The 57,671-nt window shown below is 35.7% G+C and carries 52 protein-coding genes (1 of these 52 running past the window's edge); 32 read left to right on the forward strand and 20 right to left on the reverse strand.

Annotation, left to right across the window (positions count from 1 at the left end; all coding sequences use genetic code 11):
* On the reverse strand, window positions 1-655 hold a 655-nt coding region (locus HNS38_RS04725; protein ID WP_172346071.1), incomplete at its 3' end, for an IS982 family transposase.
* Window positions 656-1,069: 414 nt separating this feature from the next.
* Here HNS38_RS04725 and HNS38_RS04730 point away from each other — a divergent pair.
* The 20 genes from HNS38_RS04730 (at window position 1,070) to HNS38_RS04825 (ending at window position 24,517) form a co-directional block, all read left to right on the forward strand.
* On the forward strand, window positions 1,070-2,461 hold the full coding sequence (locus HNS38_RS04730; RefSeq protein WP_172276110.1) for an aminopeptidase P family protein: 1,392 nt from the start codon (window positions 1,070-1,072) through the stop codon (window positions 2,459-2,461).
* Between the two features lie 107 nt (window positions 2,462-2,568).
* Complete coding sequence (locus HNS38_RS04735; protein WP_172276108.1) at window positions 2,569-3,525, forward strand: ornithine cyclodeaminase family protein; 957 nt, start codon at window positions 2,569-2,571, stop codon at window positions 3,523-3,525.
* A gap of 42 nt (window positions 3,526-3,567) precedes the next feature.
* The gene (locus HNS38_RS04740) at window positions 3,568-4,608 is read left to right on the forward strand and encodes a proline racemase family protein (RefSeq protein ID WP_216663634.1); all 1,041 of its coding nucleotides are present in this window, start codon (window positions 3,568-3,570) and stop codon (window positions 4,606-4,608) included.
* A 442-nt stretch (window positions 4,609-5,050) separates the two neighbouring features.
* Window positions 5,051-7,327, forward strand: coding sequence for a xanthine dehydrogenase molybdopterin binding subunit (gene xdhB / locus HNS38_RS04745; RefSeq protein ID WP_172276104.1), 2,277 nt, complete (start codon window positions 5,051-5,053; stop codon window positions 7,325-7,327).
* Between the two features lie 109 nt (window positions 7,328-7,436).
* Entirely contained in the window at window positions 7,437-8,678 is a 1,242-nt protein-coding gene (locus HNS38_RS04750) for a pitrilysin family protein (protein WP_253916190.1), read from the forward strand.
* 1 nt (window position 8,679) lies between these two features.
* Window positions 8,680-9,321, forward strand: a complete 642-nt coding sequence (locus HNS38_RS04755) for an O-methyltransferase (RefSeq protein WP_172276102.1) — start codon at window positions 8,680-8,682, stop codon at window positions 9,319-9,321.
* A gap of 55 nt (window positions 9,322-9,376) precedes the next feature.
* The gene (gene rsmI, locus HNS38_RS04760; protein WP_172276100.1) at window positions 9,377-10,051 is read left to right on the forward strand and encodes a 16S rRNA (cytidine(1402)-2'-O)-methyltransferase; all 675 of its coding nucleotides are present in this window, start codon (window positions 9,377-9,379) and stop codon (window positions 10,049-10,051) included.
* A gap of 303 nt (window positions 10,052-10,354) precedes the next feature.
* A complete protein-coding gene (locus HNS38_RS04765) occupies window positions 10,355-11,086 on the forward strand; it encodes a 3'-5' exonuclease (protein WP_172346075.1) in 732 nt (243 codons plus the stop codon).
* A gap of 319 nt (window positions 11,087-11,405) precedes the next feature.
* Entirely contained in the window at window positions 11,406-12,257 is an 852-nt protein-coding gene (locus tag HNS38_RS04770; RefSeq protein WP_172276096.1) for a T9SS-dependent choice-of-anchor J family protein, read from the forward strand.
* A gap of 374 nt (window positions 12,258-12,631) precedes the next feature.
* Window positions 12,632-13,246, forward strand: coding sequence for a sprT domain-containing protein (locus tag HNS38_RS04775; RefSeq protein WP_172346076.1), 615 nt, complete (start codon window positions 12,632-12,634; stop codon window positions 13,244-13,246).
* A gap of 75 nt (window positions 13,247-13,321) precedes the next feature.
* Window positions 13,322-14,287 carry a Gfo/Idh/MocA family protein gene (locus HNS38_RS04780; protein WP_172276092.1) on the forward strand — a complete coding sequence of 322 codons (966 nt, stop codon included), beginning with the start codon at window positions 13,322-13,324 and terminating at the stop codon, window positions 14,285-14,287.
* A gap of 9 nt (window positions 14,288-14,296) precedes the next feature.
* A complete protein-coding gene (locus HNS38_RS04785; protein WP_172276090.1) occupies window positions 14,297-14,803 on the forward strand; it encodes a UpxY family transcription antiterminator in 507 nt (168 codons plus the stop codon).
* 241 nt (window positions 14,804-15,044) lie between these two features.
* Window positions 15,045-15,572: an SRPBCC family protein gene (locus HNS38_RS04790; RefSeq protein ID WP_172276088.1), complete on the forward strand. Its 528-nt coding sequence runs from the start codon at window positions 15,045-15,047 to the stop codon at window positions 15,570-15,572.
* A 2-nt stretch (window positions 15,573-15,574) separates the two neighbouring features.
* Window positions 15,575-15,994 (forward strand): DUF1801 domain-containing protein, encoded by a 420-nt coding sequence (locus HNS38_RS04795; protein ID WP_172276086.1) that lies wholly within the window; start codon window positions 15,575-15,577, stop codon window positions 15,992-15,994.
* Window positions 15,995-16,214: 220 nt separating this feature from the next.
* Complete coding sequence (locus HNS38_RS04800) at window positions 16,215-16,409, forward strand: PspC domain-containing protein (protein ID WP_172276084.1); 195 nt, start codon at window positions 16,215-16,217, stop codon at window positions 16,407-16,409.
* Window positions 16,410-16,817: 408 nt separating this feature from the next.
* Window positions 16,818-17,276, forward strand: coding sequence for an NADH-quinone oxidoreductase subunit NuoE (gene nuoE / locus HNS38_RS04805; protein ID WP_172276082.1), 459 nt, complete (start codon window positions 16,818-16,820; stop codon window positions 17,274-17,276).
* A 24-nt stretch (window positions 17,277-17,300) separates the two neighbouring features.
* Window positions 17,301-18,467: an NADH-ubiquinone oxidoreductase-F iron-sulfur binding region domain-containing protein gene (locus tag HNS38_RS04810; protein ID WP_172276080.1), complete on the forward strand. Its 1,167-nt coding sequence runs from the start codon at window positions 17,301-17,303 to the stop codon at window positions 18,465-18,467.
* Between the two features lie 21 nt (window positions 18,468-18,488).
* The gene (locus tag HNS38_RS04815; protein WP_216663635.1) at window positions 18,489-20,273 is read left to right on the forward strand and encodes an NADH-dependent [FeFe] hydrogenase, group A6; all 1,785 of its coding nucleotides are present in this window, start codon (window positions 18,489-18,491) and stop codon (window positions 20,271-20,273) included.
* A gap of 333 nt (window positions 20,274-20,606) precedes the next feature.
* Window positions 20,607-22,520, forward strand: a complete 1,914-nt coding sequence (locus tag HNS38_RS04820) for a transglutaminase family protein (RefSeq protein WP_172276078.1) — start codon at window positions 20,607-20,609, stop codon at window positions 22,518-22,520.
* 35 nt (window positions 22,521-22,555) lie between these two features.
* Window positions 22,556-24,517: a DUF3857 domain-containing protein gene (locus tag HNS38_RS04825; protein WP_172346077.1), complete on the forward strand. Its 1,962-nt coding sequence runs from the start codon at window positions 22,556-22,558 to the stop codon at window positions 24,515-24,517.
* Between the two features lie 61 nt (window positions 24,518-24,578).
* Here the strand turns inward: HNS38_RS04825 and HNS38_RS04830 are convergent, their stop codons facing one another.
* Both HNS38_RS04830 and HNS38_RS04835 read right to left on the reverse strand, forming a co-directional pair.
* A complete protein-coding gene (locus tag HNS38_RS04830; protein ID WP_172276074.1) occupies window positions 24,579-24,953 on the reverse strand; it encodes a NifB/NifX family molybdenum-iron cluster-binding protein in 375 nt (124 codons plus the stop codon).
* A 137-nt stretch (window positions 24,954-25,090) separates the two neighbouring features.
* Entirely contained in the window at window positions 25,091-26,035 is a 945-nt protein-coding gene (locus HNS38_RS04835) for a hydrogen peroxide-inducible genes activator (protein ID WP_172276072.1), read from the reverse strand.
* A 170-nt stretch (window positions 26,036-26,205) separates the two neighbouring features.
* On the opposite strand from HNS38_RS04835, the gene HNS38_RS04840 reads away from it, so the two are divergent.
* From HNS38_RS04840 to HNS38_RS21055, 3 genes are all read left to right on the forward strand, one after another.
* Complete coding sequence (locus HNS38_RS04840) at window positions 26,206-26,673, forward strand: Dps family protein (protein WP_172276070.1); 468 nt, start codon at window positions 26,206-26,208, stop codon at window positions 26,671-26,673.
* A 21-nt stretch (window positions 26,674-26,694) separates the two neighbouring features.
* Complete coding sequence (locus tag HNS38_RS04845) at window positions 26,695-27,363, forward strand: peroxiredoxin (RefSeq protein ID WP_172276068.1); 669 nt, start codon at window positions 26,695-26,697, stop codon at window positions 27,361-27,363.
* A gap of 573 nt (window positions 27,364-27,936) precedes the next feature.
* Window positions 27,937-28,104, forward strand: a complete 168-nt coding sequence (locus HNS38_RS21055; protein WP_172276324.1) for an MBL fold metallo-hydrolase — start codon at window positions 27,937-27,939, stop codon at window positions 28,102-28,104.
* A gap of 441 nt (window positions 28,105-28,545) precedes the next feature.
* On the opposite strand, the gene HNS38_RS04855 is transcribed toward HNS38_RS21055, so the two are convergent.
* Complete coding sequence (locus tag HNS38_RS04855) at window positions 28,546-28,782, reverse strand: PspC domain-containing protein (RefSeq protein WP_172276066.1); 237 nt, start codon at window positions 28,780-28,782, stop codon at window positions 28,546-28,548.
* Window positions 28,783-28,885: 103 nt separating this feature from the next.
* Between HNS38_RS04855 and HNS38_RS04860 the strand changes: the two genes are divergently transcribed.
* Window positions 28,886-29,464, forward strand: a complete 579-nt coding sequence (locus HNS38_RS04860; protein ID WP_172276064.1) for a glycoside hydrolase family 20 zincin-like fold domain-containing protein — start codon at window positions 28,886-28,888, stop codon at window positions 29,462-29,464.
* Window positions 29,465-30,019: 555 nt separating this feature from the next.
* Here the strand turns inward: HNS38_RS04860 and HNS38_RS04865 are convergent.
* The 4 genes from HNS38_RS04865 to HNS38_RS04880 form a co-directional block, all read right to left on the reverse strand.
* Window positions 30,020-30,622 (reverse strand): lipoprotein signal peptidase, encoded by a 603-nt coding sequence (locus tag HNS38_RS04865; protein WP_172276062.1) that lies wholly within the window; start codon window positions 30,620-30,622, stop codon window positions 30,020-30,022.
* A gap of 80 nt (window positions 30,623-30,702) precedes the next feature.
* Window positions 30,703-31,095, reverse strand: coding sequence for a TraR/DksA C4-type zinc finger protein (locus tag HNS38_RS04870; RefSeq protein ID WP_172276060.1), 393 nt, complete (start codon window positions 31,093-31,095; stop codon window positions 30,703-30,705).
* 25 nt (window positions 31,096-31,120) lie between these two features.
* Window positions 31,121-34,480: an isoleucine--tRNA ligase gene (gene ileS, locus HNS38_RS04875; RefSeq protein ID WP_172276058.1), complete on the reverse strand. Its 3,360-nt coding sequence runs from the start codon at window positions 34,478-34,480 to the stop codon at window positions 31,121-31,123.
* A 500-nt stretch (window positions 34,481-34,980) separates the two neighbouring features.
* Entirely contained in the window at window positions 34,981-35,361 is a 381-nt protein-coding gene (locus HNS38_RS04880) for a hypothetical protein (protein ID WP_172276056.1), read from the reverse strand.
* 292 nt (window positions 35,362-35,653) lie between these two features.
* On the opposite strand from HNS38_RS04880, the gene HNS38_RS04885 reads away from it, so the two are divergent.
* Window positions 35,654-36,976: an OmpP1/FadL family transporter gene (locus HNS38_RS04885; RefSeq protein WP_172346078.1), complete on the forward strand. Its 1,323-nt coding sequence runs from the start codon at window positions 35,654-35,656 to the stop codon at window positions 36,974-36,976.
* A 3-nt stretch (window positions 36,977-36,979) separates the two neighbouring features.
* A complete protein-coding gene (locus HNS38_RS04890) occupies window positions 36,980-38,026 on the forward strand; it encodes a hypothetical protein (RefSeq protein ID WP_172276052.1) in 1,047 nt (348 codons plus the stop codon).
* A gap of 177 nt (window positions 38,027-38,203) precedes the next feature.
* Here HNS38_RS04890 and HNS38_RS04895 read toward each other — a convergent pair whose 3' ends face one another.
* The 3 genes from HNS38_RS04895 to HNS38_RS04905 are packed head-to-tail and all read right to left on the reverse strand — an operon-like array spanning window position 38,204 to window position 41,556.
* Window positions 38,204-39,394, reverse strand: coding sequence for a SpoIIE family protein phosphatase (locus HNS38_RS04895; protein WP_172276050.1), 1,191 nt, complete (start codon window positions 39,392-39,394; stop codon window positions 38,204-38,206).
* Window positions 39,387-41,285, reverse strand: a complete 1,899-nt coding sequence (locus HNS38_RS04900; protein WP_172346079.1) for a [Fe-Fe] hydrogenase large subunit C-terminal domain-containing protein — start codon at window positions 41,283-41,285, stop codon at window positions 39,387-39,389. Before HNS38_RS04900 ends, HNS38_RS04895 begins: the two co-directional genes overlap by 8 nt.
* A gap of 13 nt (window positions 41,286-41,298) precedes the next feature.
* Complete coding sequence (locus HNS38_RS04905) at window positions 41,299-41,556, reverse strand: (2Fe-2S) ferredoxin domain-containing protein (protein WP_172276046.1); 258 nt, start codon at window positions 41,554-41,556, stop codon at window positions 41,299-41,301.
* 292 nt (window positions 41,557-41,848) lie between these two features.
* Here HNS38_RS04905 and HNS38_RS04910 point away from each other — a divergent pair, with 292 nt between their 5' ends.
* Window positions 41,849-42,484 (forward strand): redox-sensing transcriptional repressor Rex, encoded by a 636-nt coding sequence (locus tag HNS38_RS04910; protein ID WP_172276044.1) that lies wholly within the window; start codon window positions 41,849-41,851, stop codon window positions 42,482-42,484.
* A gap of 1 nt (window position 42,485) precedes the next feature.
* Here HNS38_RS04910 and HNS38_RS04915 read toward each other — a convergent pair whose 3' ends face one another.
* Both HNS38_RS04915 and HNS38_RS04920 read right to left on the reverse strand, forming a co-directional pair.
* A complete protein-coding gene (locus tag HNS38_RS04915) occupies window positions 42,486-43,055 on the reverse strand; it encodes an FMN-binding protein (protein WP_172276042.1) in 570 nt (189 codons plus the stop codon).
* Between the two features lie 44 nt (window positions 43,056-43,099).
* Window positions 43,100-44,272 carry a hypothetical protein gene (locus HNS38_RS04920; RefSeq protein WP_172346080.1) on the reverse strand — a complete coding sequence of 391 codons (1,173 nt, stop codon included), beginning with the start codon at window positions 44,270-44,272 and terminating at the stop codon, window positions 43,100-43,102.
* A gap of 192 nt (window positions 44,273-44,464) precedes the next feature.
* Here HNS38_RS04920 and trpS point away from each other — a divergent pair, with 192 nt between their 5' ends.
* Complete coding sequence (gene trpS / locus HNS38_RS04925; RefSeq protein ID WP_172276038.1) at window positions 44,465-45,436, forward strand: tryptophan--tRNA ligase; 972 nt, start codon at window positions 44,465-44,467, stop codon at window positions 45,434-45,436.
* Between the two features lie 107 nt (window positions 45,437-45,543).
* On the opposite strand, the gene HNS38_RS04930 is transcribed toward trpS, so the two are convergent.
* The 6 genes from HNS38_RS04930 to HNS38_RS04955 form a co-directional block, all read right to left on the reverse strand.
* On the reverse strand, window positions 45,544-47,622 hold the full coding sequence (locus HNS38_RS04930) for a tetratricopeptide repeat-containing sensor histidine kinase (RefSeq protein WP_172346081.1): 2,079 nt from the start codon (window positions 47,620-47,622) through the stop codon (window positions 45,544-45,546).
* Between the two features lie 404 nt (window positions 47,623-48,026).
* A complete protein-coding gene (locus HNS38_RS04935) occupies window positions 48,027-48,518 on the reverse strand; it encodes a DUF4625 domain-containing protein (RefSeq protein WP_172346082.1) in 492 nt (163 codons plus the stop codon).
* A 239-nt stretch (window positions 48,519-48,757) separates the two neighbouring features.
* Window positions 48,758-49,198, reverse strand: a complete 441-nt coding sequence (locus HNS38_RS04940) for a DUF4625 domain-containing protein (protein WP_172276032.1) — start codon at window positions 49,196-49,198, stop codon at window positions 48,758-48,760.
* 48 nt (window positions 49,199-49,246) lie between these two features.
* Window positions 49,247-51,664 carry a TonB-dependent receptor gene (locus HNS38_RS04945; RefSeq protein ID WP_172346084.1) on the reverse strand — a complete coding sequence of 806 codons (2,418 nt, stop codon included), beginning with the start codon at window positions 51,662-51,664 and terminating at the stop codon, window positions 49,247-49,249.
* A 49-nt stretch (window positions 51,665-51,713) separates the two neighbouring features.
* Window positions 51,714-52,067: a hypothetical protein gene (locus tag HNS38_RS04950; RefSeq protein WP_172346086.1), complete on the reverse strand. Its 354-nt coding sequence runs from the start codon at window positions 52,065-52,067 to the stop codon at window positions 51,714-51,716.
* A gap of 5 nt (window positions 52,068-52,072) precedes the next feature.
* On the reverse strand, window positions 52,073-52,477 hold the full coding sequence (locus HNS38_RS04955; RefSeq protein WP_172276028.1) for a Fur family transcriptional regulator: 405 nt from the start codon (window positions 52,475-52,477) through the stop codon (window positions 52,073-52,075).
* 383 nt (window positions 52,478-52,860) lie between these two features.
* Here HNS38_RS04955 and HNS38_RS04960 point away from each other — a divergent pair, with 383 nt between their 5' ends.
* Both HNS38_RS04960 and HNS38_RS04965 read left to right on the forward strand, forming a co-directional pair.
* Window positions 52,861-53,262, forward strand: coding sequence for a hypothetical protein (locus HNS38_RS04960; protein WP_172346087.1), 402 nt, complete (start codon window positions 52,861-52,863; stop codon window positions 53,260-53,262).
* A gap of 499 nt (window positions 53,263-53,761) precedes the next feature.
* On the forward strand, window positions 53,762-54,397 hold the full coding sequence (locus tag HNS38_RS04965) for a flavodoxin family protein (protein ID WP_172346089.1): 636 nt from the start codon (window positions 53,762-53,764) through the stop codon (window positions 54,395-54,397).
* A 32-nt stretch (window positions 54,398-54,429) separates the two neighbouring features.
* On the opposite strand, the gene HNS38_RS04970 is transcribed toward HNS38_RS04965, so the two are convergent.
* Window positions 54,430-55,353 carry a DMT family transporter gene (locus tag HNS38_RS04970; protein WP_172276022.1) on the reverse strand — a complete coding sequence of 308 codons (924 nt, stop codon included), beginning with the start codon at window positions 55,351-55,353 and terminating at the stop codon, window positions 54,430-54,432.
* 220 nt (window positions 55,354-55,573) lie between these two features.
* Between HNS38_RS04970 and HNS38_RS04975 the strand changes: the two genes are divergently transcribed.
* The gene (locus tag HNS38_RS04975; RefSeq protein WP_172346090.1) at window positions 55,574-56,470 is read left to right on the forward strand and encodes a DMT family transporter; all 897 of its coding nucleotides are present in this window, start codon (window positions 55,574-55,576) and stop codon (window positions 56,468-56,470) included.
* A 256-nt stretch (window positions 56,471-56,726) separates the two neighbouring features.
* Window positions 56,727-57,671, forward strand: partial view of a C10 family peptidase gene (locus HNS38_RS04980; RefSeq protein WP_172346091.1) — the 5' portion only. It continues 810 nt past the right edge of the window; 945 of the gene's 1,755 nt are visible here — the first part of the coding sequence; its start codon is at window positions 56,727-56,729; the stop codon falls past the right edge of the window.

The raw sequence follows: 57,671 nt of genomic DNA on the forward strand, positions 1-57,671 counted from the left end.
CTCTTTTTCGTTTAGAGTTACTTTTTCGAGCAACCAATAGATTTATGTTCTCTGCCTCTTTAAGCATATCTTCAATCTTATAATTGGTATATCCGGAATCAGCATAAATTTTACTTCCTTCAGGTAGATAAAAAGGCATTTGTTTTAAGGCTTCTGAATCATGTTTACTCCCTGGCAGAAAGGTGTACTCAACTGGGATACCGTCAGTTGTTACCAAAACATGTACATTAAATCCATAAAAATACCTACGCATAGTTGCTTTCCTTCCCCGATAGATTTCACCTTGAATGAGTTTTGAACTGGAAATCCGCATATTATCACATGTATGGATTGGAAAACTATCAATTATGTATTCAGATGATATATTTACCTTCTTTATCATTTCAGAGAGTTGGAAAAACAAATCGACTATTAATTCTCTGATTAAATGCAATCGCCTATTAAACCGGCTTTTGGAAAGCATTTTGGGAATCAGTCCTGTAGACTTCATAAAGCAAATGGCTTTTTCTTGGTTTCCTCCAAAATACAGTGCTGATATCAAGGCTGTTGTGATAATCTCAGAATCAATTACTCGCCTGTTTTTGGGTTCTTTATGCTCAATTTCTATTAGTAAATCATCAATTATTGTGTATATTGCTGTCGATTTTTTAATCATATCCTCCAGATTAATTTGTTTCACAGCAACAATTTGGGGGATTTTTTTGTAAAAACATATACTTAACTGATTATCAGGTGTGTTTTGTTAATAAATTTCTTTTTCTTGTTAACATCACAACATCTTCACAATTCCATAAACATTTTAAATCAGCAAGATAAGTAGCAACTTGAGTTAATTAGGATTCAATTTGAATATAGGAGCTTTAGTTTTTTTATATTTACACAAGATTGATGGTTGCTAACCAAGAATGATTATTTGAGTCAATAATATTAAGCATAAACCATTAAAATAATGAAAGTTCATTTTTATTTGATAAATATTAGGCTTGGATAAAGACCGTTTATATCTACTCATGGTACTTTAAAAATCGCTGTGTGAAGTTCAAAAACTGATTAGTAAAAAACATAAAACATGTTCAAAAAAGAAACATATATAAATCGCCGCCAGCAACTGGCAAGAGATGTAGATAAAGGCATCCTACTGTTCATTGGAAATAGCGAAAGCCCCATGAATTATCCCGACAATACCTATCGCTATCGACAAGATTCAAGTTTCAATTATTTCTTTGGCTTGATACACCCAGACTTAGCTGCCATAATCGATGTGGAATCAGGAGAAGAAGTCATTTATGGGGATGATTATACCATTGATCATATCGTTTGGATGGGAAATCAGCCTAGCATCAAAGAAAGAGCATCAAGCTGTGGAATAAACAAAACAGCCAACACAGCTCAATTGGTTCAAGACCTTCAAAAAGCACAAACTGCCAGAAGACCCATTCATTTCTTGCCATTATATAGAGGAGACAGTAAAATTAAGCTATTTGAGTATTTGGGCATTAAGCCTTCCGAAATACCAGAAAAGCACAGTCTCGAATTCGTAAAAGCAGTGATCAAACAAAGAAACTATAAATCAGCGGAGGAGGTCGCTGAGATAGATAAGGCCTGTGATATAACTGTGGATATGCATTTGGCCGCCATGCGCTCTACTCATCCTGGTATCTTAGAAGCACAAGTAGCAGCAGAAGTAGAAAAGATAGCTTTAGCTCATGACGGTTGTGTGAGTTTCCCTGTGATTGCCACCATCAACGGACAAACATTACACAATCACTATCATGGAAATACCATTCAAGATGGGCAGATGTTTCTTTTAGATGCTGGTGCCGAAACAGCCTCTGGATATGCTGGAGATATGTCCAGTACTTTTCCGGTTGGGAAAACATTTACTACTCGCCAAAAAGAGATTTACCAGGTGGCACTCAATGCTCACGAAGCCGCAATTGCCATGCTAAAACCAGGTATTCCATTTAAAGAAGTATATTACGAATCGGCCAGAGAGGTATTAAGAGGAATGAAAGATTTGGGCTTTGTAAAAGGCGATGTTCATGAAGCCGCTGCTGCTGGTGCTCATGCCATGTTCTTTCCTTGCGGATTAGGCCATATGATGGGAATGGATGTGCACGATATGGAAGATCTAGGCGAGCAATATGTGGGTTATGATAATGAAGAGAAAAGCACACAGTTTGGGCCTAAGTCACTTCGTTTGGGTCGTAAATTAGAACCCGGATTCGTTCTAACCATTGAGCCTGGCATCTATTTTATTCCACAACTCATCGATTTATGGAAAAAGGAAAGAAGATTCGAGGAATTCTTGAATTATGACAAAATAAACGAATATCGCGACTTTGGTGGATGTAGAAACGAAGAAGATTTCTTGATTACCGAAGATGCTTATCAGCTATTGGGAAAACCATTACCAAAGACCATTAAGGATGTAGAGAGTGAACGCTTAAAAGCTTTTTAATATTCAACCCAAAAGGTAACAAAGGACAACACTAGGGTATAAAAGGATTTTACTTATTTACCTTCGTGTTGTACATTAGGTCCTTAGTGGTAAAAACAAAATAAACAATGCGAATCATTTCTGCCGAAATCATCGAAAAATCCATTCCACCTTCTCTATGGATAAACACCATGGAGGAGGCTTTATTAGCTAATGAAAAAGAAGACTATGTCACACCAAATCGTATGCATGTAATGGTTCAAGAGAATACACTTCTACTTATGCCATCTGTTGGTCCTAAAAACTATGCCACCAAATTAGTCTCAGTTTTTCCCGGAAATAAAAACCTCAAGAAAGCGTTAATACAAGGCATAGTGATTTTAAATGACGGAGAAACTGGAGAAGGTTTAGCATTATTGAATGGAAGCCAATTAACGGCCATGAGAACCTCTGCTATTGCAGCTATTGGACTTAGATATTTAAGCCCTGAAAACACCAATAGCCTAGGAATTGTCGGAGGAGGATTTCAAGGAAAACATCTAGCTTGGTTTGCTTCCGAAGAAAGACCCATTGAAAAGATTTATTTAATGGATTATTCTGAGGAGGTCATAACCGACTTTATCATTTTTATTAAAAACAAAAAGCCTGGAATAGAAGTAGTGGTTTGTAAGGATGCACAAGAATTATTAAGCAAAACGAGTTTGGTGTTCACAGCCACAAGTTCTAGTCAACCTGTTTTACCAAACCATGCAGAATTGCTTAAAAACAAATGCATAATAGGTGTGGGCTCCTATAAACCAGAGATGCGAGAATTTCCCGAGGCACTCTATCCTCTCGTCAACGAAATTTGGATTGATGCAGAACACGGTAAACAAGAAACTGGTGATTTAATATATCCACAAGAACAAGCTTTAATAGACTCCTCAAAAATCAGGACGATTAGCAAATTGATAGGAAAATGCAAACTCACAAAAGGAACCAGAATCTACAAAACTGTAGGACTAGCTACCTTCGATCTTTTTGCTGCTCAAATGGTCTACGATTATTGTAAAAAAGAAAATTTAGGAGTTGAAGTTGAATTATAAAGCTCTTTGCGACTCTGCGCCTTTGCGTGAAAAAAAATGAAAATGAAAAATCTAAAAAACTGGAAATACCAGCCACCCAAAAACTGGCTCAACATCAAAACCATAGACCTTCACACTGGCGGAGAACCCCTGCGAGTACTCTATGATGGAATCCCAGAACTCAAAGGAAATAGCATCCTCGAAAAAAGAAGATATTTCAAAGAAAACTGGGACCATATTCGTACAGGTACCATGTTTGAGCCTCGAGGTCATGCCGACATGTATGGTGCTTTTATCACAGAACCCATCACTGAGCATGCCGACTTTGGAACTTTCTTCATCCATAACGAAGGTTATTCTACCATGTGTGGCCATGCTATTATAGCTCTTACCAAACTGGTGTTCGATACCGAATTGATAGAAAAAGAAGGCAACGAACCAGAGCTTATCATCGATGCTCCTCCAGGATTAATCCGCTCCAAAGCCTTTAGAAAAAACGGGAAAGTTGAAAAGGTTTCCTTCTTGAATGTTCCATCTTTTCTATTGCTCAGAGATAAAGAAGTTCAGGTAGAAGGTATAGGAAAAGTCAAATTCGATGTGGCCTATGGAGGTGCTTTTTACGCCTTTGTAGATGCTGACGAATTGGGCATCGGAATGTTGGAAGAAAATTATAATCAACTCATAGATTGGGGCCGGAAAATAAAACATGCCGTCATGAAAAACTTCGACATTAAGCACCCTTTCGAGGAAGATTTGAGTTTTCTCTATGGAACTATCTTTACCGGAAAAGCTCAGAAGCCAGTTCATCACAGTAGGAATATTTGCATTTTTGCAGATGGAGAAGTCGATCGATCTTCTACAGGCTCAGGAGTAAGTGCAAGAGCAGCGCTACACCATGCCAAAGGAGAATTAGAGGAGGGTCAAAAAATCACCATCGAGAGTATTCTAGGAACTACCATGGATGTGGAAATAAAAGAGTTAACAAGCTATGGCCCATATAAAGCTGTGGTACCAGAAGTTAGCGGAACTGCTCATATTACAGGTCAACATGAGTTTTACTTTGACCCTGAGGATCCTTTACGCGAGGGTTTTATCTTTCGGTAGTTTTATATCATACCAAGCCGCTAGGACTCATAGGATTTAGAATTATTATTAGTAATTAAGCCACAATGCATTAAACATTAGCAATTTGATGACAGAAAATGAAGTGGCAAAAATAATCGTTAATACATGTTTTCAAATCCACAAATGACCGAAATTATTCCCACAAGAAGGATATCGGATATAATGTGAAGTTGGTTTATATGGCTCCTAGGATCGTCTATAGTACCGAAAATGCTTAATAGATTCTTAGTCGTCTTCACAATTATTATTTGTATGATTATCAGTACAATATAACATTTTTATCTGATTCGGTTAAGTTATATATTATTTATTTTTGCACATTTTTATCAAAAAAAGTGTGCGTTTGCCCTGTGGGGACCAAGCTTCTTATGTAAGGAGGATTCAAAATTCTTTTTAACTTTACAGGATAAAATCCAATATTATGGCGTCATCACTAGCTCATAACAGTATTTTGCATCATGTGACGGGCAATTCTGTTTATATTAACGATATTCCACTTCCAGAAGGAAGTCTCCATGCATTTCCTTTTTATTCTAGTATTTCTCACGGTAGAATTGTGAGTATCAATTGCCATGAAGCGAGAAAGCAAAAAGGCGTGCACAGCATCATGAATTATACAGAAATCCCCGGTGTGAATCAGATGGGGCCTGTGGTTCATGATGAAGTTTGTTTGGCTGAAGATCACGTTGAATTTGTTGGACAAGTGATTGCTTTAATTGCTGCAGAAAGTCGTGAGATTGCAATAAAAGCTTCAAAGCTGATTGATATTGAATATGAAGAATTGGGATCGGTGGTATTGGTAAAAAGAGCCATAGAAAAGGGAGTGATGCTAAAACCCGCCCGTAAAATGGAAACCGGAAACATTGAGGAGGGTTTGAAAAAATCAACAATGCAATTAGAAGGAGAGTTTTATAGTAATGGTCAGGAGCATTGGTATTTAGAAACTCAGACAGCACTTTGTATTCCACTGGAAGGCAAGGAAATGAAAGTATATGCTAGTACTCAACATCCTTCAGAAACTCAGGCTATTGTTGCGGAGGTTTTGGGTATTCCAAGGCATTTGATAGAGGTGGAAGTGAAAAGAATGGGTGGTGCTTTTGGAGGCAAAGAGACTCAAGCCAATCATATTGCGGCTTGGACAGCGCTCTTGGCTCGTAAAACGGGCAAGCCTGTAAAGATGCACCTCGATAGGGATACCGACCAGATTATTACGGGCAAGCGACATGCTTTTTATTCAGAATATAAAGTAGGTTTTGATGAGGACGGCATGCTTCACGCTTTGGATGTGAAACTGCATTCTAATGGTGGTGCTGCTTTGGATTTGAGTATGGCGATTATGGAAAGAGCTTTATTTCATATGGACAATGCTTATTATATCCCCAACTTGAAAGTGCTTGGTCATGCTTGGAAAACCAATCAACCACCCAATACGGCTTTTAGAGGTTTTGGAGGTCCACAGTCTATTGCATTAATAGAGAATATTATAGATAGAATAGCTAGGCAATTAAAGATAGACTCCTCCGAAATTAGAAGAAGGAATTTCTATAGTTCGGGAGAAAAGAATATTACCCATTACGATCAGAAACTTGGAAAAAATCCTTTGGCTGCCATCTATGAGGAAATCATGGAAACTGCTGAATATGAGAAGAGAAGAGAAGATATAAATATTTTTAATAGTCAGAACAAGTGGAAAAAAAGAGGCATGAGTTTGGTTCCTGTAAAATTTGGAATTTCTTTCACTACTTCTTTCTTAAATCAGGCTGGTGCTTTGGTTCATATTTATCAGGATGGTTCGGTGATGGTGAATCATGGTGGCACAGAAATGGGACAAGGCTTACATACAAAGATGCGACGAATTGCTGCTGATACTTTTGGGATTTCTACTGAAAAGGTACTCATAAGTGCCACCAACACTTCTAAGGTCCCAAATACTTCCGCTACTGCAGCTTCCTCTGGTACCGACCTCAATGGTAAGGCAGTAGAAAATGCTTGCCTTACACTAAAGAAAAGACTGGAGGATTCTTTTATGGAGAAATTTGAGCTTCATCATTCGGGTGATATTCGCTTCGAAAAAAATAATATAACGGCAGGTAGAGCTAGAATGAGTTTTGCGGAATTAGTGATGCATTCCTATCTTCAGCAGGTGAGTTTGAGTAGTACAGGTTATTATAGAACTCCAGATATTAAGTTTGATAGAGAAAAGGGAAAAGGGACTCCATTTTACTATTTTGCTTATGGCATGTCCATCTCCGAAGTGGAGTTAGATGTGTTCACTGGAAAGCATGAGTTGCTCCGTACGGATATACTTCATGATGTGGGAGAATCCATCAATCCATTAATCGACAAAGGGCAAATTGAAGGTGCCTTTGTACAAGGTTTGGGTTGGGTGACTACTGAAGAACTACGCTATGATGAAAAAGGGCATTTGCTCACCCATTCTCCTGATACCTATAAGATTCCAACGATGGATGATATTCCTAAGGATTTTAGAGTGGCTTTTACTAAGGATACAGCCAATCCCAATAATATTAAGAGGAGTAAGGCGGTAGGGGAGCCACCCTTTATTCATGGGCTTTCGGTTTGGTTGGCATTGAAAGATGCGATTTCAGCAGTTTATAATCACAAAAAAGAACCCCGATTAGATATTCCGGCTACTCATGAGGCTATTGTTTTATGTTTGGATGGGATGAAGAGATAGAGAGATTCTAGTGTTTGTCATATCTTATTTGGATACCACAAAGCCACACCTTAAAGGTCAGAAAACACAACTATTCTTCTTTTTAATACCTTACTAAAATTGATTACTTTTGCCACCTTTTATGGAAGAATATCAAATACATCGCTTTTCAAATGGACTAAAACTAGTTCATCAGCAGATTAGTCAAGATCAGACTGTTGCTCATTTAGGCCTCATTATAAATACAGGTTCTAGAGACGAGCTGAAAAAAGAAAATGGCTTGGCTCATTTTATTGAGCATGTTATTTTTAAAGGCACTAAGAAACGTAAAGCCTATCATGTTCTAAGTCGTTTGGAGGATGTTGGAGCTGAGCTTACTGCCTATACCTCTAAAGAAGAGACCGTATTACAAGCCGCCTTCCTTTATCAGCATTACGAGCGTAGCTTAGAATTAATGGCAGATATCATTATCAATTCTACTTTTCCACAAAAAGAGCTTGACAAAGAGAAAGAAGTAGTGATAGATGAGATCAACTCCTATAAAGATACACCTTCAGAGCAAATATTTGATGACTTCGACTGGCTCTTATTTCCGAACCATCCTCTAGGAAATAATATTTTAGGTACTAAAGCCAAAGTCAGAAAGTATACTCAAGAAAATGTACTTCAATTTGTAAAGAAGCATTATAGAGCCAGCGATATGGTTATCTCCTCAGTAGGTAATGTTGAAATGGATAAACTCGTCAAGCTTATCGAGAAACATTTTGCAGATTTACCTAATGGAGGAAATACTAAGCATAGAAAAGCACCAGAAGCCTATGAGGCCGTTGAAATTAATAAGAAAAGAAGAGTTTATCAAGCACACTGCATGATAGGTACTCGTGCCTATTCCATACAGGATGAAAAAAGAATCGCCTTTAGCCTCCTCAATAATTATCTTGGCGGCCCAGGTCTCAACAGTCGTCTAAACTTAGGTATTAGAGAGAAATATGGTTTTACTTATAATTTGGAATCTAATTTCACAGCATTAACCGATACGGGGCATTTTTCCATTTACCTAGGTACTGATGAATTATATTTGGATAAAACCATAGAATTAGTGCACAAAGAATTGAGGATGCTAAGAGACACCAAACTCGGTCCACAGCAATTAAAAAAGGCGAAACAACAACTGATTGGCCAAATTGCCATTTCAGAAGAAAGCAATGCCAACAAAATGCTAGGAAACGGTAGAAGCCTTTTAAGCTTTGATAAAGTGAGTAATTTAAATGCCATCAATAAGAAAATAGACGCACTCACTTCAGATATGATTATTGAAGTAGCCAATGAGATATTCGAACCCAAGCAATTGAGCATGTTAATATATCAATAAAATGAACTTATTACCGGATTCCATAGAAAATTATATCAATGATCATTCTAGCCAAGAAGATCAATTATTATACGAATTATATAGAGAAACCAACCTGAAAACCACCCATCCTCGCATGCTATCGGGATCGGTACAGGGACAATTTCTGCAAATGCTGGCTAATTTAATTCATGCAGAAAGTATACTCGAGATTGGTACTTTTACTGGATATTCTGCAATCTGCTTAGCTAGAGGAATGAAAGCTGAAGGTAAACTTCATACCATCGATATAAAAGAAGAGTTTTCCGACATAGCCAATAAGTATATAAAGAGAGCTGGTTTTGAAAACAAAATCACGCAACATATTGGTGATGCCCTGGATATTATCCCGCAAATTAATGAGGAATTCGACCTCATATTTATAGATGCCGATAAGTTGAATTACCCCAAATACTTCGAATTGGTAGCTGAAAAAATGAGTACAGGAGGCCTACTAATTGTAGACAATGTATTATGGTCGGGAAAAGTGGTTAAAAAATTAAAGACTGCAGATAAAGATACTAGAGGTGTTTTAGAATTCAATAAGAAGATTCAGGAGGATGGTAGATTTGAGAATACGCTTATCCCATTGAGAGATGGACTGATGTTGGCTCGCAAAAAATAATCCCTAAATTTGCCAAGCAAGATTTCAGAATATTATAGCTATTAAAACCCAGAATATGTCGAAATTATATATTATACCTACACCCATTGGAAACTTAGAAGACATGACCTTTAGGGCCATCAGAATTCTACAGGAAGTGGATTTAATTTTGGCAGAAGATACCAGAACTTCTGGCAAGCTATTGAAACATTACGACATAAAAACCCCATCACAGTCGCATCATATACATAATGAACACCGCAGTATTGAGTCTTTAGTTTCTCGTATACAAACCGGAACCACTATGGCCTTAATTAGCGATGCTGGGACGCCCGCCATTTCTGACCCTGGATTTTTATTGGTTAGAGCTTGCGTGCAAAATAATATTGAAGTGGATTGCTTACCAGGAGCTACTGCGCTTATCCCTGCTCTCGTTAACTCAGGCCTTCCCAACGATCGCTTTCACTTCGAAGGATTTCTTCCTCACAAAAAAGGCCGACACACCCGATTACTATTTCTTGCCGAAATGGAAAGTACCATCATCTTATATGAATCTCCGCATCGCTTGATAAAAGCTCTCAAGCAATTTGTTGAATATTTTGGGGAGGATAGACAAATTAGCGTGTCTAGAGAAATCAGCAAACTTCACGAAGAAACAGTAAGAGGAAGTGTAAAAGAAGTAATAGAGGTTTACGAGTCGAGACCTAGTGTGAAGGGTGAGATTGTTATTGTAATTGGAGGAAAAAATTAGGTCTAGCCTTTATTTTTAAAAGAAAAACATCCGCGAATTACCACTGATTAACTTTGTGTTTTTATTTATCAATTTGTTTGCTTCGAAGTATAATGCCATGATTGCTAGTCAGTGATATCTCTATGCCTATAGCATGTAAGAATCCTCAATTACGCCTTTTAATTAGTTACATTCCTACGACAGCCTTGCCAAGTAGACAGAAAGCTTATCGGCCATCCCTTTAAATTCGAGGAATTCGCATTCGGGGTTTCTATCGTTTTAGTAATAAATATTTTCTTTACCTTTGGGTTAAATTTTTCACTTATGTTAAACCATCTATCAGACTATCAGCTCCTCTATTTGGATATAGAGACAGTAAGTGCCTATCCCAGCTATTTTGATATGCCAGAACGCATCAGGCTATTATGGGATAAAAAAGCCAAAACCTTAAATTATAAAGGCGACCAAAAACCCATGGATTTATTCAATCGTTCGGGCATTTATGCCGAATTTGGAAAAATCGTTTGCATTTCGGTGGGCTATGTGGTTAAAAGCAGCCATAGGCTCAGAATTAAAAGTTATTATAGCGATGACGAGTCCAAATTACTGTATGAATTTGGGGAATTACTGAATCAGCATTTCAATTCGCCCAAACATCTTATGGTGGCTCATAATGGCAAAGAATTTGATTTTCCTTATATCGCTAGACGAATGCTCGTCAACGGATTGGAACTCCCCTCACTATTAGACATCGCAGGTAAAAAGCCTTGGGAAATCAGGCATATCGATACCCTTGAACTTTGGAAGTTTGGCGATTATAAGCATTTCACTTCTTTAGATTTATTGACTGCTATTTTCGACATACCCTCCCCTAAAGCCGATATTAATGGCAGCCAAGTGAATGAGGTTTACTGGAAAGAAAATGATTTAAAGCGCATTGCAGAATATTGCCAAAATGATGTTCTTGCTATCGTTCAGTTACTCAACCGATATCGAGGGCAGAATTTGTTTTTAGAGGAGAATATTGAGTTTGTAGCTTTGGAGGAGATAGAATAACTTGTTTTATTTGAGTATGCTAAGATTGAAAATATTACCTTAATGAATAACAAACTTCATCAGATGATAATTCTATGTAAAACCTATGATTTATGATAAATATTAATAGTTTTTTAGGGGCTGTTTATTATTTTAAGATATCGAATGATTAGTATTTCATGCTAAATTAATTAAGCAATACTGAAAACCTCATGGTATACAATGAGGCCTTAGCTAGGTGATTTTAGTAAAGATAAAACACACAAGGCTTAGCAGTGAAAAAACGATATTTTTGTGCTACAGATGAATAAATCATCTGCTGTTAAAAACACAATATATCATGAAAAACAACTTAGCAATTCTACTACTGATGTTAGCACAACTAACATTTGCTCAAGATATCACGACCTTCCCCTATACCACTTCATTCGAAGAAATAGAGCAGGGTGGAGTGGAAGAATATCCTGAAGGATGGACTTCAGAAGATTTAAACATAAATCCATTTACCAATCAGGCTTGGCGCAGCATAAAAAATTCAAGTACTAGCGAAAATGCACATACTGGCGAAACTGCAATTCATATGTTGAGCCATTTTTCGGAAACCAATAACGATTGGCTTTATACGCCAAGTATAGAAATGGAAGCAGGCGAAGTTTATACCCTTAAGTTCTGGTATACCGCAAAAATACTTCAAGGTTCTATAGAAAAAATAAAAGTACATATAGCTGGAGAAAACAATGCGCTAGCCATGTTAGAAAATACAGAGCTTTGGATTGATGATAACGTAGATGAGGATTTATGGAAACAGGCAGAAATCAATTATATAGCAGCAGAAACAGGAATGTTTTATTTTGGCTTTCATTATTTTAGCGATGAATTGAGTTTTGTATTTATTATTGATGATGTTGAAATTGATGGACCTACTATTTCTGGCATCCAAACTCAAGAAGAGCTCAAGTTCCAAGTTTTAGGGAATCCTGCTCAGTCTGAAATTAAAATAGCGGTACAAGCAAAGCAAAACATTGTTGCCCATTTATATAGCATAGATGGGAGCTTGATAAGAACTCAAAAGATAGCCAAAGGAAGCACAGAACTTCATATGAATATTTCTGATATCCCACAAGGGACTTATTTTTTGAATATACTAGGCAATAAGCGTTCAAAAGTGGAAAAAATAATAATTTCAAGATAATACGGTTACCTAATTAAATAGGGACTCTTAGTAATCAATAGGTATTACCAAGGGTCTTTTTATAGGTATTAATGCTATAAGGTTGATCAAATTAAGACCCTTGCATATCTTAATATGTTATTACATGCAATATTTCACCAAGATTCTTGTTAGTTATGGGAAGCTTAATATCTTTGCCTCTAATTGAAAAACCTAAATGATCAGAATTCGAAATATTATCATTATCATAGTCATTCTTATGTTTTTAGGAGCTTGTGCCTCTAGTCCTAAGGGAATGCGAAAAAAAAGAAAGAAAAAGAATTGCGATTGCCCTTCCTTTGGACATTTGAGTTTTCCTGCTCAACAAACGTATTATTTGCAAGCCTAAGTATTCTATGTTAGCGCAGAAACATCGAGAAATATTGGCCAAACACTTGCCAGAAAATGCTTTGGGATTATTTATGAATTATATCAATGAACATCCCATTAATCTAAAAATTACCAATGCTCGATCTACCAAACTGGGAGACTTCAAAGCTCCATTTCATGGTCATCCAGCTAGAATTTCTGTTAATGGTGATTTAAACCCCTATTCTTTTTTAATCACCTTAATTCATGAGTTAGCGCATTGGGTGATCTGGGAAAAACATAAAAACTTCCGAATTATTAAACCACATGGAAACGAATGGAAAACAGAATATAAAGCTTTGATGGAGCCTTATCTAACTAATTATATTTTTCCTGAACCTTTATTTTCCGTTTATAGAAAACATATGCTCAACCCCAAAGCTAGTTCTAGTTCCGATATTCATTTAATGAAAGAGCTGAAAAAACTAGATCTCAGAGCAAGCCAACCCATTTTAGCTGACCTAAATCTAGGTGATGACTTTCAGTTTAGAGGAGCTCATTTTCAAATTTTGAAGAAAAACAGAACCCGATTTCTTTGCCAGGAAAAGAGAAGCAAAAGAAACTTCCTCATTCATGCCATGGCAGAGGTTGTTCCCCAATAAGTCTACATTTGTGTAATCAATTACAAGAAGCTATATTTGCCAAATCAAATTTATTATTTTTTTAAAGGATAAAAGATGAGTACCCCCTATAATTTCGCACTAATTGGAGCTGCTGGCTATATTGCTCCACGACATCTAAAAGCCATCAAAGAAACCAATAACAACTTGGTTGCTGCACTTGATAAATTCGACAGTGTGGGAGTCATGGATAGTTATTTTCCTAATTCCGATTTTTTTACTGAGCCAGAGCGTTTCGACCGTCACCTGGATAAATTGCGACGAATGGACAAAGGAAGAGAAGTGAATTATGTAAGCATCTGTTCTCCTAACTATTTACACGATTCTCATATTCGTTTGGCTTTACGAAATGATGCACATGCCATTTGTGAAAAACCTATAGTTCTGAATCCGTGGAATGTGGACGCCTTGCAAACATTAGAAAATGAAACAGGGAAAAATATTTATACCATCCTCCAATTACGTCTTCATCCGTCAATTATAGCCTTGAAGAAACAAGTTGAAGAGGGGCCAAAAGACAAAATCTATGATATAGATCTCAGTTATATCACATCTCGTGGTCGCTGGTATCATATCAGTTGGAAAGGAGATATTGAAAAGTCAGGAGGAGTAGCTACCAATATTGGTGTCCATTTCTTCGATATGCTGAGTTGGGTTTTTGGTGATGTGAAAGAAAATATGGTTCACTGCCTTGAAACGGACAAAGCTTCTGGATATCTAGAGTATGAAAAAGCCCGAGTAAGATGGTTTCTAAGTATTGATGAAGCTGATATTCCTGCCGATGTAAGAGCTTCTGGTCAAAGAACATTCAGATCAATCACTATTGAAGGAAAAGAAATAGAATTCAGTGGTGGCTTTACCGATCTCCACACCCTGAGTTATCAGGATATTTTAAATGGTGGAGGTTTCAGACTAGAAGAAGCTAGAAACAGCATCAATACAGTCTTTCATATTAGAAACAGTAAGCCAATGGGTAAACGAGGTGATTATCACCCTTTCCTCAGAGATGCTGGTTGTAAATAAACTTCTATCATGATATCCTATCAATGGTATGCCATTTATACCCGTTCGCGCGGTGAAAAAGTAACCGCAAAGTTATTGAGCGACCAAGGTATTGAAGTATATCTTCCCTTGCAAAGAAAATTACGTCAATGGAGCGATAGAAAAAAGTGGGTAGAAGTTCCTTATATCAATTCCTACGTTTTTGTAAAAGCTAGTGAAAAAGAGTATTATGATATTTTAAATACTCAAGGAGTTGTCCGCTATGTTACCTTTAATGGTAAAGCAGCCTCTATCCCCGATGTGCAAATTGAGGCCATGAAAAGGGTACTGTCTTCTGATACACATGTTACTTTTAGTGGTCATATATTTAGAAAAGGCGAAATGGTTCTTATTGAAAAAGGAGCTTTAATGGGGTACCAAGGCGAAGTCGTTTTGGATAGCGACGGTAAGAAAAAGGTGATGATTAGAATTGGAGAAATTGGTATTTCAATGATGGTACAATTGGAATTAAATGACTTAAAAAAAATAGATTCCTAAATCTATATTCATCTTCAGCTCGCTGGGAATACTATAGAAAAAATAGTTCCCTCTCTCTGCTCGATATCTTTTTCCTGAATTATGAACTTCATAAAAGCATAGCAACTAAATCAGCCGAAATATGACTATTCTTTTAAAAAATGATAAAACTTATTACCGTTATCAGTTAGTTTAACTCCTAATTAACACACCCACCTTTCGTTTTTCATTACATTAGCTTTCTAAATCTAAATGAGTCATTATGAAAAAGTTATTGTATATTGTTCTAGGGATTATTGCCCTGTTTTTTGTTATAGCAGCTTTTGCACCTAAGGAGTATTCGGTGGTAAGATCTGTTGAAGTTAACCAATCTCTTCCTGTTACCTTCGACTATGTAAAGCATCTTAAAAACCAAGATGAATATAGTAAATGGGCTATGGTAGATCCGAATATGAAGAAATCTTTCAGAGGTACTGATGGAACTGTTGGCTTTGTTTCTCGTTGGGAAAGCGAAGATGAAAATGTAGGTATTGGAGAACAAGAAATTATAAAAATTGAGGAGGGTAAACGAGTAGATTTCGAGTTAAGATTTGAATCTCCATGGGAATCAGTTTCTCCTGCATATATGTCAACCGAAAGCATAAATGCAAATACAACCAAAGTAGTTTGGGGATTTGAAGGTCATATGGATTACCCATCTAATATCATGCTTTTATTTATGGATATGGAAGAAATGCTAGGTGGTGATTTACAAACAGGTTTAGATAACCTTAAGAAAAACTTGGAATAAGGATGGCTAAATACGAGCTTAAAACTAAGCTGAATGATAAGGACGTGATTGCATTTTTAGAGAAAATAGAAGATGAAAAAAAAAGATCTGATAGCTTTGAGCTTTTGGATCTTTTTACAAAAATCACAATGGCTGAGCCTAAAATGTGGGGAGAGAATATCATTGGGTTTGGTAGCTATCATTATAAATACGAATCGGGGCAAGAAGGGCAATGGTTTAAAATTGGATTTTCACCAAGAAAAGCAAAGTTTAGTCTTTATGTGATGAGTGGCTTTGATTATCTAAAACCTTATCTTGACCAATTAGGAAAACACAAAATTGGAAAATCTTGCCTTTATGTAAATAAGCTTGCAGACATTGATAAAAATATCCTTGAAAACCTAGTGCTCGAATCTTTTAATCATTTAATATCAGAGGTTTAATTCCAAATAGAGTTTCGGATGATTTGAGTTTGTTCAGATTGCACAGTTGTTTTTCTTTAAGATTATGTAAATTCATACCAGGATTATCATTCTTTTTGGTCATTAGTATTTAAGTTATTTGTAAATCGTCGCATCTATAGAATCCTGAAACTTTGATTTTTAAAAAAGTTGTTGCTGTAACCAAAATGCCAGGTTAACATCTAATAATAAAAATACGATTATGAGTACTGGAAAAAGATTATTTAGGAACCCACAAGGAAAAGTGGTAGGAGGAGTTTGTACGGGATTAGGTGATTATTTTAACCTGGATTATACCATCATCAGAATTATTTGGTTATTGATGGTTCTGTTTGGAGGTTTTGGAGTGTTACTTTATCTTATTTGTTGGATAATTATTCCGGAAAAGGTGTTTTAATCTTCACAGTATTTATCAGAAGTATATTTACAGAATTGATAACAGTTTCTTTACCATAAGAAACTGTTATTTTTTTTGTTTAAAGATTTGTTATTGACTTTTAGTCATGTGTATAAATATATGTTATAGTATTCAGCAAAACGATTATAAAAGGATAAAATATGGCGTAAAATCAGTAAAACACCTATTAAATTACGATAAACTGCTATTTCGTATTAAATAAATAAAACCGGTATCTTTCTAAATATGAAACGTGCTATATTTTTATGTATCTGATACACAATATTATATAAAACATACTTATTTAGAATAAGTATAAATATTGAAGATTGTTTTTGATTGTTATTCAAATAACAATTGAAAATTTATATTTGTTATTCAAATAACAATACTCTTAATCAATTCAATATGGCAGATACAGAAAAATTAGTTGAACAGTTGGTTTCAAAACATGGTAAGACTCGAAATAGTCTTTTACCCGTTTTGCAAGGCGTTGTTCAAGAAGAACATTTCCTATCGGACACTGCAATGATCGCAATTGCTAAGGCGTTAAATTTATCGTCGGCCGATGTTTACGGAACCGCTTCGTTTTATACATTCTTAGAAACGGAACCCCGTGGTGAAAATATCATCAGAGTGTGTAAAACCATTACTTGCAAAATGAAGGGCAAACAGCGAGTAATTGAGGCTATTGAGAACCATTTAAAAATTAAGGAAGGTGAAACTAGTAGGAACAAGAAGTTTACACTCCTAGCCGCCAACTGTTTGGGTTGGTGCCACAAGGGTCCAGTGATGCTCGTCAATGACGATGTTTACCCTCACGTAGACCCAGATCAAATAGTTAATATTTTAGATAAATATTGCTAGTCATTAACCCCAAAAAAAATAAAAATGGTATCAAAAAAATTACAAAGAGTCGATTTTATTTTTGATTGCGCGGGTTGTGAGCCCATTGAAGTGGTCAAAAAGGCATTGAAGATGACACGAGAAGAAGTGGTGTCTTCGATCATTGAGAGCGGATTGAAAGGTAGAGGAGGCGCAGGTTTCCCTACTGGTATGAAGTGGAAATTTGCAAAAGATGAGGTGGCAGACACCAAGTATGTCATTTGTAATGCAGATGAAGGAGAACCAGGAACATTTAAGGATAGAGAAATCCTAGATGTGGTTCCTAATAAAGTATTATCAGGTATGGCCATTTGTGCTTATGCCATTGGTTCTAAAGAAGGAATCATCTACTTAAGAGGAGAATATAATTTCTTATTGAAAAAGCTTAATGCTCAAATAGATGAATTTAACAATAGCTTGAGCAAAATAGGTTTAGATTTTGCAGTTAGTATTCGCTCTGGTAGCGGAGCTTATATCTGTGGTGAAGAAACCGCTCTTTTCGAATCTATGGAAGGAAGAAGAGGAGAGCCACGTAACAAGCCCCCATTTCCAACCAAATCTGGTTATAATGGAAAGCCTACCGTGATTAACAATGTTGAAACCTTAGTCTATACAGCCATGATTATAAATATGGGTGTGGATGAGTTTAAGGCAGTTGGAACAATGGATTCTAGAGGTAGTAAAGTATTCTCCGTATCTGGTGATACACCCAAAGCTGGAATTCATGAACTAGAACTGGGATTAAATGTGGCCGATTTTGTAGAGGAATTCGGCGATGGAGACACTAAGGCTGTTCAAGTTGGAGGAGCCTCAGGTCATTGTGTCCCCCGTAAACTCTTCAAAGAAACCATTATTGGATTCGAAGGAATTCCAACAGGTGGATCTATGATGATTTTCAATTCAACCCGATCCATGTTTAATGTACTAAATGATTATCTAGAATTCTTTGCTGAAGAATCTTGTGGTCAGTGTACGCCATGCAGAATTGGAACCCAACAGTTGATCAAAGGAATTGAGCATGTGAAAAAAGGACAAATGCCATCAGAATACCTAGATCAACTTATCAAACTCACCGAAACCATGAAGATAGCTTCAAAATGTGGTTTGGGTCAGTCTGTGGCTAATTCGTTCTCATCAATAGTAACCAACTTCCGCGAGGAAATGATTTATTAATCGCAAAACGAAAGGAAAATCATGTCAAAAATTAAATTAACTATAGACGGCAAGAAGGTTCAAATAGAACAGGGTAAAACCATACTCGATGCTGCCAAAAAGATAAATGTAAAAATTCCAACCCTTTGCTATCACGAAGATTTATGCGTGGCAGGTAACTGTCGTGTATGTGTGGTTGAAGTAGCTGGATCTAGAGCCCTTCAGGCTTCTTGTGCTATTCCAGCTCAAGATGGAATGGAGGTAAGGACAAATACCCCTAAGGTAAGAAACGCCCGTAAAGATATCATCGCTATGTTGGTATCGGAGCATAATACACAATGCACCACTTGTTATAGAAGTACCAATTGTGAACTTCAAACCCTTTCGGCAGAATTTAATATTGATAATAATAGGTATCTAAGTATATTAAAGCCTAATATTGAAGTGGATAGGTCATCTTGGTCTATCGAGAAAGATGACAGTAAATGTGTACGTTGTCAACGTTGTGTAAGAACTTGTTCTGAATTACAACATGTGAATGCTCTAACGGTCAGCCATAAGGGAAAGGATATGAAAATTAGTACTTTCCACGATCTGCCATTAAAAGATGTGGTCTGTACCAACTGTGGGCAGTGTGTAAACCGCTGTCCCACTGGAGCACTCACCGAAAGACGTTATTTCGATGAAGTATGGGAGGCTATCGGAGATCCTACCAAACACGTAGTGATGAATACAGCACCTTCTGTGCGTGTAGCCCTTGGCGAAATGTTGGGTTACCCTGTTGGTACTCGTGTAACAGGTAAAATGGTTACTGCCATGCGTCGTTTGGGAGTAGATTCCGTTTTGGATACTGATTTCTCTGCGGATTTAACGATTATTGAGGAGGGCACCGAATTATTAGTCCGCCTGAAGAAAGCTTTGGTAGACAAAGATGATACCATTAAACTTCCTTTATTAACATCTTGTAGTCCTGGTTGGGTGAAGTTCTGTGAACATTTATATCCAGAACATTTAGGCCATCTTTCTACTTGCAAGTCACCTCAACAGATGTTCGGAGCCTTAACAAAGACATATTACGCCGATAAAAAAGGTATTGATCCTAAAGACATCGTAAGTGTTGCTATTATGCCTTGTGCTGCTAAGAAATTCGAAGCCAATCGAGGTGAAATGAAAGACAGTGGATTCCAAGACATTGATGCAGGTTTAACAACCCGTGAACTAGGCCATATGATCAAGCAAACAGGCTTAAACTTCCTTGAATTAGAAGAGTCTTCCTATGACAGTATCATGGGAGAGTCTACTGGTGCAGGAGTCATCTTTGGAGCCACAGGAGGAGTGATGGAAGCTGCTTTACGAACAGCATACGAGATAGTAACAGGCAAAGAAGTACCTTTCGAAAATTTGAATATCATACCGGTCAGAGGTATGGAAGGCATTAAAGAAGCAGCTATAAAAATTGAAGGAGCGCTTCCCGAATGGTCATTCCTTGAAGGAGTAGAAATGAAAGTTGCTGTAGCCCATGGCTTAATTAATGCAAGAATCATTATGGATCAAATTGCAGCTGGTGAATCGCCATATCACTTTATCGAGGTGATGGCATGCCCTGGTGGATGTATTGGAGGAGGAGGGCAGCCTATTCCTACCAATGAGGCTATTAGAAAAGCAAGAGTAGCTGCCATTTATGAAGAGGATATGAATATGAACCTTAGAAAGTCGCACGATAATCCCGCCATAAAAACCATATATAAGGACTTCTTGAAAGAGCCACTGAGTCATGTATCACACAATCTCTTACATACCACTTATAGAAAGCGCCAACATTATTAGACTAAAATTGCCATGTGCCAAATTAATGTTGTTTGGTATAATTTATACGTTTTAATGAGTTTGAGGCCTCCATTTGGAGGCCTTTTTATATATGTTTAAAACCTTCTATTTACTTTCTTTAAGGGTAATACTTTTGCCATAATCATAGAAGATCATTATATTTATCAATTACAGAATATTTTGGACTTTAATTTTCTTTTTTTATAAACTTATTATTGTTCTCAAGAGTTTAGACCATTTCTATTTTTACAAATTTGGTTGTATATCAAATCTAACTGTATAATATATATTTCTATATTAGCCTGTTTTAATGTACAAGCAATATCAAAATCTATGAAAAAGACATTTATACTACTCATTTCACTCGTTTTTACTTTTTTAAATACCTTTCCTCAAAGTCCTGAAGAATTAGAAATAGTATTTCCGGAAGAAGATGCAGTAAATATTTTAAGAAGCGATCTAATTACCATTCGCGATTATTCTACTTCGCTAAAAATCACTAAACATGTTTATTCCAAGAAAATGATTATTAATAATGATAATCCAAATGATTATTGGCTGGATAATATATTTTATAGTTCATTAAGCCCGGCAGTAAATATTAAGGGATCTACTCTAAATTCTAAAATGGGTAGTGATAATAAGATGGCCTATATACCAGAAGTCGAAAGCTTGATGGAAAGCACCGATTTATACGCTGATATGTCAAATCAAGAGGTTTATTTTTTGGATGCAAAAAGAGGGTCAAATTTAGTTTTAGATTATGATAGAAATATTAATGGCCCACTTTATTTTACCCCGTATTTATTTGTTAAAGAGCATTCATGTTTAAAATCACGATTGATTATCAGATGTGAACCCAATATTATATTGGGATGGAATTATCATGGTCCCGATTCCTATTCATTTGAATTCACCAAAAAAGAAGTGGGTGGATTGGTAGAGTATAAATGGGAAATGGACACTGTTGCTAGTTTCGATTTAGAAGACAATGGTCCTGGATTCCAGGAGTTAAGTCCAAAAATCATCTTTTATGTAAAAACTATTATTAGAGAAGATGTTCCATTTCCTTTCCTCGATAGCGTTGCTTCATTACATAAATGGTATAGGACCTTAGTAAAACAAACTAATTATAAGTCCAAACAAAGCATTAATGCAATAGCTCATGAAATCACAGATACCTGTCATAATGAGGATGAGAAAATTAGAGCCGTTTTTCAATGGGTGCAGAGAAATATAAAATATATTAATACATCTATTGGCTTGGGTGGTTTTATCCCTGATGACTGCGTAGATGTGTTGAGAAATAGGTATGGTGATTGTAAGGCCATGACCAACCTCACAAAAGAGATATTAAAAGCATCTGGAGTGGAAAGTTATTACTGCTGGGTTGGAACCAAGGACTTGCCTTATACCTATGCGGAAAACTTCACTACATCAACAGATAATCATATGATTTTAGCAGTGGGCTCAAAGGATAAATATAAGTTGCTAGATGCCACCAATAGCTTTGGAGAGTTATATAAGGCACCCTACTATATTCAAGGAAAAGAAGTATTAATTTCATTAGGACCAAAAGATTTTATTATACACAAAGTACCAGTAGATTCTGCATCAGCAAATATCTTATTGGATAAAACCTATTTGTTTGAAGAGGATGGTGTTTTAAAAGGCCATGCAGATATTGAATTAACTGGAAGCATTAAACATACCATAGAAATGGCTTTTCCATTAAAGAAGGACGAAGTAGTCGATTTTATTGCTGAAAATTTGAAAAAGGCTACAAACAAAGCTCTTTTGGAGAATATAGAATATTCTGGAATAAAAGATAGAACAGATTCCATGAAGGTATCCTACGACTTTAGCTTGAGCAAATATGGACAAAGTGTTGGAGATAAGAAATATTTAAACCTGCATTTTACCCTTCCTTTTGATGATGATGAAATAGACATAGCGCAGCGTAAATTCGATTATCTATTCGATATTCCATTTACAGATGATTATTATATGGTTTACGAAATACCTGAGGATTATGGCATAAGTTATTTACCACCAAATAGGCAAATCAATTTTGACGATTATCAGTTTAATCTTGAATATGAATTGGTAGATAATAAGTTGATGATGAATAGGAAGATTATCTTAAAAAGTAGAAGGATTAAGAAAAACGATTTCAATAACTGGAATCAATTCGTAAGTGAACTCAAGAAAGCTTATAGAGAAGTAATAGTCCTTCAACGCCATTAATCAAAATCTAATCTCCAATCAAAACAACATTAAAAATGAAGAATATTCTTAAATATATATTCCTTTTTCTAGTTTTTATAATGGTTTCTCAAAGTGTATTTGCTCAAAGAAACAGATGGAAGCAGTATAATTTCAAAGATAGCACTGCTTTGAGTCCTGTAGATTCTCGCTATGCCGATGAGGATGCTGTAGAACTAAAAAGCATTAAAATATTTGAGTATAAAGGTTTGGGGCCCTCCACTTTGCAAAAAACAGTTTATAAGTTGATTAGAATTAATACGGATATCGGACTCGAAGATTATAACAAAGTAGCTATTCCCATGTATGGTGTCAGGAAAATAGTTGATTTTAAAGTACGATTTATTTCACCAAATGGAAAAGTAACTGTAATGAATCAAAATGATTTGTATGAGATTGACAATTTAGAGGGATATGGCGATTTTAAGGTCTTTGCTATTAAAGGAGCCGAAATTGGAGGGGAGATAGAATATAAATATACGCTCAATTTATATCCTAGCAAGTCTCATATAGAAATATATTATAATGATTATCCCATTCAGGAAGGACGATTTGAATTGGTTGCACATGGTGCTTTATCAGTTTTTATAAAATCGTATAATGGTTTCCCTGAATTAGAAGTAGATTCAGATGGTAGACAGGCATGGTATGCCGATTTAAAAAACGTGGAACCCATAAAACGAGAAAAGTACACCAATAATACTCCCCATAGAATGAAAATATCCTATGCAATTATGGGTGGAAGTGATGCTACTCCATTTACCCAATGGAGGAAAAAGTATAATAGTGTTTTTGATTATTGTATGCAGTTTTCAAAGTCAGAAAAGAAGAAGGCGCTCAAGCTATATCAGACCTTTCCTTTGTCCGATACTTCCGATGAACAAAAAATAAACTATATCAAGAAATACTGTAACGATAGTATAAACATAACTTATGCATATACTTATGCTGAATATAATTTACATAATATTATTAGATATAAAACTGTCCCTACTACTTTTGGAATGTTGATTTTACAATCAGCATTATACGAAGCAGCAGGTATTGAGTATGAAATATTGCTTACTGGTGATAAAACTTTCACGGAATTTTCTTCAGATTATCCTTTTTCTTATATGGTAGATAAAACATTGTTTTATTTTCCTAATTCGGGCCAATACTTAGAACCCTATTCGGAGTTTTACCCCTTAGGCATAGTGAAAACAAATTATATTTCCCAAGAAGCCTATTTTATCAAAAAAAGCTCTGGTTCCTATTATCAAAGTATAATACCAGTAGACACTTCTAGGTCTAATGCTAAATATCATATACACTTAAGATTGGTTGATGACCATATTGTCGAAATAAATTGGCAAACGCATTATAAGGGATATTGGGCCGCGCAATATCGAAGGCTGCTTTCTTATCTGGATAAGAAGGAAAGAAAAGAATTTTTAAAGGAAAAAGGCAAACGGAGTTCTGTAAATGTTACCGTTCATGATAGTGAAATCATTAATGATACCCTGAGCTGGAAGGATACCATTGTGAAGCCATTAATATTTACATACCAATTATCTAGCGATATGTTGATTGAAAAAGGGGCTGACGACTTGATTTTTAATCTTGGATATTTGTTCCAAACACGAAGTGATTTGTACAAAGAAGAAGAAGAGCGAAGTCAAGATATTGACATGGGTAATCCCATTAAAAAATCATATATTATCAAGGTTGAAATCCCTGAGAACTATCAAATTGCTAATCTAGAAGATTTAATAGAGGATGTTAAATACACCAATGAGGAAGGTGAAGTACAAGCAGGGTTAGCGTCGAATTATGAGTTAAACGAGAAGCTGTTAGTTTATAAGGTAACTGAGTATTTTACTAAGTCATCTTATCCTGCCGCAGATTATGAAAAGATAAGAACAGTCATCAATCAAATGGCCGATTTAAAATATAAAAGCTTAGTTCTTCAGCCCACAGAAAGTAGTTCTACCGAATAATTCAATTGCAGTAAAATAGAATAATAAAGAGTATGCTATTATTCTCGCCATTTGATATTATTTAATGATTACAAACATGACCTTCGCCTTGTGCTTCATGCTGTTGGCAACTGATTCCTGAGTCACCAATGTTTCCGTCCAAATAAGCTTGAGCTACTAATAGAATATCTCCTTGGCAACCTCGAACAACTTCAATACCTTGTTGGTGAAGTACGTTTAATGCCCCATTTCCCATATTTCCAGCAAGCATTACGGTAACGCCCAAATCTTTCAATACACTTGCGATATTACTTTTACATCCGCATCCTTGTGGGGAAGGTAAAATCTCGGTCTTTTCAATTTTTTTGTTATTATCAACGGTGATAATAGTATAGGCTTCGCAATGGCCAAAATGTCCATCCACTATGTTTCCTCTTGTAGGTATTGCGATCTTCATGTTTATCTTTCGTTATGGTGATGATTATAATTTGTCTTCATTCAAGATTAGGAATAAAGGATTGCAAAAATATAAATTATAATGAACATATGTTTATTATAATTATATATTTTTTTGAAATTGACAAATCAGATGGCTTAGCTTTTCCACTCTACCAAACTACCTCTTTCTTTTTTTATAAGCGGCTTGGGAATACAAACTTGGATCTCTTTACTGAGCTCTTCAATAATCCTCGACTTTTGATATTTACGAGTATATACTAAACTTACTTCTCTAAGTGGAACCATATCTTCAAAATGCCTCACCTGATTCTTTCTTTGGGCATCTAAATCGTACCAAGCCAGTTCTGGGATTAGGGTATAGCCGCCTTCTATGTCTATAATTTTAATGAGGGTATCTAGGTTTCCTCCTTCAAATTCAAAGGGTAAATCGCTGCTTTCGAAATGGTGAATATCGCAGAGGTTGACTACTTGATGGCGAAAACAATGACCATCGTTGAGGAGCCAAATATCATTGGTATGCATGGCCGAAACATTAATCACAGGTTGCTGCATATATTCATGGTTTTTATTGGAATAGATGAGCATTTCCTCATAGTATAAAGGCTTTTCAAATATACCCGTTTCATGCAGGGGAGTGACTAAAATTCCCACATCAATGATTCCCTTTTTTAAATATTCAGAAATTCTCTCGGTGACCATTTCAGTAACTTTTAGCTCCACTTTAGGGAATTTTCTTCGGAATGCACCAGAAAACCGTGGCAGCAAGTAGGGTGAGATGGTAGGAATAACTCCAATTTTTAATGCTCCGCTAACATCCTTTCTGCTTTCTCGAGCTATCAAATCTAATTTTTGAGCTTCTGCTAAAACTTCTCGTGCTTGCGCAATTAACTTTTCTCCTGCCAAGGTAGGAACCACCGGTTGTTTACTTCTGTCGAAAATGATAACCTCTAGATCCTCCTCTAGTTTTTTGATTTGCATACTCAAGGTGGGTTGTGTGACAAAACTCTTTTCGGCGGCAGTGGCAAAGTGGCGATAGGTATCTACCGCTGCTATATATTCTAATTGTATTAAACTAATCATGCAGCAAATATAGACAAAATCTATTAGGTATTAAATATTATCGATTTGACAAATGTGCTTTCAGGCTGTATCTTTGCCTTAAATAAGTCACAAATAAGTGTGATATAATTATCAGATTAACAAGTAGTAAAGAATATATAATCCGTATTTTTAAAAAGAAAGGAATAAAGATGAATAGAATAGGAATTAAAAAACATAAAGCCCAGGAATTAAGTTCAATGCTAAATGATTTATTAGCCAATTATCAAGTTTTTTATACCAATGTGAGAGGATTTCATTGGAATATAAAAGGTGAAAAATTCTTTGAATTGCATGTGAAGTTTGAAGAGTTGTATAATGACTTGAATTTGAAGATTGATGAAATAGCAGAACGTATTTTAACCTTAGGTTTTGAGCCAGAATATAGATTTTCAAAATATCTTCAGGTATCACAAATAGAGGAGGCCATTCAAACCAATGACGGGCTAAAAAATGTGGAAAGCATTCTAGATGGATTGACTTTGTTTATTAGTAAGCAAAGAGCGATTTTAGAAAAAAGTGGCGATGCCAATGATGAAGGTACTAATGGTTTAATGAGCGATTATATCAGAGAACAAGAGAAAGCAATATGGATGTATTCAGCATTCTTAAATAAATAAACCCAAATAAAACAAATAATCATGGAAGAAAAAGTAAGAAAAGGAATGCCTTTATTAGGTGACATGTTCCCAAATATGACCGTACAAACTACTCACGGAATTAAGAATTTACCAGAAGACTACAAAGGACAATGGTTCGTATTATTTAGTCATCCTGCAGATTTTACTCCTGTATGTACTACTGAATTTGTGGCTTTTCAAGAGCGTTACGATAAATTCAGAGCTTTAAACACCGAGTTGATAGGATTGAGCGTTGACCAAGTTTTCTCTCACATTAAATGGGAAGAGTGGATTAAGGACAATATGAATGTACAAATCGAGTTCCCTATTATTGCCGATACTGGTAAAGTAGCTGAAGATTTAGGAATCATTCATCCTGGTAAAGGAAGCAATACGGTAAGAGCGGTATTTATTGTTGACCCAAAAGGTAAATTCAGAATCATTTTTTATTATCCACAGGAATTGGGAAGAAATATGGATGAGATTTTAAGAGCTTTAGAAGGTATGCAAGTATCAGATGCCAATAAAGTAGCTATGCCAGCCCAGTGGCCAAATAACGAGCATTTTGGAGCTAGAGTAATTGTTCCACCAGCAACTAATGTTACTGATGCAAAAGATCGCATTGAAAAAGCCAAAGCTGGTGAGCATGAATGTTTAGATTGGTGGTTATGTCATAAAGAATTGAAGTAATATTAAAACATACTACCCAAATGAATTATTTAGGAGCCGAGATTGTATTTCGGCTCTTTTTTAATTGGCAGTATTTTTTATTTCAGCACCTTGTTAAATTTATTCTTTTACAATTAACCAATTAGAAGGTAATAATGCCTTTTTATTGACTTTAAAGCTAAGGTAATAGATCATCGTTATATAACTAAGTGTAGTTTAAAATGCGCCTTAAACAATACTGATTAGTCATCGGTATAAAAATACTTCTTTAGACTAGGCTTCTTACTATATATTTATGGGAGAGGTGTTTCAATAATTAGATTTTAGAGTATGTAAGCTAGACATGTGAACCTCTTTTAAACCAATAAGGGAGTATATTATTTGGATAATTGGTAAGATGCCCATTATTATTTAGATATGGGGAATAATAATGATGGAAATTACATCTACCAAAAGTACAAGACAGATTGGTTTTTGGAATCATTATTTAATTTTTTAGCAAACAAAACCTGGTAGACTCAAAAGGGTACTCAGATTACATAGGTGCTAAATTATAGAAATAATTCTTTTCTTATCTAGACCAAGGAATTTCAAATTTTAGTCGATACAGGAAAGGTTTCTGCTGATGATGAACTCATTAGGGGTTTGGAAATCTTAAGTAATTCAAAACATCCTTTAAAATATCTATTTCTTACCCATAGTCACTGCGATCATTATTTGAATGCTGCTAAGCTGAAGGATAAATTCCAGTGCAAAATATGACTAAGTGAAGAGGAAAGAAATTATACGAAAGATGGGTTTACCCCACTTCCCTTAGGGACTTCTTTACTCACCAATTGGATTTCCCTTTTGCCAGAAATTACCAAAAAAGAGCTTCAGTTATTTAGTATTATCTCTCGATATTTTAATAAAGGAGGCTGGTATTCTTGAAAGTGAAGAAAAAATGATAATTTAAGTCCAGGTCGCACAGATAGTTCTATCAGCTTAATAGTTGACGAGGAGATAACTATAGTAAAGATACTTTTTTTGACATCTTCCTAAACTCAGGTAAACCTCCATTTGCCAATAATCAGAAAGATATGGTGCAGTCTTAGGAAAAACTCCTAAGTACAAGAGTTCAACTATTCCTGCCTAATCATTGAAAAGAAATTAGAAGAAAACTCTTGCAAAAAGAACTTGCAAAGTATCAGAAAAAATAAAAGGCTATTTAGTTAAAACCTTAACAACCCAAAGAATAAGATAAAGCCCGACTCCAACCCCAAAGCATAATGCACCTACTACAAATGCTATTCTTATTATTTTCTCACTGATCCCCAACTTATTCCCTAACCAACCTGAAACTCCTAATATCATAATTTTTGTTTTGGCAAATATAATAGACTTTTTCAGTTTTACACATTTGCAGAAAATTATAGTTTTAGGGTCTAAATTTGTAGGCATATCTAATCATGATTAATATGTGATTTTAACACTAATAATCGCGCCCAAAATCTGTAAACATTGTAGATTTGATGGCTGAAAAAAAGCCAAAACACTTCTTTAAATGAAAAACTTTATTCTCTTTTTTAGTTTGTTGTTAATCTTCATCTCTTGCGATAGCAGTAATCTGGTTATTGAGCAAAAATTAGAAATTCGTCTTCTCCCCCAACTCAAAGAACTCATTGCTTCTACTCAAACTTTAATTTTAACAGCAGAGAGCAAATCTTTTAGTCCAAATGAAGAAATCGGAGGCCTCCTCCAATTATTCTCTGAGAAGCTGGAATTGATCACAGGCTTAAAACTAGAGCAAGAAGAAGAAATGAGCCCTAATAGTGATGTGATTTTTGAATTAGATAATTCCCTTGAAAAAGAAGAATATCAAATTAGTATCAGCAATAAAATTGAAATGAGAGGAGTAATTTATCAAACTTTAGCTATGGCTAAAAATAGTTTGCTTCACTTGGTGATAAAGCAAGATGCTTTTTTGACTTTTCCAGTTTTACAAATTATAGACAGTCCTGATGCCAATTATAGAGGCTTTATGCTAGATTTAGCCCGACAATGGCATGAAATGGTGTACCTTTGTGATTCGGTTAAGTGTGCCATACAACTTCTTTTTTCGCGATTGGAAGCGGTAAGGTAAGCAAACCACCAAAACATGAAGGAGAGTTCTTCTCTCTTTCTGTTTTGAAAAATTAATAATTTCGCCTCTAAATCGAAAAGTTGCATTTACTACTTGAATTTAAGAATCAATAAAAGATGAGCGCAATTACAGCAAATCCCCTACAGGGAATTGGAAATTTTAGCAAATACTTTATACATGAGCTGAACCACTACGCGGTAGTTTTTTCCTCTCAACTTACTATTTATAGAAAAGCATTGCCCATAGGGCATCAGCTATTGTATATGTAGAAAAGAAATATTTTATTGCTCGTAGAGCATATGTTCTATAAACTTCAATAAAAGTTAGAGCGCAATTAAAGCAAATCCCCTATGGGGAATAGGAAAACTTTAGCAAGTACTTTATACATGAGCTGAACCGCTACGCGGTAGCTTTTTCCTCTTAGTTTACTATTTATTAAATAGCATTGCCCATAGGGCATCGGCTATTGTATAAGGAGAAACCAAAGTGAAAAGCACAGCAAAAAAGCCATTACAAATGCAATGGCTTCTCTATAAATCTCGAATAAAAAAACCGCTATTCGTCTTTCTTAAAAAAGCTCTTCTGAAATAACAATATCAAAGCTACACCAATAGTGATAGAAGCGTCCGCTACATTAAATACAGGCTGAAAGAAGGTAAACATCTGCCCACCTAACCATGGCATCCATTCGGGCCAAGTAAAGCTAAATAAAGGAAAATAGAACATATCTACTACTTTACCATGTAAAAAGCTGGCATAGCCACCTCCTTCGGGGAAAGCCGTTGCAACCTCATGAAACATACTGTCGCTAAAAATCATTCCATAAAAGGCACTATCTATCATATTTCCTAAAGCTCCAGCCATAATTAAAGAAATACTTAGAACAAAGCTTGCAGGAGATTTTCGCTTCACAATATGAGCGATATAAAAGCCCAAAGCAATGATGGCTCCAATTCTAAAAAGGCTCAAAGCTAATTTCCCCCAAGAGAAACCCAACTCATAGCCAAAAGCCATTCCGGGATTCTCAGTAAAGTGAATAATGAACCAATCTCCCATCACATGAATTTCCTCACCTAAATGGAAATGGGTTTTGATATAAATCTTTAAAATCTGATCTACTAAAAGTACCAGAAATACAATTATTGCTGCTTTTTTCAATTTATTGTCTTTTAATAAAAAAGAAGCATTTTGAGATTTTCAATCAAAATGCTTCCATATAATATTTTAATCGTATCAGTTTAGATACGAGGTCTATTCAATTTTGCATCAATACTTAAAGTAGCATGAGGAACACTTCTCAAACGTTCTTTAGGAATTAATTTTCCAGTCTCACGGCAAATACCATAAGTCTTATTCTCAATACGAATCAAGGCCATCTCTAAACTCTGAATGAATTTTTCTTGACGAGATGCTAATTTACTGTTTTCTTCTTTTGTTAAAACAGCATTGCCCTCCTCTAATACTTTAAAAGTAGGAGAAGTATCGTTAGTGCCATTGTCGTTATTGTTGATATATGCTTCGGTAAGCATTTTTAAATCAGCTTTTGCCTTGGCAACTTTACCTTGAATAATTTCTTTAAACTCTTGTAATTCACTATCCGAATAACGGCTCTTTTTTGTTTCAGTATCCATAATGCAATATTTAAATGATTTGTAACTAGCTGATTTTCTCTACTTTTACTATCACTTTAATAGAATCTGACAATTCTACTTCCTCACCACCTATCAATTCTGTGTCAACCAGCTTTAGCTCTGATGCGAGTGTTTCTGAGCAAATATACAAATTATTATTATTGATAGCATTATCAGTTTCTACCTGTTTCTGAATTGTTATATGAATCTGATCTGTCACCTCAAAGCCTTTATCCTTCCTCAAACCCTGAACTTTATTCACGATATCTCTAGCAATACCTTCCTCTCTCAACTCTTCAGTAAGTGTAATATCTAGTGCAATAGTTAAGGCTCCTTGTGTGGCAATTAACCAACCCGGAATATCATCGGTAGTGATTTCCACATCGCTGACTTCAATCGCTACATCTACACCATTGATATCAATATGATAAACACCTTCGTTTTCTAATTGCTTAATATCATCGTGGCTAAAATGAGAAATAGCAGCAGCTATTTGCTTCATCATCTTACCATATTTAGGACCTAAGGCTTTAAAGTTGGCTTTGATTTTCTTTACCAACATACCGCTGTCTTCTGTCATAAACTCTAATGTTTTCACATTAACCTCAGAAAGAATCAAATCGGTAATTTTCTCTACCTGATCTTTGAAGCGCTCATCCAAAATAGGAATCATTACTTTATTTAATGGCTGACGAACTCTAATTTTATTTTTCTTTCTCATGGAAAGAACCATACTAGAATAGGTCTGTGCCATTTGCATACGCTCCTCTAGGTCTTTATCTATTTTAGATTCGTCGGCCACAGGCATCATGCAAAGGTGAATACTTTCCTCGCTACGTTTTCCAGAAACCGCATTTAAATCGCGGAACAAGTTATCTGTGAAGAATGGTGCAATTGGAGAGCTAATGATAGCAATAGTCTCTAAGCAAGTATAAAGGGTTTGATAAGCAGAAATCTTATCTTCTGAATATTCACCTTTCCAGAATCTTCTTCTACTCAATCTAACAAACCAGTTACTTAAGTGCTCGTCAACAAAACGTGCTATGGCTCTTCCAGCTCTTGTGGGCTCGAATACTCCAAATGCCTCATCAACCTCTTTTACTAAAGAGTTTAATTCAGAAAGCACCCATCTGTCAATTTCTGGTCGTTGGCTAAATTCGATATCATCCTCCGCATAGGTAAAACCATCAATATTGGCATATAATGAGAAGAAAGCATAGGTATTATGCAATGTTCCGAAGAATTTTCTTCTCACCTCATCAATACCAGCCACATCAAATTTCAAATTATCCCAAGGTTGAGAATTGGTGATCATATACCAACGTGTGGCATCTGGCCCATATTTTCCTAATGTCTCGAAAGGATCAACACCATTGCCCAATCGTTTCGACATTTTATTTCCATTTTTATCCAATACCAAACCATTGGAAACCACATTTTTAAAGGCTACACCATCAAATAACATGGATGCAATCGCATGTAAGGTAAAGAACCATCCACGAGTTTGATCCACACCCTCGGCAATAAAGTCAGCAGGGAAGTTTTGCTCAAATAATTCTTTGTTTTCAAACGGATAATGCAATTGCGCATATGGCATAGCTCCAGAATCGAACCAAACATCAATCAAGTCTGGCTCACGGAACATCTTCTGACCAGTTTCTGATACCAATACTATCTTATCTACATAGGGACGGTGGAAATCGAAAGTCTCATAGTTTTCTTTGCTCATGTTTCCAGGAACAAAGTTTTCCATTGGATTCTCAGTCATTACACCAGCAGCATAAGCTTTATCTACTTCTATTTTCAACTCTTCAGCAGAACCCAAAACAATTTGCTCTGTGCGATCTTCACTGGTCCAAATTGGAAGAGGAATACCCCAGAAGCGAGAACGAGAAAGGTTCCAGTCTACTAGATTTTCGAGCCAATTACCAAAACGACCTTCACCAGTAGCTTTTGGCTTCCAGTTGATGGTTTTGTTTAGGTCTATCATTTTATCCTTCACCTCTGTGGTTTTAATAAACCAAGAATCTAGAGGATAGTACAAAATAGGCTTATCGGTTCTCCAACAATGAGGATAAGAGTGGGTATATTTTTCAGATTTAAAAGCTCTGTTTTCTTTCTTTAGCTTGATTACAATTTCAACATCCACCGATTCTTTGCGCAATGGATCTTCATCAGCATAATATTCGCTTTTCACAAAACGCCCAGCAAACTCACCCATTTCCTCGTTGAAACGACCGGTTTTTTCAACCATAGTCAAAGCACCAATTCCGTTTTGTTGAGCCACTTTAAAATCATCCGCACCAAAGCTAGGCGCAATATGAACAATACCAGTACCATCTTCAGTAGTTACAAAATCGCCAATAATGACTTTAAAAGCATCCCCGTCTTCAGGTTGTGCATAAGGCAATAATTGCTCGTAACGAATACCCGCCAAATCTGTTCCCACACATTCTCCTATCACTTGGAAAGGAATGGCTTTTTGTCCGGTTTCGTATTCTTCTAGTTTAAGCTCGGCATTCTTTTCTGGGAAGTATTTCCCCATTAAAGGCTTAGCAATAATTGCAGTAATTGGTAGATGAGTATATGGATTGAAGGTTTTAATCTTCACATATTCGATTTTCTTACCCACGGCCAAAGCAGTATTTGATGGAAGAGTCCAAGGAGTAGTTGTCCAAGCTAAGAAGAACAATTCATCTTCCACATCGGCAAAAAGCCTTTCAGAATCTTCGTTTCTCACTACTTTAAACTGAGCTGTAAGGGTAGTGTCTTTTACATCCTTATAACAACCGGGTTGATTGAGTTCGTGAGTACTTAAACCAGTTCCAGCAGCAGGCGAAAATGGCTGAATAGTATATCCCTTATAGAGGAGGCCTTTCTTGTTAATCTTAGATAAAAGATTCCAAACCGACTCTATATATTTATTATCGAAAGTAATATATGGATCATCGAGGTCAACCCAATATCCCATTTTTACGGTTAAATCGTCCCAAAGGTCTTTATACTTCATCACCTCAGTACGACAAGCTTGATTGTATTCTTCAACGGTAATTTTCTTACCAATATCCTCTTTAGTGATTCCAAGACTTCTTTCTACTCCAATTTCCACTGGCAAACCATGGGTATCCCAACCCGCTTTACGAGAAACATATTTTCCTTTTAAAGTTTGGTAACGACAAACGATATCTTTAATGGCACGACCCATAACATGATGAATTCCAGGTACTCCATTCGCTGATGGAGGTCCTTCATAAAACACGAAATGCTCGCCTTCTTTACGGGTTTCTAAACTCTTTTCGAAAATATTTTGTTCTTTCCAAAATTTGAGCGTTTCCTCAGCAATATTGGTGAGGTTTAAATTTTTGTAATCTTTATATTTTGCCATCCTGTATTCTCTTTATAAATGATTGGACTGGTTGTATTTACATCTTATAATAAAAGTTTGCAAAAATATGAAAAATTTGCTTTGGTTGGGTGGGTTTTTGTGTGGGGTCTTTAAAGTGTAGATATACTATGATTTTATCGTAGGTCATATCTATCGTACGTGAAATTTATCATAGGTGAAATTTATCGTGCATAAAAATATAATAGTAAATTAGGACTAGAAAAAAAGTGGAAATTGATCAGAAATCTAAAAACAAAACCTCATAAAAAAAGTAAAGTCGCCAGTAGGGCTACTGACGACTTCTCGCATATAAACACATTTAACCAAATAAAAAAATATGAAAAAAACTACAACTTAAACAAGTTGCTTTCCTTAATTTAGTTGTACAAAAGTAGGCCTAAAAAGCCACCGTGTCAAGTTTTTAACAATAAATTAAACATTCTGGTATTCGTTTGCCTATTTATACAAAAAGGATTGAATTTCATTCTTATCCTTAACTACTATGGATACTCAGAAAACTCCATTAATTCGATGGGAGCACCATCATGTTCTACCATAGCTACCCTTAATCCTTCCATGGGTAGATTAGGTGGATTGAGCAAATTTAGCTCTGGACGAAGCAATTCTTTATCGAGATTATCTACCACAAATGCCAAATGAGGAATGGTTTGAATTAAAGGGTGCATTTCACAATCTTCATCAAAACGCATCCACTCCACACCAAAAGGACTAGTGGAAAAACCAGAAACATAAAACTTAAACTGTGGTAAGTAATGCTCGTTTGGCTTTTTCTCTTTAGTTGGAACTCCCAAATGATGGTATTTCCATCCCCATTCTTCTACTGCCATTGGCATTTCAGTTTCGTGTCTATTATTTTCCATATTCTATTTTATTGAGTCAAATATAATTAATTAGTTTTTGTAAGAAAACTGAATATTACTTTTTGTGTCTGATAGGAAAGCTTCGAGAACAAGGCTACGATTTCTGCAAATAAAGGAGTTTACCTTTGTAAATGGCTGTTTTCAAAAATTGTATAACGCAGTTATCGGAATTTTCTTGATGACAATAATTCACATATTCCTATTATCACAAAACAACTGTTGAAAAAGAATAGGGTCTTTTATAGAAATGAAGAAAATAATCCTTTAAGTTTATGCTTTAAAATTTGATACTATGACGACAAAAAATCTATCTAAATTTTCCATTCCTTTTTTCCTTGTGGCTTTGCTCTTATTCGTAAGTCAGATACAAGCTCAATCTAATTTGGCTTATGGCCCTAGAGCTAAATCAATGGCAGGAGCTGGAACTGCTATTGTAGAGAATTCCATATGGGGAAATTCCAATCCTGGCGGGCAAGTATTCCTAGGGCAAAAATTAGGAATTGGTATCGAGATTGCCATGCCTAAAGCTTCCTATTTTGTAGCTGGGGAACCAACAGAATTTGAACAAACTCAATCTAGTATATGGCCTTTAGGAATCAAAACAGGAGGAGTAGATTCCGAAAATAAAGTCTTGGTGATTCCTCAAATTGGATTTAATATGAGTCTTGATGACAATAATAGCATAGGAATCAGCATCTATGGAAATGGAAATAAAGGCAAGGAATATGCTGCAAAAACATATTATAGTCCTGTGATAGCAGATTTTGGTAGTAGCGAAGGATTTATCAATCCTATGGGAACAGTAAGCTATCCTACTTTTATGAAACTCAACCAATACTTTGCTGCCCTCTCTTACTCTAGAAAATTTGGAGACAAACTAGGAATTGGTATCAGCCTAGTTGGAGCTTGGCAATCGTTTAGCGCTGGAGGTCTAGAAGCCTTTGGAAGTTTACACTATTCAGAATTCCCAAATGAGCTTACCAATAACGAAACAGCCAACTCATTTGGTGTTGGCGGGAAATTAGGTGTACAATGGAATGTTTCTAAAAAATTTCAAGCTGGTGTAGCCTTTAGAACCAAGCTATATATGACGACCATGGACGAGTATAAAGGGTTAATTAGTGAATCTGGAAAACTAGATATCCCATCTGAGTGGAGTATCGGATTAGTTTACCATCCCTTTGATCGTTTTTTAATGGCTTTAGACATGAATAGAATATGTCATAGTGGTGTTCCAGCATGGGGATTGGCCATGAAACAGAAAGGTGCTGTTTCTCTTGGTGGCGAAAATGGAGGAGGCTTCGGAAGAACAGATCAGATGACTTATAAATTCGGTATACAATATAGCATCCCAAAATGGCAATTTAGAGTTGGTTACCAATATAGCGACTTAACTCTTATAGCATCAGAATTCCTTTTAAATATGATGATGCCTGATGTAATTACCGACCATGTGAGCTTTGGATTTTCAAGAGATATTGGTGAGCAAAACATAAGCTTTGCGATAGTGAAAGGTTTCAAAAAAACAGCCACTGGCTTTAATGTGATGGACAATGCTCAATTTATGGATTTAACAGCCCAGAACCTATTGTTTGAAGTCGCTGTAGAATTCTAAACCTTGAAACTCAAACCTCTCATTATCGCCATAGCAGCTATTGGCTTTACAGCTGTCATCTCCTTCCTTTCTTGGATACAGTATCATGAATACCATCCTCAAGAAAAACTTAGGGTCGTCGACCCTGTCTCAAGCAAAATCGGCGACTCCTTGGGAGTATTGCTTTGGAATATCAGTTATGGAGGTATGCCAGCCGAAATGGATTTCTTCTATTCTGGTGGTATAAGGATTCAATTGGAGGAAGATAAGAGTAAATCCAATTTTCATCAGATTTTAAATGCCATCGAATCTTATAAAGACAGTACTGATGTCTTTCTTTTTCACAAGGTAGATAGCGCATCGAAAAGAGCATATGGCATAAATCAGGTGGAAGAAATTCGGAGGAGGCTAAGAGGATATGAATCAGTTTATTGTCCTAATTTTGCGGTTCCATATATTCCTGTTCCTCTCAATCAACCCTTGGGCAAAGTTTATTCTGGTATGGTGAGCATGAGTAGTAAAGGAGCAGGGTCACACGAGCGAATGGCACTCAGCGATAAGGATTTCTATTGGCCAAAAAAATTATTCACGGCAAAGAAATGCATGGATGTGGCTAAGTACCCTTTAGATGATGGTTTCCTCTATATTATTAATGTGCATTTAAATAGCTACGATTATATGGGAGAAATTCGCTTGGCTCAGCTAAGGGAAGTAGAAAATTTAGCTCAAAAACTATATCTAAAAGGGAATTATGTGATCATTGGTGGAGGTTGGAATATGAACCCTCCTCATTTTAAGCAATACAAAATAAGCTACGATTATAAAGGCAAGGTTGCTTATCCAGAACTTGATTCCGAAAAATATTTTAATGGCTGGAAGTTTGAGTATCAAAACAGCATTCCTACTTCAAGGGTTTTACACGAAGCTTATAGGCATTCCGCATTAAATACCACCATTAAAGACTTCTTCATTTGCAGCCCCAATGTTACGGTTTTGCGTGCCAATACGGTGAGTCAGAAATTTAAGTTTTCCGATCACCATCCTATTTATTTGCGGGTGTTCCTAAAATAATATACTAAAAGTTTTCATTAATAATGAGAGGTTTTCTAGTTTAAGCAAAATGTGTGTTCTTGCTCAGAAGACGTCAAACTTAAGACTTGCGAATCCCTGAATAACAGTAAGTTTACTTTTGTAAATGTCTGTTTTCAGAACAAGCGTAACGAAAAAATTGGCATATTATGACAAGAACTAGATAAACTTCACACTCCCACCCTTTAAAAACTTCTGATCAAGAAGACGAGCTATCCTTTTGGCCACGGTTCTTCTAATTTCTAATTCAACTGGCAGTGTTGGATCCTGGTGAGCGATATTAATCTTCGTACCAACGAGAATATGTATTTCATCACTACGGATAAACATCTTCACCATTTTGTCAGCTGGGCCATCACCCAAATCCTGATCACTGGTATAGTTTTTAAGGATGTTGGCCACTTTGCTCAGAGTTAAAATTCCTTCTGTAACTAAATCGATTCCATCCATGTGTGATTCTGGCGGTAAATCGGGGTCGTCAAAATCTAGACTATCCACTATCTTCACACCGAATTCCCTAGCAATAATATCAGCGGTGGTTCCACCTGCAACAACCTTTCTTCCTGGAAAACTCCTCACTATTTCTGCTAATTCCTTGTCCGATGATTTCCTAATGGGAGGTCCAGTACTGAGTAGTAGTTTTCTGGGTTCTCTAAAATAAATACAGGCCGTACTGGTATCATCTTTGGAATGATAGAGATCGTTCTGAAAAGCTTTGTTAACAGTAAGTACTGACAGCTTACGAGCCGAAATAATTGGATTCTTTGCTATTTTATCACGAACAAATTTCACCGCATCACTTACTCCCCATCCAAAAGGATACCTTTCGCTACCTAAACCTGACTGAGCAATTCCATCTGACCAAAACAATATTCTGTCTTCTTTTTGAGGTTCAAATGATGTATAGAGTAATTCTTTCTTGTTCTTCCCCTCCTCTAGAAGAAGACATTGCCACCCTGGATCAAATATTTCACTTCCTCTAAAGATGGTGCATTGTGGATTATCATATTCTAAAATAGAAACCCGCCCACCTATTTCAATATCGATAATAGTAAAGGTGGAATAACTAATTTGTCGAACACTACAAACAGGAAGTGTCTTCATAATAATTTCGGCAATCTTGGTTGGTTCTTTATGCTCTTTGGCAAAATTAACCGCCATAGTAGCCGTAAGAGTAGCCAGCATATTTGCTTTGACTCCATGCCCCATTCCATCAGATAATACGCAGATGATTCTATTCTCTTGTTCTATTTTTTTACTCACAAAAACATCTCCACAAATACGCTCACCTTCGTGATTGATTTGCTGGCAATTGACATCAATATGAATACTATTTTCCAGATTATTCATTTAGTTTACTGATGTTAAATTGTGTTTCTTGACTTGGGGCTTGCTTATAGGTTTGCAAAATTGAGTTGAGCATCTGTTCGGTTTCTGCAGCACCCTCTCCCAATAAGAATCCTATTTTTTGTACCATTTCCAGATTTTTATCAATGACTTCAGTAACACGCTCCATAACTTGTTCTTTCTGAATTTCAGGCTGTTGCATATTCCTTAATACCGCTCCAACTATTTCTTTTTCCTTAATAGAGAAGAAAGAAGCAGTATAAATTTCATCATTCAAATGAATATCTCTATTGATAATATTATCACTAGAGTTCAACACAAAATTGAAAAGCTTTTGAACATTGAATGGAATAAAGCTCTTAAGATCGGCACCCACCAAACCTGGTATTACTTCTGCTATGTCTTTAGCATCAGTTCCCAACAAATCGATTAGGCCTTTATTGGCCTGAATAATTTTTAACTTTTTATCAACAATAACTATGGCTGATGGCAATTCCTGAAGCATAGAGTGCGTAATTTGATGAGCTTCTTCCATGGCTAGTTTATCAGCATGAGCTTCTCTTTTACTGGTTTCTAATTGGGCTTTGGTTTCTTCCATTTTTTGATTGGCTTTACTCAATTCCATTATGGTTTGCTTATTCTTACGGAAAGTATAGGTAAAACACATGTCTGGTTCAGCCAAACCTTTACTAATAGCAATTGAAAATTCAGTGCAATTTTTATATCCACAAGCGCCACAACCATTTTCACTATGGTCGTTATTTTTACCGATAGTCCCTAATATATTATCAACCTCCTCGCTTGAAGGTGTGGCTATCCTTTGATCGTTAAGCTCAAAACTGGCAGAAAAATCTATTTTTCCATAAGACTGCATTGCTTTTTCCCAACTCTTTTGATCAAAGTCTTTTCTGCGTTTTTTGGCAAACTCTACTATTTTATTTTGCTTCACAAACTTACTTGTAGTTTTCTTGATTCCAGGACCAGAAATACAACCGTTGCAATAAAAGATATTTAAATGCTTTTTGATTTCAGTGACATCGTTATTAAAGTTTGAAAGTGAATTTACAAAATCCACATGACCTTCACAGGTAATGACTTTGGAATCCATTAAGTCTTCCGATTTCTCCATAATCTGGAGCAACCCATTACTTATAGGATACAAGTATCCTTTGTTGGCAATAGGTCCATCAAACTCAGCATAACTCAAATTCTTCTCCACTAAACCTGACTCGTCGATCATTTTACGCAATTCCTCAAAAGTTAGAACAGCATCAATTTTTACTTGGTCGGCATATCTCTTGGCCTCCTCTTTAGCAGCTATACATGGACCTACGTATATAATTCTACAAGCATCACCATATTCTTTTTTTAACACCTTCGCCATGGCTACCCATGGCGAAACTATTGGAGCAAGGTTGTTAATTAATTCGGGCTGAAATTTCTCCACATTGGACACTACCACTGGACAATTGCTAGTCAAGTAATATTTCCCACGTGATTTTTTAAATAGTTCGTTATATTCTTTAGCAATTAGATCAGCTCCAAGTGCTACCTCATATACTTTGTTAAAACCAAGTTGATGAAGCATTTGAGCAAACTTCCTATAGTCAGTGATATCAGGGAATTCAGCTGCTACACTAGGCGCCAAAAGAGCGATAACGGCTTCTTTGCTTTTTAAGGATTCCTTGGTTTCTTTTTCACTACTTTTATATTCAACAGCATCATAAGGACAAACCTCATAACAAGCCCCACAACCTACACATCTATCATTAATAATTTGAATAGGGGGATCTTCTTGGGAGGATACTGCAATAGCTTTTACTGGACAATTTCTTACGCATGCATAGCATAAAACACATTTTTCAATGTTGATTTTCATCAAATAGTCATCCATAGTTTATGAGTTTTTAATAGATTCGAAATATGCTAAAAAATTGATCTAGATAAGTTTCCACATTATCAGCATTTACCTGATGAAACATCTTATCATCTATCATGAGATTGGGGCCTTTGCCGCATTTGTCGAAGCAGCGGTTGCCTCGAAATAATACCTTGTCTTCAATATCATTCTTAACCAAATACTCTTTTATCTTTTGCAAGGTGGCTTTGTTGCCTCTGGCAAAACACGAACTTCCCATGCAAATACTAATCTCATGTTTTTTCATCGTTCCGATTTAGATTATTATTAATATAGCTCAATTACAAGGATATCCATTCAATTAAATGAGTACCGAAAAGCTATTACACATGTTAACAAAAATAAACTATTTTTAATCATCTTACCCAAGCCAATGCAGTACTTAGCTTATATACTATTAAATTAGAAATGTTCTTGATAAAGAGTCTAAAATGAAAAATTATGAATAGTGTTCAATAAATAACAAAATTGATTAACTTTGTTTGCGAAATAACAGGCTTTGCGAAAGAACATCAACTCCATAGCCAACTTGAAACTACATGAATATGAACACATTGCCAGATAAGACAGTAGAGAGATTAAGTCAATACCGTAGAAACTTATTGATTTGTAAGGGAAAAGGAAAGACTCATATTTTTTCTCATGAAATAGCTAATATTCACCATATTACTCCAGTACAAGTTCGTCGTGATATTATGTTAATTGGATATACAGGTACTTTGAGAAAGGGATATAATGTTGAAGAGTTGGTGACTTTAATAGGAGAAATTCTTGACAAACAAGAAGGACAGAATGTTGCCATTATTGGTGCGGGAAATCTAGGTCGTGCTATAATGAAATATTTTCACGATAGAAGAGACAAGTTAAGCATAGCTGCTGCTTTCGATACCAATAAAGATAAAGTAGGAACAGAATTTGACGGTATCCCTATTTATCATATCGATGAAATGAATCGTGTGATTAAAGAAAAGAATATCTCCATTGGAATTGTGTCAGTCCCACTTGAAGTAGCTGAAGAAACCTCTAAAGCTCTAGTAGAATCAGGAGTCCAAGGAATTTTGAATTATACGCCTCGCCCTATGAATGTTCCAGCTCACGTATACTTGGAGGAATATGATATGATTACTTCTCTTGAGAAAGTAGCATATTTTGCCAAAATGAAGAATAAAAAGTAGATTATTTAGCTGATAGTAAGATAACGGCAGGCATAATTTGTTCTAAATAATTCATCTCCCGAATCATTGATTTTATTGAAATAGTTGCTCCCGATATTCCATCGATATTTTTACCGTACCTATAGGTTTCTTTCTGGTGTTTTACGAATTGCTTTAACCACCATTTACTCGTTATCTCATAACCATGCTCAGATTGATAATCTAGAATTTTCAAGTCCAATAACTCAGCTTCAGAACTATAAAAGCTATAGACCCAAAATTGCTCAAACTCCTCGTCCACTTCATGCTCCACATCGCAACCTCCAACTTTACAACCATTGGCAATAGTAATCACCATATAACCTCCTCTAGTTTTTAAAGTATTTTCTACCTGATAGAAGTAGCTATTGGTTTTAGTCAAAATACTATCGTGAACAGCGATTGTTTTCTTATTGAAACTTTCCTTTTCAAAATATTTAACGAGGTTTCTGTTGATTCTTTTTTCTATTCCATGATTAAAACCCACTCCCGACCGAAATATTTCGGTGATGGGAGTGAGCATTATAATGAATATGAAAATCTTATATATCATTCTTTTGTGTTATTATTCTCAATATATATTTGTTTCAATGGCCTTTAAAATACGAAACCAAGACCGGCATTGAATGCGTGGTCATACTTTGATTGTGCAGCTGTTTTAATCCATTGATAATCTATTTTTAAAACAACACCAGAGTTGATTTTCCAATTGAGACCACTGGTAATCAATTGAGTTTCGAAACTCTTATTAGGTTCAAATCCAACAGTCTCGTGGTGTGTATTGATAAACTCGTATCTTACAAATGGGATAAGTTCTGATTTAAACTTTGTAGTTTTGAAAACATTATATCCAGCTTCAGCATAATATCCAAACATTTGTTGTCCTAAATCAGAACCACCAAAGTCATTATATTGATCTACATTTCCATTATTTACGAAAACCAATTGTCCGCGTAATTGTATTCCTTCAATTCTATAGGTAGCATCTACTCCAAACATAGCTATATCAACAATTGAACTGTCAGCTTGCTGTTGTAATTGAGGATCGTTATCCGGTAAACCATCAAATAGATTAGATTGTGATTTCCCAAGATAAGTAGCCAAACCAAGTTTCAAACGAGGAATTCCGTAATAATCGATTTTAGCAGAAAGATTTGGACTGCTAGCTATTGATTCTGCACCTTTCTGACGTCCTTTTCTAAATCCATCAGAACCTCTAAATTTTGCCTGATCGTCATAACCCAAGAACCCATTCACCATGTATAATTGGTATTTTAAGGAGATTTCCTGAATATTACCATGAATTCCTAAACCAATTTCTCTCCAAGTAGTAGGAACTATTTTTTTATCTAATAAAGGACGTTCTACTCCAAAATATACTGTAGGTTCATGAAGTTCATTTATAATTCCCATTGGAATGAGCATCAATCCTCCTTTAACTTGAAAATAGTTGTTGAATTTATAATTTAAAAAAGCTTGTTCCACATATACCTCTTTCACATGTTCTAATTCAATTTCGGTAAACAACTGTAATTTTTCAGTGAAATTATAACCAAATAATAATACCAAACGATGAACATCCAATGTTCCATTATTGCTTTGGTCTTTTATTAAAGGTTGATTATAATCTATCTGTCCGTAACCCCCAATTATTAATTTTTGGTCTCTTATATCCATGAGCCTATCAGCAGAATTCATCTCTAGCTGACTTTCTTGCGCCCATAATCCTAAGCTCCCCAATAATAGAATAACAGTAATTAATTTTCTCATTTCTATGGTTTTTTTGATTTGTAATATTTCTGCTGCAAATATGCATACAGAAGCAGGAGATTGGCAATACCTATATTTAGGTATTCTGGTTCCGGCTTGTATTCTTTCAATATTTTAAGCTGTATATGTATGTCTTAAAGAGGTTTTTTCTCAAATATGTTTACTTTTGCGTGAAATTATAGATAATACAATATGGCAAGAATACTAACAGGAGTTCAGAGCACTGGAGTCCCTCACCTTGGAAATTTACTAGGAGCCATTGAGCCCGCAATAGCTATGGCCAATGATGGCAATAACGAATCGTTTTTGTTTATCGCTGATATGCACTCTTTAACGCAGATAAAAGACAGTGAAGTTTTAAAACAAAACACTAATGGAGTAGCTGCAGCTTGGCTAGCTATGGGATTAGATACCAAAAAAACGGTTTTCTACCGCCAGAGTGACGTTCCTGAAACCACTGAATTATCATGGTATTTAAGCTGTTATTTTCCATATCAAAGATTAACATTAGCCCATTCATTTAAAGACAAAGCCGATAGATTATCGGATGTCAATGCTGGACTGTTCTCTTATCCAATGCTTATGGCGGCCGATATTTTACTTTATGATGCCAATTATGTTCCAGTTGGGAAAGATCAATTGCAACATTTAGAAATGACCCGCGATGTTGCTTCTCGTTTTAATAATCAAATGGGAGATACATTTATCATTCCTGATTCAAAAACCAATGAGGAAACTAAATATGTTCCAGGTGTTGATGGAAACAAGATGAGTAAATCTAGAGACAATTTGGTGAATATCTTCTTGCCTAAAAAGCAGTTGAAGAAACAAATTATGGGAATAAAAACCGATAGCACGCCTTTGGAGGAGCCTAAAGATCCAGATACTTGTCATGTATTTGCATTATATACACTTATTGGAACTGAAGAGCAAACTGCCGCATTAAAAGAGAAATACTTAGCAGGTAATTTTGGTTATGGTCATGCCAAAACTGAGCTTTTAAATTTAGTCTTAGAGAAGTATGCCGAGCCACGTGAGAAGTTTGAGTACTATATGAGTCATCTTGAAGAATTAGATGCTATTCTTATGGAAGGTGCTGCTAAAGCTAGGGTGGTGAGTTCAGCGGTAATGGCAAGAGTTAGAGCAAAACTGGGTTTTAAATAAAATCCAGAATATAAAATATGATAAAGCAGGTTGGGGTTTTCCTTACCTGTTTTTTTATAGAATTCTATACTACTGCCATTTTATTAAAACCCAAGATGGAGAATACTTCAATTTTGTAAAATAACAATAACTTCCGTCCCCTCTCCTTCTTTACTTTCCACTTCTATCCTACCACCATGCTGATGGGCAAACTCATAGCATAATACCAAACCTAATCCCGTTCCCTTCTCTCCGGAGGTTCCTCGTGTAACTGTTTTCTTGTTCAACTCAAAAAGATGCTCCACCTGTTCTTGTCTCATCCCTATGCCATTATCTGTTACATGAAGCTTTGTATAAGCCTCCTCTACTTTCACTGAGATTTTTATTTCTCCGCCCTCTTGGGTGAATTTTATGGCATTCGATATCAAGTTTCTAATGATGGTTCTTAGCATTTCCTCATCTGCATAAACTTTTGATTCTGGAGGGACTTCACAAATGAGCGTAATGAGTTTACTATTGGCTCCACTATCATATAATCTACAAACCCTATTCACCAGTGGCTCAAGTTCTAAAGATTTGGGAGAAAATTTAATACCTCCAGCATTGGAGTGGGCCCAGCTGAAAAGATTCTCTAATAAGATTAATGCAGTCTCCGAACCCTTTTTAATTTTACCGAGGAAGGTTTCAAGCGATTCTTTGTCAAACTCCTCATGACTTTCGAGTAGAATATTAGAAAAGCCTAGTATAGTAGTAAAAGGAGAACGTAAATCGTGAGCGATGATGGAGAAAAACTTGTCTTTCGTCTCATTGGCTTTTTCGAGCTCCTTAGCCACAGCCTCAATCTCCATTTTTTGCTTGACGAGTAATTGATTAACCTCCTCTAATTCTTTCTTTTGCTCTCGAAGCAGCTGATTTGCAGTCCTTCTTTGTCTTAAACTATATAAAATAAATATAGAAATAAGGGCTAGCAATAAAGATATAATAATTAAAAAATATAGAGCTGCTCTTTGTCGGTTTTGTTCAACTTGATTTATGGCATCCTTTTTCTCTTGTTCTAGCACTAAAGCCTGTTTCTCATTCTCATATTTATAGCGATATTCCAAGTTAACGGTTTCCTGAATATTCTTCTCATTAAACAAATCATCTTGAAGGCTTTTAAAAATCACATGATACTTATAGGCTTTATCAAAGTCTTTAGCTGCAGCATAAATACTCGATAGCAATTCGCTAGCATTCATTCTTAAGTTTTTATCACTATCCTCATCTTCAACATAGGATAACTTCACTAGCTTAAGCGCTTCTTTATATTTTCCTTGATTGAAGTTTACGTCGGCCAAATGAAAATAACAATATCGCTCCTGAGAAATGGATCCCAGTTTGATACTGATTTCCAAAGCCCTATTCAGATTGGTTTTAGCAGTACTGTGCTTTCCTTCCTCTTTATCAAGAATACCCATCATCATACAAGCCAATAAAACACCTTCTTGCTGATCATTATCTTCAGAAATCTTTATAGATCTCTTATAATACTGTCTTGCTTTCTCATTCTCTTGGGAACTATTATATAAATAGCCAATATTTAAAAGGCTATAAGCCATCAACTTCTTAAAACCAACGGAATCAGATAAAACCAAGCATTTCTGATAATAGGCCATGGCTTTCTCATTATCGTGGAGATTCTCATATAAATTCCCAATATTCAAATAAGAATTGGCTACACCCTTTAAATCCTCTCGTTCAAAATCTATATCTAAGGACCTTTGATAATAATTTAAGGCTTGAGGGTACTGTCCTAAAATCTCATAGATGGTTCCCAGATTATTAAGCCCTGCAGAAACACCACTCATGGAATGGATTTGCTCCGCCTTTCGCAAGGACATACCATATTGCTCCAAGGCTTCATTATAATCTCCTGTATAGTCATAATAAATCCCCAGTAAATTATACCCATTCACTATTCCTACCTCATAGTTAATTTCTTTGGAAAGCTCAAGAAGCTCAACTGCATATTTTTTAGTTAACTCTAAATCGGTGGTATAGGTTTCAAAACCAATGTCATTGAGTAATTCAGCACGAATGGTATCCTTAGTGCTTCTGCTCTCCAAAACCTCTATCAAACTATCTGCATGCTGAGGAGGCATTGAATCTTTACTATAAGCATAAGAGAAAAGAAAGATAACGGATATGAAGCTTAAATATTTTTTCATTCCTTTTGGTTTTGTGGTATGCTAAAATAGTAAAAAGGAAGAGGATTTGCAATGGCTATTCATATATAGCTATTATATACCAACTAGCTATAATCAGTTTTCAGTGAAAATATTGCAATTATTGTAAAAAAGCTTGTAATATACCCCTATCGGGAAAGTATTTAGATTTCTCCTCCCACTGGTCGACGAAATGACATTGATATATAGGGGTTTAGGCAAAGGCAGCGAGGACGCATTTAATTTCCACAAGTAGTCCTCGCTGCCTTTGCTCCAGAAAACAAGGTAATATCATTTCGACAGAAGGCTCGTAACAGAGTGAAGAGCTGTATGGAGAAATCTATTGCGATAAACAAACCTTACTATCATCCTACCGACTTTCTGCTCTAATTCTATTTAAAAAGCTTCTATCGATAAAGCATTTTAATACTCATACCCTTTTGTGCTGACCAACCCTCTTGGTCGGTTAGGCTAATAAAGAAATGGTAATCGCCTTCATCGAAAGACTCACCTCCACTATTAGCAGGAATTATAATGCTTACATTGGTTTCGTATTCTGTCTGACCAGAAGGAATGCTATAATCCTCTATAGATACAAATGGGCTTTCTGGGGTTTTGATAGGGTCTAGACTGCATTCTGAGACATCTGTAGTATGGGAATGATGATCAAAATTATTATGAATGCTAATACTATAGGAACCCAATTCAGTATTATCTTTTAATAATACTTTCAAATCAAAAGATTCACCAAAATATAAGGTATCACAATTCATAGGAAAAGCCCCTGCAAAGCTATTGTCAATTTGAGGTTTCTCGGTATCTATGTCTTCATCCTTATTACAGGAAATACTTATAAATAAAATAAGCAATGAGTAAATGAAATATTTAAACGTTTTCATGGTTAAAAGTTTTATTGAGGGTTTTATAACGAACTATATATCTAATTAATTTAGAGGATGCTTTTTTCACTCCCCTTGGGGCTGGGGCAAACGAAAAAAGATTGAACCGCATTAAATTAGGGCTTTAGGCCTCTGTCTTTGAATAAGTACTAATTTGAATACCTCAAAAGTTTTACAAGAGGCTGCATGAAAAGCGAAACTAATGATTCTCAACATTCAGACAGCCTCTTCTATTTAAATTATTCTTCAATAAGTTGTAATTCAGCTTCTGCGCTGCTTTGATTACCTTCTAAATCAGTCACAATAAAATCGAAATGATAGTCTCCTGCTTCAGCAAGACTGTCAATTTCTAGGTGCTCATGAAAAGTAGTATTCTTAAGCCCATAGAATTTGGTATAGACTGTATCTATTTCCCATTCCTCATGTTCACCCTCTCCTTTATGTTCTCCTTCGGGGTGGATTCTTACCTGAACGGTGTTTATCTTTCCTTCGGCAACAATATCTACATCCATATGAAGATCACCACCAATAGCAACAGCATAATCGTTACTATGGCTATCTCCATGTCCCAGTTCATGAATAGTGATGACTGGCTTTGCTATTTCATCCTCTTTTGTACAGGAGGAGAAAACAATAGCTGTTATCAATGCAATCGAAATTAATAGGATTCTTGTATTCATTGTTTTTAATTTTATGGTCTGCTGATTTAGCAGACCTCGTTATACATATTATTTTTCTTTTATTATTCCTGAAAAGGGAATGGAAATATTGACAATAAAATTTCTCCCCGGTTCAGGTACATTAATCATCCTGTAATAGCTGGTATGATTAAAGTACTTAGTATTCAACAGGTTTTGCACCTGCATCGAGATGTTTATTTTTTGATTTCTTAAATTGACATCTCCTCCAAAACTCAGATTAAACACCTGATATCCATCGGTTTTTTCTTCGGGAGGAACGATATTGTTTTGGGCCGCTGTCATCCTATAATCAACCGAGAAATAGGCATTTTTAATAAAGCTTATGCTTGGCTGTTGGAATTTAACATTAAGAATTCCAGAGGGTGGTGGCGAAAAGGGTAAGGTGAAGCCCTTTTTCTCTCCCGACATTTGCTCAGAATATACATATTCACCAATAAGCCCAAGCTGTAGCCATTTATAAAGCTCAAAATGAGCGTGTAATTCAGCACCATACCTTAATACTTCGCTTTGAGTATAATAAAATACTTGGTTGCCATTACCATAAAGTCTATCGTGTTCAGATGTTGGATTCAGATAAATATAATTCGTGAAATAGTTAAAGAAAGGAGTGGCTCCAATAGCAAATCTTTTATTATGATATTCCAATCCCATATCTATCTGATAAGATATTTCTGGTGATAGATTGGCATTACCCACTTCGTAGCTGAAATGATGATAATTTACTCCGTTTGCGGCCAATTCTTTAGCTATAGGCATTCGGAAGCTTTTACCAATATTGACTTTATAGGACCATTTACCAGGATTATAATTATAGCCTAGTGACCAAGTAAAGTTTGAAAAGCTTCTGTTGATGTTTTCAGCTCTCTGCAAATATTGCATAGTGGTATCCCCATTTTCAATAACTGGGGATGTAAACCAATCATAATATTCTTGGGTTTCAATATTTCCATAGTCATATCGGATTCCTGCTTGAATAATGCTTTTTTCAGAAAGAAAATACTTCCCAAATACAAAGCCGCCCATATTGAACTGCTGATATTCAGGAATGATAAACCCACGTCCATCAATTTGATTATCTTGAAACTCACTATTTAAGCCAAATTTCAGTTCCGCTTTCTCTGATAAATCATAATGAAACTTGAGATGACCAGAGTATACATTTTTCGTGAACTGTCGTTCTAGGTCTGGGTTAAAATCCATTGAATCAGGAAAAACCGCAGGCATATAGCCATGTTGTACATACGGACTCCATTCCTGTCTGAAATTTCGCTGATAGCCCAAGTCTAATTCAATTTTCAGCTTATCCCATCTATAGAAACTGCTATTGGTGGCCTTTAAATGACGACTCAATTGATAAGGATATAGAATGTCTCTATTGGATTGATCATGCAAGTCTGTGTCTATGTTTCGAGGTTCTAAACCATGTGCATTGGCAAAAAAACCACTTTTCGAGTTCACACTGCTGATGTAAAAATGACTTTGAAATTGGTCTTTAATCATCCCAAAGGATAGGTGTAGGTTCTTTTCTTTACCAGCTGTATTACGTAAGTTATTATTGTACAAAGGAGCACGATAAGAATAAATATCAACACTATCAGTAGGGACTTTGTAATCGCCATAATCCATTATAGTGGCACGAATATCTGCAAAGAACCAGTTTTTTCTCATAAACATGGAAATGGAAGTACCCAGTAAATCATTATTAGTTTTACCTAATAAATCAACAGAACCACCAAAGGAGTTCTTAGCATGTATTTCCCTTTTTTTCATGTCGATGATTCCACCAATGGCATCTGAACCATACATTAGCGAGGCAGGACCTTTAATGACTTCAATATTATCTACAGCATATTGGTCAATTTCAAGGCCATGGTCGGTACCCCATTGCTGAGCCTCGTGCTTTATATTGTTCTCCACCACCACCACTCTATTAAACCCAAGTCCTCGAATAACAGGTTTCGACTGGCCCGAACCAATTCCAATACTGCTTATCCCTGGTAATCGTTCTAGAGAATTCATTAAACTACCACCTAGGTTTTGTTTCAGGTACTCCTCATTTACAATTTCTACATTAAGCGATTCTTCTTTCTTTCTATTTTCTATATAATTATCATTTACCTCAATTTCTTGAAGGCTAAGTGCACTCACCTCTAATTGATAATTGATGGTTTTGTGACCATTTATAGAAATGGTATCTATCAATGATTGATAACCTATAAATGAAATTTCTATTTTATACTTACCTGCTGGTAAATGCTCCATCACAAAGTCACCATTAGCATTGGTGATGCTGCCTTTTTTCACTGGAAAAAGAAATACGGATGCACCGGCTAAGGCTTGGTTGTTTTCATCAACAACCATACCTTTAAGCTCAAAATGCATTTGCGCATAGGAAGCATTATAAAGAAAAGCCATGCCTATTAAAAGCATGAAAAACTTGCTCATATTAAAATAATTGAGTGAAATAAATACCTAAAAATCTGTAGAATGTCGTTTAAGAAAGCTGAAACGGTGGTGCTCTAGGCGATTTGTTAGAAAATCTTATTTTGAGAGGAAGCTTAGGAGCGATCTCTTTAGTTTTAAAGCTAATAGTTGGAATGAAACTAGGAAATAAAGAAGTCCTAGGTAAATCATTAATGGTTAATTGATATTCACAGATATCGCAGCTATCTTCTTTTTCACAAAAGGCTTGATGGTTTTGATGTATTCCTTTGCCAGATATTGCAAGTTCATGCTCACAATGGTGTTCATGATCGTGATGCCAAACTATATGAATAGATTGGAATATGATTGGAAATAAAAATATCCAAAACAAAATGCTGGCAATATGTAATCTGTGTTTTGTCAAGTATTCTATTGGTTTTTACATATGGAACAAAGTCCTTTAATTAAAACCTCGGTTTCGGTATCGGAATAACCATCGGGCAACTGATATTTTTGAACCGGGATATTCTCCATACATTTAACAGTATTACATTCCTTACAATAAAAGTGTGCATGTTCCTCTTTATGCGTAACAGTATTATCCAGCGCATATTTGACCAGCTGATTATCGATAACTATTTTATGGATAATATGATGCTCTTCAAGAGTCTTAAAAGAACGGTAAAAAGTAGTTCGATTATAATTCCCTTCCAAACGTTCCCTAATCTCATTTTCAGATAGGGCTTGCTTGGCAGTCTGCACTACCTTAAGAATTCCCTCACGACAACTGGTTCGTTTGAGATGATGATTATTTAAAATATCCACTGGTTTCATAAATGCAAATCTATTTCAAATGCAACAATGGTGCAAAGGTATTTTGTTTTGTGATTCATAAAAGAAAATATTTGTTAAAATCTAGCTAAGCTAAATATGATGATTTCGGATAAATAAATAACCTTTTCATCTATTACCTTAATTCCGCAAGAGCATTTAAGGTATTATCTTAAAAACAATTCCTACATTTGGGCTAACATTTAATCAGACAATTAAAAATCCGTTTCTTATTTAGTTTATAGCCTTTTGATAAGTTTCTGGTGTTTTATTTTTGATAAAACATAAGTATATCCGCAATTTGAGCTAAGATATAGTTAATAAAAGTGAATATATAGGAAGTTGAAATCATTTTGAAAAACCAGATTAATGAAAAAACTAATGGGATGAATATACGGAAGATAAGGATTAGGCTTGTCCTCACTGGTATAGTTGTTTTAGTTCTTTTTGTAATCAATAAGGAATACTTAAGACCTGCATTCCAAAACAATGAGGTTGTTTCAATTATAGTAGGTAGTTTGCCAAATTTCTTAGGTGCCTATTTGTTTAGTTTGCTTCCTTTTGAAAGAATAATCAAGTCAAATAACAAAAACAGAAAGGCTTATTACTACCTCTACGTGGCTATCATTTTTATCTTTCTAATAATTGAAGAATTCTTCCCTTTTTTTACCGCCTCTAAAACATTTGATGTTTACGATATCCTTGCCAGTGGAATGGGGTGTATTCTTGCCATTTTAAGCTATGAAATTACGATAAAGAAAATGCTTATTAAAAACCAAGCATCTTAAACAGCCTGAATTCAGCACAATAACACCTAATGAACATAAACAACCAAGTTTTTACGTTTCGATTACAACTCTGATATTCACCTTTTTTTAATTGGGTATATATTCCTTACTAAACATACACCAATCCTTTCCTACAAACAAAAGAAAAATTTTGCTGCGGTGATTGAAGCCATTAATCTCCTTATTTTTGCGGTAAATAAAAGTATTATTCTTGTAAGCAAGAAAATGACAAAGTGTATGTATTTATAGCGCATTAAAAGCAACAGATACTACATTAAAAAAGGTCCTTAATAAAGTTAACTTCTGGGAGATTCATAAAGGGACAGGCTTGAATAGTCGTCAGAGATTGATGCTTAATAAATAATGAGAAAGTTTTGAAGAAAAATTAAATAATTCAAAATGGGCAAATACTGCAAAAGAAGGAAGAGGCACTAATTATGAATTAAAAGAAATACCTGAAGATAATACCTAATCGTATAACACAAAAAAAATAAACAGAATGAAAATATTAGCATTTAATGGAAGCCCTCGTAAAGCGGGGAATACATACGAAGCTTTAAAAATAGTATGTGAGCAATTAGAAGCCAAAGGCATAGAAACGGAGATGATACAAGTGGGTATTAAGAATATTAGGTCTTGTACGGCTTGTGGTATGTGTGCTAAGAATAAGAACGAAGCCTGTGTGGCGAAAACAGACCCTGTTAACGATTGGATTCAAAAAATGAAACAAGCGGATGGATTTATTTTGGGTTCTCCGGTGCATTATGCTTCCTTGGCGGGCAATATGAAATCATTCCTTGATAGGGCATTCTATGTATCTGGTGTGAATGGAAATATGTTCCGTCATAAGGTAGGAGCTTCTGTAGTTGCGGTTCGTCGTTCAGGAGGCTTACCCACCTTCAACGAGTTAAACAATTATATGAACTATTCAGAAATGATGTTGGCTTCTTCTAACTACTGGAATGTGATACATGGAACTATGCCTGGCGAGGTTCATCAAGATGAAGAAGGTATACAAATTATGAGAGTATTGGGCAAGAATATGGCTTATCTATTAGAGTTGAGGGAGCACGGAAAAGGTAAGGTGGAAGCACCAGAACAAGAGAAGAAAATATATACTCATTTTGTGAGGTAAATCGTATAGAGTAAATGACTTTTACATTGATTCTATTTTGCACGAATATTTCGGGTGCCAATCATAATCCCAGTAACAATCAAGAATGCACTAATAAAGTGATAAACCTGCAAGTGTTCTCCCAAAAATACCCAAGCGGCAATTCCGCTAAATAAGGGAAGCAAGAAGTAAATCATCCCAGCAGAAGGAGCGCCAATTTTTTCGATGGCCTTATTCCATGAAACAAATGATATGAGTGAAGCACAAATACCAATATAGAGGATGCTAGCAAAAATGGGCATTGTGATGATTTCGGGTTCTGTCTGCAGGCTTTTATTCACCAAATAGAAAGGCAGAAGTATGACGAGTCCAATGAGAAAGGTCATGTATTGCAAACTGATCACCGATATTGCAGCAGGTTTTCGTTTGAGCAACATGCTATGAATAGAGAACGTAAAAGCCGCCATCAACATCAATGGGTCACCCGGATGAAATGACAATTGGAGGAGTCTGGAAAGCTGCCCCTGACTGATAATACTCAATACACCTACTAATACAATCAGTATTCCTAAAGACTTCTTTAGGGTAATCTTCTCTTTAAAGAGAAGGCTGGATAAAATGAGTATAAAAATAGGAAAAGTGAGTGCAATGAGGGAAAGGTTGATGGCTGTGGTACTGCGGCCAGCAAAGTAAATGAGCGTATTAAAAGTACTCACTCCCAACAGCGCAGTAATGGCTAAATAGGGAAGCTTTGCTCGTATGGCTTTCCAATCTCGTCTTACTGAATTCAGCGCAAAAGGAGTAAACACCAAAACTGCTACTGTCCAACGATAAAACGCCAAACTAAAGGGATGTATCTCTGCTGACCATCCTCTAGCTACCACAAAATTCCCCGACCAGAGTGCTGTGGCCAAAAGTGCAAATGCAAATCCTATCAGCTTATTATTCGTCTGTATTTCGTTCTTTTTATCGCTCATCTATTTCAGCTGCAAATGAACGGAATTTAGTTTGGGCACGCAAAAGCTGATGATACAATCTTTATTTTGCAGATCATGCCAATTCCCAATAAGGAATAATTTCCATTTTAGTGTTTTCTAAAACCTTGGTATCCTCAAAGCAAATTAATAATCTAGTCTATTTCAGATTAATAATAATGCATTAATTTATTTCTACATTTGTGCAAATCAAAAATAGACCATGTTTCAATCACACTTTGGCGAGTTTGCAGCCTTAATGACTGCTGTTTTTTGGACCATTACGGCACTAGCTTTTGAAGGGGCCACTAAACGTGTAGGCCCTTTTGCCGTAAACCTCATTCGATTATTATTTGCCATCGTCCTTTTAAGTATCATGTCTTATTTTAGTAGAGGGATTGCTTTTCCAGTAGATGCCACTACATATATGTGGTTTTGGCTTGGATTGTCGGGTGTAGTTGGATTTATTATCGGAGATTATTTTCTTTTTGCCTCCTATCCTCAAATTGGCTCAAGAATGGCCATGCTCATGATGACCTTGGCGCCACCCATGGCTGCCTTTTTTGGATGGATTGCCCTTGGAGAGACCATGAATTTAAAAGGCTTAGCTGGAATGTTGTTAGTATTATCGGGAATTGGAATTGCCATTTGGAGTAAACCCAGTGGCGAAAAGAAAGCCAAATTAAAATTCCCAATTAAAGGACTGCTTTTTGCCTTTATTGGCGCACTCGGACAAGGAGGAGGAATTGTATTAAGCAAATACGGAATGGGAGAATATAATGCTTTTGCAGCTACTCAAATTCGTGTTATTGTCGGCATTATTGGATTTGCCATCATCATCACCTTTTTAAGAAGATGGAGAAATGTAACAGCTACTTTTAAAAATAAATTGGCCTTAAGAGGTATTGTGGTAGGTTCTATATTCGGACCATTTCTTGGTGTTTCCTTTTCTCTGCTTGCCGTTCAGAATACCAATACAGGAATCGCCTCCACCATTATGGCTATTGTTCCAGTCTTAATAATTCTACCAGCTGTGGTTTTGTATAAACAGAAAGTGAGTTGGGCTGAGGTTGCTGGAGCTTTCTTGAGTGTTTTGGGTGTGGCTATGTTTTTTATATAGGGGTACTAAACAATTAAAAGAAATTACATAATTCGTAATTTTAACAAAAAGGAGCTATGGAGAAGATTTATTCATTGAGTTCCCCTATTTTCCGTTCTGCCAGTTCAATCAAAGAATGATTTCGAAAGCATCTCTAGCTCATATTATAGCAGAATGATACCGATTGATGATATTATCCATACTAATTCCCTTTTATCTTTTGGCTTAATAAAAGATTATAATACTTTTGTTATTGCACTAACAAACACATTCCATCATGAAAAAATTAATCCTATTTTTTTCCATACTATTATTTACCACGGTGGTATTAGCTCAACAAGTTGACAAGCAGGAAGCCATAAAGGTTGGGAAGGTATTTTTAAACAATACTAAAAGCAATATTTATAGTTTGAAGGACTATGAAACTTGTTCATATAAAGGTGGGATTCTTTACCATATCGTAAATCTTTCACCTGCTGGTTATGCCTTGGTATCCAATGATAAAGATTTTGCTCCTATACTTGCTTATTCTTTACATGGCAAATATGAAAAGAATAATAACAATCCCTTGCATCAATTAATCTGTGCTGATTTTGAAAAGAGAGCTGCTTCTGAAGGGCTTTATCTTTCGAAATATAAAGATGAAAACAATAAAAGTTGGGCTGTATTATTGTCTGGAAAATCAAATAATAAAAGTAGTTTATCATGGCCTGAATTAGGAACTACATCCACCGAAGGTTGGGTAGAAGCACAATGGTCGCAATCTGCACCCTATAATGCTGCATGTCCCATGGATCCAATAGACAATGCGAGAAGCATAGCAGGCTGTCCTTCCATCACCATGGCTCAGATATTAGATTTTCATAAAACCATCAATGAAAAGATATTTTCTGATGAAGATGATTATTTTCACAATTATAGTGGAAGACAATATGATATAGATGATGATTTCGAAGAACTGGATTTCCCTTCTTTCCCCGAATTAAACACGAATTTAAATAGTCTTCAAAATAGTTATTCAGTAGGGATTAATCCTTCTAATCTTGAAATAGCAAATCTTGTATTTGCATGTGGTGTAGCTTGTACTCAGGTTTATTCTTCCTCAGCATCTGGAACTTTCGGAGTAAATCAAGCAGCAGATGCATATGGTTCTTTTAATTGTTCCAACTCCGAATTACTATATCCAAATATGGAGAATCTTTATGAGAGGATGGCATTTAAT

Origin of the sequence: Lentimicrobium sp. L6, from assembly GCF_013166655.1 — a bacterium.
In the GTDB taxonomy this organism is placed as follows: domain Bacteria; phylum Bacteroidota; class Bacteroidia; order Bacteroidales; family UBA12170; genus UBA12170.

What these genes read in the sequence shown, in the direction of transcription:
- HNS38_RS04960 (WP_172346087.1), top strand. Translation starts at nt 52,861, where the DNA reads ATGAATATACGGAAGATAAGGATTAGGCTTGTCCTCACTGGTATAGTT.
- HNS38_RS04835 (WP_172276072.1), bottom strand. Translation starts at nt 26,035, where the DNA reads ATGATTAGTTTAATACAATTAGAATATATAGCAGCGGTAGATACCTAT.
- HNS38_RS04885 (WP_172346078.1), top strand. Translation starts at nt 35,654, where the DNA reads ATGACGACAAAAAATCTATCTAAATTTTCCATTCCTTTTTTCCTTGTG.
- HNS38_RS04770 (WP_172276096.1), top strand. Translation starts at nt 11,406, where the DNA reads ATGAAAAACAACTTAGCAATTCTACTACTGATGTTAGCACAACTAACA.
- HNS38_RS04880 (WP_172276056.1), bottom strand. Translation starts at nt 35,361, where the DNA reads ATGGAAAATAATAGACACGAAACTGAAATGCCAATGGCAGTAGAAGAA.
- HNS38_RS04860 (WP_172276064.1), top strand. Translation starts at nt 28,886, where the DNA reads ATGAAAAACTTTATTCTCTTTTTTAGTTTGTTGTTAATCTTCATCTCT.
- HNS38_RS04930 (WP_172346081.1), bottom strand. Translation starts at nt 47,622, where the DNA reads ATGAAAAAATATTTAAGCTTCATATCCGTTATCTTTCTTTTCTCTTAT.
- HNS38_RS04840 (WP_172276070.1), top strand. Translation starts at nt 26,206, where the DNA reads ATGAATAGAATAGGAATTAAAAAACATAAAGCCCAGGAATTAAGTTCA.
- HNS38_RS04940 (WP_172276032.1), bottom strand. Translation starts at nt 49,198, where the DNA reads ATGAATACAAGAATCCTATTAATTTCGATTGCATTGATAACAGCTATT.
- HNS38_RS04755 (WP_172276102.1), top strand. Translation starts at nt 8,680, where the DNA reads ATGAACTTATTACCGGATTCCATAGAAAATTATATCAATGATCATTCT.
- HNS38_RS04975 (WP_172346090.1), top strand. Translation starts at nt 55,574, where the DNA reads ATGTTTCAATCACACTTTGGCGAGTTTGCAGCCTTAATGACTGCTGTT.
- xdhB (WP_172276104.1), top strand. Translation starts at nt 5,051, where the DNA reads ATGGCGTCATCACTAGCTCATAACAGTATTTTGCATCATGTGACGGGC.
- HNS38_RS04870 (WP_172276060.1), bottom strand. Translation starts at nt 31,095, where the DNA reads ATGGATACTGAAACAAAAAAGAGCCGTTATTCGGATAGTGAATTACAA.
- HNS38_RS04855 (WP_172276066.1), bottom strand. Translation starts at nt 28,782, where the DNA reads ATGCCTACAAATTTAGACCCTAAAACTATAATTTTCTGCAAATGTGTA.
- HNS38_RS04780 (WP_172276092.1), top strand. Translation starts at nt 13,322, where the DNA reads ATGAGTACCCCCTATAATTTCGCACTAATTGGAGCTGCTGGCTATATT.
- HNS38_RS04735 (WP_172276108.1), top strand. Translation starts at nt 2,569, where the DNA reads ATGCGAATCATTTCTGCCGAAATCATCGAAAAATCCATTCCACCTTCT.
- rsmI (WP_172276100.1), top strand. Translation starts at nt 9,377, where the DNA reads ATGTCGAAATTATATATTATACCTACACCCATTGGAAACTTAGAAGAC.
- HNS38_RS04795 (WP_172276086.1), top strand. Translation starts at nt 15,575, where the DNA reads ATGGCTAAATACGAGCTTAAAACTAAGCTGAATGATAAGGACGTGATT.
- HNS38_RS04765 (WP_172346075.1), top strand. Translation starts at nt 10,355, where the DNA reads ATGTTAAACCATCTATCAGACTATCAGCTCCTCTATTTGGATATAGAG.
- HNS38_RS04900 (WP_172346079.1), bottom strand. Translation starts at nt 41,285, where the DNA reads ATGGATGACTATTTGATGAAAATCAACATTGAAAAATGTGTTTTATGC.
- HNS38_RS04810 (WP_172276080.1), top strand. Translation starts at nt 17,301, where the DNA reads ATGGTATCAAAAAAATTACAAAGAGTCGATTTTATTTTTGATTGCGCG.
- HNS38_RS04905 (WP_172276046.1), bottom strand. Translation starts at nt 41,556, where the DNA reads ATGAAAAAACATGAGATTAGTATTTGCATGGGAAGTTCGTGTTTTGCC.
- HNS38_RS04915 (WP_172276042.1), bottom strand. Translation starts at nt 43,055, where the DNA reads ATGATATATAAGATTTTCATATTCATTATAATGCTCACTCCCATCACC.
- HNS38_RS04730 (WP_172276110.1), top strand. Translation starts at nt 1,070, where the DNA reads ATGTTCAAAAAAGAAACATATATAAATCGCCGCCAGCAACTGGCAAGA.
- HNS38_RS04845 (WP_172276068.1), top strand. Translation starts at nt 26,695, where the DNA reads ATGGAAGAAAAAGTAAGAAAAGGAATGCCTTTATTAGGTGACATGTTC.
- HNS38_RS04790 (WP_172276088.1), top strand. Translation starts at nt 15,045, where the DNA reads ATGAAAAAGTTATTGTATATTGTTCTAGGGATTATTGCCCTGTTTTTT.
- trpS (WP_172276038.1), top strand. Translation starts at nt 44,465, where the DNA reads ATGGCAAGAATACTAACAGGAGTTCAGAGCACTGGAGTCCCTCACCTT.
- HNS38_RS04935 (WP_172346082.1), bottom strand. Translation starts at nt 48,518, where the DNA reads ATGAAAACGTTTAAATATTTCATTTACTCATTGCTTATTTTATTTATA.
- HNS38_RS04920 (WP_172346080.1), bottom strand. Translation starts at nt 44,272, where the DNA reads ATGAGAAAATTAATTACTGTTATTCTATTATTGGGGAGCTTAGGATTA.
- HNS38_RS04775 (WP_172346076.1), top strand. Translation starts at nt 12,632, where the DNA reads ATGTTAGCGCAGAAACATCGAGAAATATTGGCCAAACACTTGCCAGAA.
- HNS38_RS04955 (WP_172276028.1), bottom strand. Translation starts at nt 52,477, where the DNA reads ATGAAACCAGTGGATATTTTAAATAATCATCATCTCAAACGAACCAGT.
- HNS38_RS04740 (WP_216663634.1), top strand. Translation starts at nt 3,568, where the DNA reads ATGAAAAATCTAAAAAACTGGAAATACCAGCCACCCAAAAACTGGCTC.
- HNS38_RS04785 (WP_172276090.1), top strand. Translation starts at nt 14,297, where the DNA reads ATGATATCCTATCAATGGTATGCCATTTATACCCGTTCGCGCGGTGAA.
- HNS38_RS04825 (WP_172346077.1), top strand. Translation starts at nt 22,556, where the DNA reads ATGAAGAATATTCTTAAATATATATTCCTTTTTCTAGTTTTTATAATG.
- HNS38_RS04970 (WP_172276022.1), bottom strand. Translation starts at nt 55,353, where the DNA reads ATGAGCGATAAAAAGAACGAAATACAGACGAATAATAAGCTGATAGGA.
- ileS (WP_172276058.1), bottom strand. Translation starts at nt 34,480, where the DNA reads ATGGCAAAATATAAAGATTACAAAAATTTAAACCTCACCAATATTGCT.
- HNS38_RS04895 (WP_172276050.1), bottom strand. Translation starts at nt 39,394, where the DNA reads ATGAATAATCTGGAAAATAGTATTCATATTGATGTCAATTGCCAGCAA.
- HNS38_RS04830 (WP_172276074.1), bottom strand. Translation starts at nt 24,953, where the DNA reads ATGAAGATCGCAATACCTACAAGAGGAAACATAGTGGATGGACATTTT.
- HNS38_RS04910 (WP_172276044.1), top strand. Translation starts at nt 41,849, where the DNA reads ATGAATATGAACACATTGCCAGATAAGACAGTAGAGAGATTAAGTCAA.
- HNS38_RS04815 (WP_216663635.1), top strand. Translation starts at nt 18,489, where the DNA reads ATGTCAAAAATTAAATTAACTATAGACGGCAAGAAGGTTCAAATAGAA.
- HNS38_RS04820 (WP_172276078.1), top strand. Translation starts at nt 20,607, where the DNA reads ATGAAAAAGACATTTATACTACTCATTTCACTCGTTTTTACTTTTTTA.
- HNS38_RS04945 (WP_172346084.1), bottom strand. Translation starts at nt 51,664, where the DNA reads ATGAGCAAGTTTTTCATGCTTTTAATAGGCATGGCTTTTCTTTATAAT.
- HNS38_RS04800 (WP_172276084.1), top strand. Translation starts at nt 16,215, where the DNA reads ATGAGTACTGGAAAAAGATTATTTAGGAACCCACAAGGAAAAGTGGTA.
- nuoE (WP_172276082.1), top strand. Translation starts at nt 16,818, where the DNA reads ATGGCAGATACAGAAAAATTAGTTGAACAGTTGGTTTCAAAACATGGT.
- HNS38_RS04965 (WP_172346089.1), top strand. Translation starts at nt 53,762, where the DNA reads ATGAAAATATTAGCATTTAATGGAAGCCCTCGTAAAGCGGGGAATACA.